Raw genomic sequence first — 55,059 nt, forward strand, 5'->3', positions numbered from 1 at the left:
ACGATCCCAGCGATAGTGCGCCGCGCGGTGTGGAAGCGCGACGGCGGGCGCTGCGCCTGGGTCGGTCCGGACGGGTGCCGCTGCAGCAGTCGCTGGAAGCTCGAGCTCGACCACATCCAACCCGCCGCGCTCGGGGGCCCTCGACGATCGACAATCTACGGCTCGTCTGCCGAGCTCATAACCTGCTTCACGCTGAGAGGATCTTCGGACGCGAACAAGAATGGTGAGGGCTGCCCCCGCCCCCGCCCGAGCAGAGTTCCGCGCGGTGCGCGCCCCGGCGCTCGCTTCGCTCGCCTGTCACGAACCGTCAATCGCCGGACAGCGCGCCCGTGGTCTCCGCCAGCCTTCGCTCGAGGAATCGCCGCTCCGCGTCGTTCGTGACGAGCGCCAGCGCCTGCCGGTACGCGGCGGCCGCCTCGGCGCGACGGCCGAGCCGGCGCAGGAGGTCCGCGCGCGCGGCCGGAAGGAGGTGGTAGCCGGGCAGCTGGAGGGTGTCGAGCAGCGCGAGGCCTCGCTCGAGCCCGTCGGCCATCGCGACGGCGACCGCGCGGTTGAGCTCGACCACCGGGGACGGGTGGATGGCCGCGAGCACCCCGTAGAGCGCCGCGATCTGCGGCCAGTCGGTCTCTCTCGCCGACCGGGCCCGCGCGTGCAGCGCCGCGATGGCCGCCTGGACGGCGTACGGCCCCGTCGGGCGGCCACGCAGGGCCTGCTCGAGGAGCGCCGAGCCCTCCGCGATCTTCGCGGCGTCCCAGCGCGAGCGGTCCTGCTCCTCGAGCAGGACGATCGCGCCCTCGGCGTCCGTGCGGGTGGCGCGGCGAGCGTCGTGGAAGAGCATCAGCGCGAGGAGCCCTTTCGGCTCGCGCTCGCCCGGGAGCAGCCCGACCAGCATCCGGGCGAGCCGGATGGCCTCGGCGCACAGGTCCGCCCGCACGAGGTCGTCCCCGAAGCTGGCGGAGTAGCCCTCGTTGAAGACCAGGTAGACGACCGCCATCACCGCGCCGAGCCGCTCGGCCAGCACCTCGTCTCCGGGCACCTCGTACGGGATGCGGGCGATCTTGATCTTGGCCTTGGCGCGGACGAGGCGCTGCGCCAGCGTCGGCAAGGGCACGAGGAACGCGCGGGCGATCTCGTCGGTGTCGAGGCCGCAGACGGTGCGCAGCGTGAGCGCCACCTGGGCCTCGGGCGCGAGCGCCGGGTGACAGCAGGTGAAGACGAGCCGCAGCGAGTCGAGCGGCACCGGCGCGTCGTCCTCCGGCGCGGCCCAGGCCGCGAGCTCGTCCCGCTTGCCCTCCGCCAGCGAACGGCGGCGCAGCACGTCGATGGCCTTGTGCCGCGCCGTCGAGACGAGCCAGGCCACGGGGTGCTGCGGCGGCCCCGCGGCCGCCCACTGCGCCAGGGCGGCCTCGAACGCCTCCTGCAGGGCGTCCTCGGCGACGTCGAAGTCCCCCACGCCGCGGATGACGGTCGCGAGGATGCGCCCGTACTCGCGCTGGTGGAGCTCCCCGACGATCAGACGGAGACGGGGGTCGGCGCCACCGGCCGCACCTCCACCGCGCCGCCAGTCCGGATCGACGGGATCCGCCCGGCGATCGAGATCGCCTCGTCGAGATCCTTGCACTCGACCAGGATGTAACCGCCGAGCTGCTCCTTCGTCTCGGCGAACGGCCCGTCCATCGTCACGCGCTTGCCGTTCACCTCGCGTACCGTGGTGGCGGTCGAGCTCGGGTGCAGGTACCCGCTCCCGCGGAAGTTCCCGCTCTTCACGATGTCGCGGAGGAGCTCCGCGTACTGGTCCATGAGCGCGTCCCGCTCGTCCTTCGGCATCGTCCACGATCTCTCGTCGATGATCATGAGCATGTAGAGCATGGCGTCCCCCTTTCTAGCCGTCGTCGGACGACCCGCCGCGCGATCGACACCCGTCGACCACCGGGGGCGCGTCTCGCGTTCGGGCGCGCGGCCGGCACGCCCTTCCGGGGGCTGACTTCCTCCCCCACCGGTCCCTGAGCGCCCGCGATGTCGATCCGGCCGCGGCTGGTTCGACGTGGATCAAGGAGGAGCCCGGCGGACGAAGGACGGCGTCGTGCTCGCAGGGAATGACCGACGGACCTGGAACGAGGGCAGCGCACATGGCGACGAGGCTCAGGACCGCTCCGGACTCCGAGGCGATCGCACGCGCCCAGGACCTCGAGCAGAGGTGCCTGGAGGTGGCTCACGAGCTCAAGAACCCGCTCACCGGCGTGAAGGCGCTCGTGCAGCTCGGGCTGCGCGCTCCTGCGGAGTCTCCCTCTCACGAGCGCCTTGCGCTGATCGAGCGAGAGGTCACGCGCATGCAGGAGATCCTGCGCCGCTACCTCTCGCTCGCCCGGTCGCTGGAGGAGGTGGCGCCGACGCGCCTCGCGCTCGGGCCGCTCGTCGAGAGCGCGCTGTGCGTGCTCTCGGCCCGCGCGAGCGCCGCGCGGGTGCGACTCTCGACGAGGGGGAACGCGACCGTGGAGGCCGACCCGCGCCGGCTCGAGGAGGCCCTCGTCAACCTCGTCGCGAACGGCATCGAGGCCACCCCGCCCGGCGGAGAGGTGATCGTCGAGGTGTGCGCGCGCGGGGGCGAGGCCGAGATCGTGGTGCGCGACACGGGTCGCGGAATGGCGCCGGAGACCCTGCACCGCCTCGGCACGCCGTTCTTCACGACGCGCGAGGACGGCACCGGGCTCGGCGTGGTGCTCGCGCGCGCGGCGATCGCGGGGCACGGCGGCTCCCTGCGCTACGAGAGCGAGCCGGGCAAGGGGACGACGGTGCGGGCCACGCTGCCGCGCCGCGCGCGGGCTGCATGACGAGAGCGCCACCCGCCGGATCGTCGCGGCAGCCTCGTGACCGCAGCTCGGGGAGCTGATGGGGCGCGCCGGCTACCGCAGGAGGCCGCGCCACCAGCGCCAGGTGCACACGTTCGCCTCGTGGTTCATCGCCATCGCGGTGCCGTCCGCCCCGACGAACGCCCAGGCGCAGCCGTCGAGCGGTAGCTGGACCTTCCCGCATGACTTCCCGGACGGCGCCACGAGCTCGATCTCGGCGGTGGAGGGACAGGCGAGCTGGATCCCGACCACCGCGTTCGCGCGACCGCCACGCACCACGTAGACCCGCGTCCCCGGCCGATCGGCGAGCCACTGCGGGGCCGGTGACGCAGCCGCGTTCCCCGGCGCGAAGACGTGGGTCCAGACGCCGTTCACGCGCAGCGCCACCGTCCCGTCCGCCAGCGCGGCGGTGTCGTCGCCCACGGTCGTCGCTCCGAGCGGAGGCGAGAGCGGGAACCAGCCGGTGAGCGGTGCGGCGTCCCGCCCGAACCAGCGCGCTCCGTCCCGGGCGACGACGAGCGCCTCGCCGGTGCGCGCGACGCCGAGCTGGTACGGGTCGCGATCGAGCTCGCTCGCGCCGAGGCGCGTTCCGTCCTCGCTCACGTACTCCAGCCGCTCGATCGGGCTTCCATCCGGGTGGCGGTCAGTGAACATGCCCTCCGTCGTCGTCAGGAGCGCGCTCCCGCCTCCGGGAACCGGCTGGATGCGGCGCACGCGGCCGAGCGGTCCGCCCTCTCCGAGGAGGACTCCGCGCGCGTCACGGCGCTCGAAGAGGCCCGGCAGGTAGTCGCCGCCGCGGTTCAGGTGGTAGCCGTGCGGCTGGGGCGCGATGGGGAAGCCCTCCGTGAGCAGCGACACCTGGAACGCGGGGGTCTCCTCTCCGGCGCCGGTCGCGGCGTCGAGGAACCGGTACGCGCTCTGCTTGTAGCCCGTGCCCACGCCGATCCAGTCACCCGTCCCGTCGGTGATCGGCTCGCGGCAGAAGTAGAAGCCGTCGAGCGGCACGCGGTACTCGACCGTCTCGCCCAGCGCGGCGGGCACGAGGCTCTCGCACGCGTCGGCCGTTGGGTTCGACGGGGGCGGCGTGTCCGAAGAAGGCGGAGGCGCGGGCGAACCCGCCGGCGGCGTCGCGGCGGGAGGCGAAGGGGGCGACTCCGGCGCGGTCGGGCCGGGCGAAGGCGCGGTCGGAGCGGGAGACGGCGATGGCGCCGGACTCGGGGCCGGCGCCGATGGACCGCCTCCACAGCCCGCGAGGAGGAGGACGACCGCCCACGGAAGAACGCAGAACGCTCGCCGCACGCCTCGCCATGCCTGCGCCTCCCTCGCCGAGCCTGCGCCCTCCCGCATGCGAGGCGCCCCATCGTGAATGTGCGCTCGCAGCGAACCCCGCGCCAGGGGCGCCCGAGCTGGGTCTCCACGATGGGCGAGCTCGAGCCCGCCCATCGCGCAAACTGGCAGGTGGAGTTCCGCCGGCGCGCAGCGCGGGCGGGCGGAGCCCTCCCCGAGCGCCGACCCACCGTCGTCGACGGGGAGAGTGGGCCGGGCCTCTACTTCGACTTCCAGAGGCCCAGGACGGCGCCCGTCGGATCCGCGATGATGCTGAACCAGCCGGCGTCGGGGACCTCGGTGACGTCCTTCACGACGGTGGCGCCGAGCGACTGCGCCTTCTTCGTCGCTGCCGCGACGTCCTCCACGAGGACATACGCGAGCCAGGACGAGGGCGCGCCCGGCATCGGGTGCTTCATGAGCCCGCCGCCGGTCCCCTCGCCGACGTTGATCATCGTGTACGTGTGGCCCGATCCCATCGGCATGTCTTCCAGCTTCCAGTCGAACAGCTTGCCGTAGAACGCCTTCGCCTTCTCGGGATCGGTCGTGTTCAGCTCGACGTGTACGAACGGGTTTGCCATGCGCGATCCTCCTCTCCGGCTCTTCTAGCGCGGGTGCCCGGGCACGCCGACACGTCACGGGGGGCCTGGTGAGAAGTCGCGTCGGCCGCGAGCAGACGGCGGGCAAGCGGCGATGCCAGCGCCGAGCGATCCGGGCAGCCGTCGAAGCGCCCGGTCCACGAGCGGCGCGTCGCCGGAGAACCGGCTCAGGGCTTCGAGAGAGCAGCGGCTCCGCGCGCGAGCTCGTTGATGTCGCGGGTCTCGAGCACCGGGCTCTTCGCCCCCCGCTTCGCGACGGCCAGCATCGCGCGGCCGATCCGCTCCGTCGTCGTCACCTGGTCCGGGAGGAGCGCGTTCAGCACCGGGAAGAGCGGCGACAGGAGCGGGTACAGCGCCCGGTAGAGCCTCGTCCGCGAGGTGATGCCATGGAGCGCCTGGATGAAGCCGGGCCGGAACATGTACGCCGAGGCGAACGGGAGCCGCAGCAGCGCGTTCTCGGTCTCCCCCTTCACCCGGGCCCACATCGACCGCGCGCGCCCGGTGCTGTCCGTGCCCGCTCCCGACACGTAGACGAAGGTCATGCGAGGGTTGCAGGCCACCAGCGTCCGCGCGACCGCGAGCGTGAGCTCGTAGGTCACGCGCCGGTAGTCGCGCTCCGACATCCCCGCCGAGGACACGCCGAGACAGAAGAAGCAGGCGTCGCAGGCGGCGAGCTCGCCCTCGAGCCCGGACAGATCGGACGGATCTGCCCGGACCACCTCGCGGAGCTTCTCGTCACGCTGACCGGTCGGGCTGCGTCCGATCGCGAGGACGCGCTCGACGTCGGGGTCGCGCAGGCACTCCCGGAGCGCGCCCTGCCCCACCATCCCGGTCGCCCCGAAGAGAACGATCCTCATCTCGGCTCACCTCGTCTTCCGTGCGAGACGCTCATGGGGATTCCTGACGCCGGTCGGCGCGGCCGGCTCGAGGCCGCGACCACGCCGTTCGATCGGATCATACACGTCCTGGCGAACGAGACTCCTTGCCGGCTCCGCACCCTCCGTGCAAGCATCCTCCGCCCAGCACCTCCGGAGGAGACATCCATGCGCACACCTCGCGGCGCGCCGCGCCTCCTCGGCAAGCTCCGCCGGATCACGATCGCGATCCTCGCCGCGACCGCGGCGTGCGGCTCGTCCAGCGATCCCGCGCCCCGGGCGCAGTCCGCCCTGTACGCGGCGCGATGTGCCGTCCCGCGAACCGGCGTCGATCCCTCCACCGGCGCGCCGTACGCCGACAAGCAGGGCACGCTCGACGACGAGAAGGCCTGGCTCCGCGCGTGGGTCGACGAGCTCTACCTCTGGTACCGCGAGGTGCCGAACGCCGACCCCGCGCAGTACCCCACGCCCGAGAGCTACTTCGACGTGCTGAAGACGCCGGCGCTGACGGATTCGGGGCGTCCGAAGGATCGCTTCCACTTCACCTACCCGACCGATGCCTGGGTGGCGCTCTCGCAGTCCGGCGTGGAGGCGGGGTACGGCGTGCAGTGGCTGATCCTCGCGCCGTACCCGCCGCGCCGGACGGTGGCCGCGTACGTGGAGCCGGGCTCGCCGGGCGCGCAGGCGGGCATCGCGCGCGGCACCGAGGTCCTGGCCGTGGACGGCGTCGACCTCGTGAACGGCGCCGACGTCGCCGCGCTGAACGCCGGCATGTTCCCGTCGGCCGCGGGCGAGACGCATACCCTGACGCTCAGCGATTCGCTCGGCGTCCGCACGGTGCCCGTCACCTCGGCGAACGTGGAGGGCACGCCGGTGCTGGCGACCCGCACGATCTCGACCGGCAGCGGCACCGTCGGGTACGTGCTCTTCAACGATCACTTCGCGACCGCCGAGGCGCAGCTCGTCGCCGCGATCGGCCAGCTCCGGAGCGCGGCGGTCGACGACCTCGTGCTCGACCTCCGCTACAACGGCGGGGGCTACCTCGCCATCGCGAGCGAGCTCGCCTACATGATCGCCGGACCCGCCGCGACGGCCGGAAAGGCGTTCGAGCGCCTGGTCTTCAACGACAAGATCGTCACGCGCGACCCGGTCACCGGCGAGCCGCTCGCCCCGATGCCGTTCCTCGCCACGACGCAGGGGTTCTCGAGCACGCCTGGCGCGGCCCTGCCCGCCCTCGGGCTCGGCCGCGTCTACGTGCTCACGGGGTCGGGAACTTGCTCGGCGAGCGAGTCCATCATCAACGGCCTGCGCGGCGTGGGGGTGCAGGTGATCCAGATCGGGGCGACGACCTGCGGCAAGCCCTACAGCTTCTACCCGCGCGACAACTGCGGCACGACCTACTTCGCCATCCAGATGCAGGGCGTGAACGAGCAGGGCTTCGGGAGCTACGGCGACGGCTTCGTGCCAGGCGGGAGCGGCGCCGCCGGCGTGCCCGGCTGCGCCGTCCCGGACGATTTCGGCCACGCTCTCGGCGACCCCGCCGAGGCGCGGCTCGCTGCGGCGCTGTCGTATCGTGCGACCGGGAGCTGCCCGGCGACGGCGACGGCGACCGCGACACGCGCGCTCGCTGCGCAGGCGGCGCTCGCGGGCGAGGGCGAGGTGATCAAGTCACCGTGGCGCCAGAACCGGATCGTGAGGAGGTGAGCGCGATGCGCGCCGCGCCGGGTGCCTTCTTCGTCGCCTTCGCGCTCCTCGCGGCCGGCTGCCGGACGGCCCGCTCGGAGCCGCGCGAGGTACGTGCGGTGATCGTCTCGCCGACCGACGCGAGCCGCGCCGCGCTCGCCGCCGCCGTGTCCGCGGCGCTGCACGGCGCTCAGGTCACGCTCGCCGGCGACGCGCTCACGCGATCGAGCACCCTCACCGTCGAGCGGACGCAGGTCCGCGACGCCTCCGGCGTGCCGGTCCAGGGGCGGGAGCTCGGAACCCCCGAGCGGTTCAGGCTCCTGAAGCGGGGCGGCGCGTGCGTGCTCGTGCACGAGCGCACCGGGCGGACTGTGGTGCTCGAGTCGACGACCTGCACGGCACGCGACGGCTGAGCGTCCCCGCGCCGGAAGCCGCGCGCGAGCCTCGCCGCGCCTCACGAGCGCGGGAGCCGGACCTCGAAGCGGGTCCCGTCCGCGGTGGACTCGGCGGTGAGCGTTCCGCGGTGCGCCTCGACGATCGACCGCGCGATGAACAGGCCGAGCCCGAGGCCGGTGCGGCGCTCGCGATCCGGGTGGTGGAAGGGCTCGAACAGACGCGCGAGCGTCTCGGGCGCGATGGGCGGCCCCCGGTTCTGGTTCGCGACCTGGAGCACCGCGTCCCCGGCCTCCGCGCGGAGCGACAAGCGCACCGGCGGCGCGCCGTGCTGGATCGCGTTCGCCACGAGGTTGTGGACCACCTGCTCGAGGCGGTCACGATCCCAGAAGCCCTCGCACGCGGGCCCGAGGGCGAGCTCGAGCCCCGCCGGAGTATCGGAGAACGCGGCGTCGGTGGCGACCTCCTCGCACACCTCGCGGAGATCGAACCAGCTGGGCTGGAGCCCGATCGTGCCCGAGCGGCTCCGCGCGAAGTCCAGGAGCTGCGAGATGAGGCGCGACATCCGGCTCACGCTCCGCACGGTCCGCGCGGCGATCCGCTGGACGTCGGGCTGCAGCGCCGCGGAGGAGCGGAGCAGGAGATCGGCGCCCGTCCGGATGACGCCGAGCGGGCCCCGGAGGTCGTGGCCCAGCGCGGCGAGGAAGAGATCGCGGTCCTGCTCGGCGCGCTGGAGCGCGGCGAGCGCGCGCTCGGCGTTCACCTGATCCGTCACCTTCAGCGTGAACGCGACCGCGCCGAACACCCTGCCGTCCTCCGCGACCACCGGGCTGAGCCCCCAGCGATAGTGGACGGTCTCCTCTCCCTCGAGGTGCGTGTAGTCCTGCCACTCGAGCGGGCGGGCGGAGCGAATGCGCTCGCGCTGCTCTCGCTCGGCCGCCGCGCTCTCGGGCGTCCCCCAGACCTCGCTCGACGTCTTCCCGATCGCGGCCGCTGGCGTGAGGCCCGTCTGCCGGCACCACTCCGCGTTCACCGCGACGTGACGTGCGTCGTGGTCGAGGATGACGATTCCCACGGGGGCATGCTGCAGGAGGGCGCGAACGAGCGGAGTGTCGAGGTCCAGGGGTTCCACCGGACGAGTCCTAAGCTCGAACGATCCCGTCCGCAGCGCCCGCGGGCGCTCGCGCGCCCGGCTGGCCGGCGGTGGCTCGCGGAGCCTGCGAAGGTCCCGTGCGGGGCGCTCCTTGCGAGTGGTGGGGCGCGCGCGCACGGATCGTCGCATGCTTCCGGGCGTCTCTCTCCCTGGAGGTCTCCGTGATGATGAAGCGTGTCGCCCCGCTGCTCGCAGCGCTCGCCGCCGCCACGCCCGCGGCCGGCGCGAGCCCGGTGAAGCTCGGGTTCGTCAACTCCGTGACCGGCCCCGAGGCGCCCATCGGCGAGGCGCTCACGAACGGCGCCGACCTCGCCATCGCCGACCTCAAGGCGAAGGGCATCGAGGTGAACGCCATCCGCCAGGACGACACCGGCAAGCCGCAGGTCGCGATGAGCGCGACCGAGCAGCTCGTGTCCGGCGACGAGGTCCCGGCGATCGTCGGCCCCTACTCGTCGGCGCCCGCGAACGCGATGGCGAAGCTCGCGCAACAGTACAAGGTGCCGCTCCTCATCCCGGTGGCCTCCAAGGAGGACATCACGAGGCAGGGGTACGACTGGGTCTTCCGGCTCTGCGCCCCGGCGCACGAGTACGCGGAGACGCTCCTCGACGCGGCGCTCGCGGCGGGGAAGCCGAAGACCATTGCGTTCATCTACGAGGCGACCGACTTCGGCACCTCCGTGAGCACGCTCGGCAAGGACCTGGCGCAGAAGAAGGGGCTCAAGATCGTCGGGGACGAGGCCTACCAGAAGGGCGCGCCCGACTACCGCTCGACCCTCACGAAGATCAAGGCGCAGAACCCGGACCTCGTCTTCATGGTGTCCTACGTCGCGGACGCCGTCCTGCTCATGCGCCAGTCGCGCGAGGTGGGATTGAAGCCACAGGCGTTCCTCGGCGGGGGTGCGGGCTTCGACACCGCCCAGTTCGAGAGCGAGAAGGACATCTCCGCGAACGTGTTCTCGGTGACGCAGTGGACGCCGGACACGGGCTGGCCAGGCGCCGCCGACTTCGCGAAGCGCTACGAGGCGAGGTTCAAGAAGCGCCCCACGTACCACGCGGCGACCGCGTACGCGGCGATGACCATCATGGCCGAGACCGTCGCGAAGGTGGGACCCGACCGGAAGAAGATCCGCGACGCGCTCGCGACGGGCACCTGGACCACCATCATGGGCGACGTGAAGTTCGAGACGTACGAGGGCTTCACGAACCAGAACCGTCACAAGATGCCGGTCATCCAGTACCAGGGCGGCAAGGCGGTGACGGTCTACCCACCGCAGATCGCGAAGGCGAAGCCGGTGTACCCGTTCCCCGCGTGGAGGTGAACGCGGCGCCTGCCGGGCGCCCGTCCCGAGGACCTTCCGGCGCGCCGACCGTTCGGGGCAGAGGCCTCGACCTCGATGGAGGCGTGCCCGCCCGCGCAGCGGGCGCGCGGTAGCATCCGTGCATGCGCGTCGTCGCGGCACTCGGAGGCAACGCCTTCGTCAAGGCCGGCGAGGCGCTGTCGGTCGAGGGCGAGCACCGCTTCGCCCGCGAGGCGCTCGCCGCGCTCGGCCCGTTCCTCGATCCAGGGGTGGAGCTGCTCGTGGCCCACGGGAACGGGCCGCAGGTCGGGCACCAGCTCGAGCGCGCCGAGCGCGCCCGCGGCACGGCCTACGCGCTCTCGCTCGACGTCTGCGTCGCGCAGACGCAGGGCGAGCTGGGCTACGTCCTCGCCCAGGCGCTCGAGGCGCTGCTCGCGGAGCGCGGCCTCTCGCGCGCCGTGGTCGCGGTCGTCACGCAGGTCGAGGTCGCTCCCGGCGACGACGCGTTTCGCCGGCCGATGAAGCCGGTGGGACCCGTCCTCGACCCCGCGGCGGCGGCGGCGCTCCTGGCGCGCGGCGCCGCCGTCCGGGACGACGCCGGACGCGGCGTCCGCCGCGTCGTCCCCTCCCCCGAGCCCACGCGCGTCCTGGAGGAGGAGGCGGTGCGCCGGCTCCTCGCGTCGGGCGCGATCGTCGTCGCCGGGGGCGGCGGCGGGATCCCGGTCGTCCCCGCCGAGGAGGACGCGCACCGCGGGGTCGAGGCGGTCGTGGACAAGGACCTCACGGCGGCGCTGCTCGCCGACGTCCTCGACGCGGACCTGCTGCTCCTGCTCACCGACGTGCCGTGCGCCTACACCGATCACCTCGGGCCGAGGCAGACGCCGATCGGACGCATCGCCTGCTCCCGCGCGCGCTCTCTCCACGCGCAGGGGCACTTCGCGCCGGGCAGCATGGGCCCCAAGATCGAGGCCGCCCTCCGGTTCGTGTCGGGGGGCGCCGGTCGCCGGGCGATCGTCTGCGATCCACCGTCGCTCGCCCGCGCGCTCCGCGGCGAGGCCGGCACCGTCGTGGTGCCAGGGTGAGGAACCATGGGGCTGCGGTGCATCATCATGGGCGCGGCGGGGCGGGACTTCCACGACTTCCAGACCTTCTTCCGCGCGCGGCCAGAGTTCCGCGTGGTCGCCTTCACCGCCGCACAGATCCCGTTCATCGAGCGGCGCGCGTTCCCGCGCGAGCTCGCGGGGCCCGGCTACGACGCGGACGTGCCGATCCACCCCGAGGCGGACCTCCCCCGCCTGATCCGCGAGCTCGACGTCGATCTCGTCTTCCTCTCCTACAGCGACCTCTCGCACGAGGAGGTGATGCACCGCGCCTCGATGGTCCAGGCGGCGGGAGCGGGCTTCGCGCTCCTCGGGCCGAAGCTCACGCAGCTCCGGAGCGGGAGGCCGGTGGTCGCCGTCACCGCCGTCCGCACCGGCGCCGGGAAGAGCCCGGTCACCTTCGCCATCGCCGCGCACCTGCGGGCCATCGGGCTCCGCCCGGTGATCCTCCGGCACCCCATGCCGTATGGCGATCTGCGCGCCCAGCGCGTGCAGCGGTTCGCGACCGAGGCCGACCTCGACGCCGGGCGGTGCACCATCGAGGAGCGCGAGGAGTACGAGCCCTACCTCGAGGCGGGGCTCGTCGTGTTCGCGGGGGTGGACTACCGGGCGATCCTCGAGGCGGCCGAGCGGGACGCCGACGTGGTGCTCTGGGACGGCGGCAACAACGACTACCCTTTCCTCCGCCCGGACCTGTCGATCGTCGTCGCCGACGCGCTCCGGCCCGGGCACGAGGTCGCGTACTTCCCGGGCGAGACGAACCTGCGCGCCGCGGACGTGGTGATCGTGAACAAGGTCTCCGGCGCCGCGCCGCACGCGCTCGAGACGGTGAGGCGCAACGTCGCCGCGCTCGCGCCGGGCGCCGCGGTGATCGAGGGTGACCTCGCGATCTCCGTCGAGCGGCCCGGGGCGATCGCCGGGCGCCGCGCCCTCGTGGTCGAGGACGGCCCCACCCTCACGCACGGAGGCATGGCGTACGGAGCGGGCACCGTCGCCGCCCGCGCGCACGGCGCGCGCGAGCTCGTGGATCCGCGCCCGTTCGCGGTGGGGACCATCGCCGAGGCGTTCGCGCGCTACCCCCACCTCGGCGCCGTCCTGCCGGCGCTCGGCTACTCCGAGGCGCAGCGCCGCGAGCTCGCGGAGACCATCGCCGCGAGCGGCGCCGAGGTGGTGGTGGACGGCAGCCCGTCGCGCCTCGACCGGTTCCTCACCCTCGACGTCCCGGTCGTCCGCGTTCGCTACCGGTTCGAGCAGCGCGCCGGGCCGCCGCTCCTGGACCTCGTCGCGGACGCGGTGCGCCGCGCTCGGAGGACGCCATGACCACCCACCAGGGCCCCCGCACGACGGACGAGCTCATCGCGCAGGCGGAGCGGTTCGGCGCCCGCAACTACGCGCCGCTCCCGGTGGTGCTCGCGCGCGGCGAGGGCGCGTTCGTGTGGGACGTGGAGGGGCGGCGCTACCTCGACGGGCTCTCGGCGTACTCGGCGCTCAACCAGGGCCACCGCCACCCCCGCATCGTCGCGGCCCTCGTCGCCCAGGCCGGCCGCCTCACCCTCACCTCGCGCGCGTTCCACAACGATCGGATGGGCGAGCTCCTCGAGAAGCTCTGCGCGGTCACCGGCTTCCCGCGCGCGCTCCCCATGAACACCGGCGTCGAGGCGGTCGAGACGGCCGTGAAGGCGATGCGGCGCTTCGCCTACGAGCGGCGGGGCGTCCCCGACGGCGAGGGCGAGCTCGTCGTCGCGGACGACAACTTCCACGGCCGCACCCTCCTCGCCGTGAGCCTCTCGACCGATCCGTCGTCGTACGCGCGCTTCGGCCCGTTCGTGCCGGGGATCGTGAAGGTGCCCTTCGGCGACGCGGCCGCGCTGGCCCGCGCGGTGGGCCCGCGCACGACCGGCGTGCTCCTCGAGCCGATCCAGGGCGAGGCGGGCGTGATCGTCCCGCCGGACGACTACCTCCCGCGCGTCCGCGCGCTCTGCTCCGCGCGGCGCGTCCCGCTGTGCCTCGACGAGGTGCAGACGGGGCTCGGGCGGACCGGGCGCATGTTCGCGTGGGAGCACTGGGGCGCGCGGCCCGACCTCCTGTGCGTCGGCAAGGCGCTCTCCGGTGGCGTCTACCCCGTCTCCGCCGTCTGCGGCACCGAGGAGCTGCTCGGCGTCTTCACGCCCGGCTCCCACGGCTCCACCTACGGTGGAAACCCGCTCGCGGCCGCGGTCGGCGTCGCCGCGCTCGACGTGGTCCTCGACGAGGAGCTGCCCGCGCGCGCGGCGCGGCTCGGGGCGAGGGTCCTCACGCGACTCCGCGCGGGGCTCGCCGGTTCGCCCACCGTGAAGGAGGTCCGCGGGAAGGGGCTCATGATCGCGGTCGAGTTCCACAGCGAGATCGCGCGCCGGGTGACGGAGGCGCTGGCGCGCGAGGCGGCCGTCCTCTGCAAGGACACCCACGGCCGCACGCTCCGCTTCCTGCCCCCGCTCGTCACCCCCGAGGACGTGCTCGAGGATGCGGTCGAGCGGATGCTCCCGATCCTGGCGCGGGGATGACGGGGCCGGGCGGGTGTCGTCCGGACCGCGAGGGACGCCCGACACGTGCCGCCTTTCGCCCTCCTGGGTCCCGGGCGAGCGCCGCGACGCGCGCGTCGATCCCGCGGCCCGTCGTTCGTCGAGACGATAGGGATCGATGAACCGAGGGAGGGCTCGTGAGCGAATCCGGTCAGGTGTCGCGCTGGCGATCGTGGGGGCCGTCGCTGCGGAGCGTCCTCAGGATCGTCACCGCCTTCCTCTTCATGCAGGTCGGGACCGCCAAGCTGTTCGCGTTCCCGGCCGCCATCATGCCGGGCGGCGGCACCGCGCCCGTCGCCTCGCTGGCGGGGATCGCCGGGGTCCTGGAGACGTTCGGAGGCGCGCTGCTGCTCGTCGGGCTCTTCACGCGGCCCGTCGCGTTCCTGCTCTCTGGCGAGATGGCGGTCGCGTACTTCTACGCGCACGCCCCGCAGGGCTTCTGGCCGGTGCTCAACCAGGGCGCCCCCGCGGCCCTGTACGCGTTCCTGTTCCTGTACTTCTCCGCTGCGGGGCCCGGGCCCTTCAGCGTCGACGCGCTCCGCCGCCGAGGCGAAGGAGCGTGAGCGCCGGAGCGGGCGCTCGAAAAACCTTGACCCCACCTCGGTTCGCCAGTAGAAACGCGCCTCACTTCGACCTTCCCAACTGACGCGGGGTGGAGCAGCCAGGTAGCTCGTCGGGCTCATAACCCGAAGGTCGCAGGTTCAAATCCTGCCCCCGCAACCAGTAAAACCGCAGGCCCCGCCAGCCCTTAGCTGCGCGGGGCCTTCGTGCTTTCGGCGCCTCCCCCGCCGATCTCATCCAGATTTCGTCCATGCCTCTCGGCGGCTGCCTGGAGGCACCTCGCGGCCTCGCGCACGTCGTCGTCGGCGACGACGTTGTAGCGGTCGAACACGGCCCTGGTCTTCCAGCCGCCCATCCGCATCACCACCGACTCCTGGACGCCCGCCCTGCGAGCGCGCGTCGCGAACGAGCGCCGCAGGTCGTGGATCCAGATCCCGTCGAGACCAGCCGCCGCGCAGGCGCGCTGCCACATCTTGCGGATGTCCTGCCACGGGCGGCCGGTCTCGGGGTTCACGAAAACGAACGGGCAGCCGAGCCGCCGGGGGCACTTCTTCAAGATCGACCGGGAGTGGGTCGAGCGCCGCGAAGCGCTTCTCCGTGCCGAGGGGGATGCCGCGATCCGCGCGTCCCGGGAACAGGCGACGGCCGAGGAGCGCGAGTGTCTCGACGCGCTCCTCGATCTTCGCGAACGGAACGCGCGCGACCGTTAGCGGTGCGCGTAGCTAGCCCTCAAACACGACGTGTCCGCGTCCGGCAGCGCCGATCTGGCATGAGACCGCTGTCGTGCGCGCGGTCATCCCCTCGAAGACGACGGCGGCGCCGCCCCTGGCCGCAGCCGCAGCGATCTGCATGAGGTCGTGCGTTGAACGTGGTGTTGCCGTCAGCCGAACGCCGCCACCCGAGGCGACGCCACGAGGTGGATATGGGGTCAGCCTCTTCGGCAGCGCCATCGCGGCCGAGCACGACGCGCCGGCTACGCGAACGCGGCCCGCCACGGTGACTCGTGGTGCCGGTACCCCCTAGTCGAGACGATCGGGCTGGACGCCTCGGTTCCGAGGATCTTGAATGATGGTCGCGCCGACTCGGACGGTGCAGGGGGGGGCCGAGTGAACGTCTACGTCGTGTGGGGGATCACGTTCGCAGTGACGGGGAGTGCGATGCTCGTGGCCGGGATCGCGGCCTACGTGAAGCAGCCGCCCACGACGAGGAACGTCGGCTTCGACATCGCGAAGGGCCTCGGGTTCCACGCGCTTGCGTTCGTGGGGGTGATTCTCTTCTCCAACGCGATCATCGGGCTGCCCTTCGGGCTCGTGGCGGACGTGCTTGGCTACGACCGCGCAACCGAGATAGCGCGCTTCAAGCACGAGATCCGCGAGCGAACGCAGGAGATCGACCGGCTGCTGGAGGCGCCGGTCCCGGAAGGCGACCGGTACGCCGCCGCGCGGGCATACGAGGAGAAGGCCGCACTTTCCGAAGAGAAGGGCCGCCTGGAGGAGCGGCGCACGAAGCTGGACGAGGTTCGTCCGATTGCGGGCTGGATCGAAGCATCCGTGGATTACGCTCTGGCGTTCGCTCCCGCGCTGGTGTTCGCTGCTGCGTTCATCCAGTCCGAACGTGAACGCCGGAGGCAGCCCCCGCCGCGCGAGCCGACGACGGCAGCGCGTGCTGAGGAGTTCATGACGCGGCGCATGGTTGAGCAACGGATCATGATTCCGTCGGACTTGCGTTGTCCCTTATGCTTCGCCGGTGGGCAGGAACTCACCCCTGCGTTCGCGATCACCACCGTTATGCCCGTCTCGTGGAAGTGCACGAACAACCACGGGCTCGTCTCCGAGTGGAACCCCAAGACGCGTCGGTACGAAACGCGACCCTGGGGGTCGTCTCCGCGTACGTCTTCAGATTTCGATGATGAATGAGAGTACGCGCGGGGACGCGCCCATCAGCCAACCGCGGCCGCATGTGCGAAACTTCGCCAGAACTACGCGGAGGTGACGTGAAGACCGCTCGACTTCACAGGTGGCCGCTGTTCGTGATCGCTCTGGGCGCCGTGGGCCTCGTCGGTGCGCGGATGGTGTGGCCGTCGCTGCACTTCGACAGCACGTCACTGATTCTGTTTGGCGTGGCGGGGCTGGCTCTTCTCGTGGCGTACCTGCCGCTGAAGCGCATCAAGTGGGGCGAGTTCGAAGCCGAACTCGACCGCTACGTAGACGCCCTTGAACAGAAGGTGGTCGCATCGGAGAACGCCGCGGCCGCTGAGGAGTCCAAGAGACCTGCTCAGGCCGGCGTAGCTGGGAGGTCGGGCACGGCGACGCCCTTCTCCCCCGCAACCGCAGCATCACGGAGTCAGGAATCTGTTCCTCGGTCCGCGTCCGATGAGTGGTTCTCACTCGTAAACTCCAAAGCGTCGAACGTAGAAAAGATCCTGTCGGCCAGCATTCTCTTGGACAAAGTGGTTCAAATGACGGCAACCCAGCTCGGGTTGACGACTCCGGGCTCGGTCAAGGGGCCCCGCGCGCTGATCGACCGTTTCGTTTCGGAGGGGCTCATTGGGCGAGACGAGTCCGCCGCGTTCATGGATTTCTGGAACATCCGAAACAAGGTGGTCCACCACGGACTACAACCTAGCGACGAGCAGACTGCGAGAGTCCTCGATCTCGTGTGGCGGCTCGTTAGGACGTTCGGATGAGACGGCATAGTGGTCACCGGCTCGGCCACGCTGATAGCGTGACCAGCACGCGAGGCGGGCCGCTTGCCGCGGGCCACCGCTGAACGCGGAACAGTTAGTACTTGCCGTGGCGCGCGACGTACAGAATCGCCAGCGGATCTTACAACGTGCCTCGCACGACCTGGACCGTGAGGTGGTCGCCGCGCTGGCGTCACGTTCGCGTGAGGAATTCACCGTGGGGCCCGAATCAGATCACTTCTCCGATTTCATCGGGCTTGTCGAGGACCACTTCGGCAGCGGAGGACAGGCCAATAGGCGTGTGCTTATGTCGCAGGAGGTCGTGCGTTCTCTGGTTGCCGAGAATGTGCGCGGCGCCTCCCTCAGGCCAGTGCAGTCGGGCAACGGCAAACCGTAACCCACCGTTTACGGTCGTGTTCGTACACCACTCGGCGCGACACTAACTGATACGCACAGTGACCGAAAACAGCCGCTGTACGAACTTGCCTCAAGGCAGTACAGGAGGAGGAAACCGCGGCGTCCTAGTCGAGCGGGGCTCGGTTCAGGCGACGAGTCAGGTAGTCCAGCCGCTGGCGACGATCTGGGAGGTGATCGAAGTCTCGCAGTGCTTCGGCGATAGGCTCGCTGGAAATGACGGACACGCCCGCGACTGGCAGGCGCTCACGCGTCGATCCCCACACCCGTCGAGCGCCGTATCCCGCAAGAAGGTGGGCCGCAATGCGCGGAAACTCAAGAGTTAGAGCTGCTCGAGGGTCGGGGTCATCCCACCGCACTCTGCGCGACAGCTTCTTGCCCGGATCCTTTGCTAGAGCGGCGCGGTCACTAGGCGTCAGTAACATCGGCATCTGACTGGCGATAGAGGTCGCCAGCGACTCGTCGAGAGGGCTTGCAGCCGATGAACTTTCGTTGCGCGGCGGCGTACTCGATGACGAGGACGATCCTGCGAAGGGGACCGCCCACGGGATCCCTTCGTTCAGTATGTCCTCCTGGAGCGACATCTTGCGTTGAATGAGCGTAGAAACCGCTCTCGGTGCCACTAGCGTGCAGGCCCATTGGTCAAGCGGCAGCCTCAATCCGGGCATGAGTCTGCTTTTCGGTGCAAACGAACCATCGAGAGTGCTGTAGACGCAGTATCGAGGCAGGAAGCGGTACGTCCGCGCGAATCGGACCAGAGTACCGAGTTGCTGTCCACCCTTGTAATTCAAGAGCCGACACTTGCCATTGGCAGGGTTGATGATCTTCGCCTGGATCGCAACGGGGAACCAGGATCCTGGCTCGCCAATGATCCACAGCCAGTCGGCGCCACTCAGCGAAGCTTCCTCCTTGCGCGTGAACTTCCTGGTCCACACGTGCGCTCGGTGACGCTGGTGGATCTCGAGCAGATGCATGTCCGTGATCGTCTCTTCGAGAATGCCGAGCCGCGACGTGAAGCCGTCCCGGATGATGTTGTTGGTCCAAGTGGCGCGGCTTTCCAGCGTTTCACGGAGGTCCGAAGCCCGCATAGGTGCACCTCGTTGTCCCGGTGGCAGCAGGCCGAGCGTTGCGGTCGCGGGTTGACCGCACGAACGCGCTGCATGCACCGGCCCTGCCGCGGAAGGATGTTCTCCTATAGTGAGCACCAAGAGTAGCTGCTCCGCGATGACCCGCCGCTGTTCCGGTGCTCAGCTACCGCCCTACTTCATCTCGAACGAGCCCCACGAGTACCGACCGATGACTTTGCCGGTCTGCCAATGGAGGATGTCGAAGTTGATGTGGTTCGTGCTGCCCGCCATCAGGAAGCAGTTCACCGTCTCCGCGAAGCCCTCCTTCGCGTCGATCGGCATCGACATGAACGTCGGCCCCTGCGACGACCTTTGGTGGACTTGGAGGCTGCCAGTCGAAGTCGTAGAGGACCTCCAGCTTCTGGGCCTGGATCAACTTCTTCTTGCAGGCGTTGAACCGCTTGTCGGCGGCCGCCTTCTCCTTCGCCGTCTGCTCAGGCTTTGCCGCAGCAGGAACAGTCCGCTGGCTCGTGACAGCGGTCGCAGGAGCAGTCACCGTAGCCGAGGGGGCGTCGGTCCCGCTCATGCTGCTCACGCATATCGCGAATAGCAGCACTGCACCGATGGCGACGAGAACGGGACGGGCGGAGGCGGGCCTATTTCCCGGCTTCGACGCTCCGAAGTGCGGGCACGCTGGAGCGTCCTTCGACACTTGTCCGTTGCACTCGCGGCAGGTCGTCAGCGCCATGCACTCCCCCTTGTCGGCAGGACGCTACCATCCCACGCACTCGACTCCGTGAGCCACGTCCCCGTGACGCCGCCCCGCCCCGCGGCGGAAGGCCGCGGCCGATAGCCCCCGGTGCATTCGCCAGCCTTGAGGTGGCGCGGCACCCTCGACGCTCTCTCCTACTGGAGTGCGTTCCTCCCATGGTCCGAGCGTCGTAACACCGATATCCGCGCAGATAAGATCTCGACCCAGCAAAGCAGTGCGGTCTTGACCAGTGTCACTCCGCGTCGCACTCTGGTTCTATGGACGAGCTGACTCTCAGGTTCTCGACGAAGGTGCGCGCGCTAAGGTTCGCGCAGGGGCTGCCGCAGAAGACGCTCGCCAAGCGAACGAAGCTGTCCGTCTCGTACATCTCCATGCTTGAGCCGGCGACCGCGTGCCGACTCTCCCGACGATCTGCCTCATCGCGAAGGCTCTCAAGGTGGCGCCTGTCGATCTCCTTCAGGACCTCGACGTACCGAAGGCTCCTGGGAACGGCCGCACGGCCCGCGTGCGAAACGGAACACGTCGTTAGCGGCTCGCGGCGACCCAGACAGTTTGTATTCAGGGGGCTCGCAGAACCGGTTGTAATCCCGCGGACTTACCAAGGCCCTGCTGTGAATTCATTTCGAATTCACACTGCCGCCCAACTGAGAACGCCACCTCAGGTGCCACCTCACGAACCGGTCGATATCCCCTTCGGGCACGGCTCGCGGCGCATGAACGGGCAGCCCAAGTTCCTTCACCACGTCTGCGACGAAGCCATCGTACCCGTACGGATAGATCTGCTTCCCGAACAGCAACGCGAACCCTCGATGCACCCCCTCCACCGGCCGTACGATCTCCTCGAAGATGTAACTCTTGGGTGCCGACCGCATGATCATCAACGGCACGATCCCGAACCCTTCGCACATGCGGACCTTCAACCTGAGTTCATCCCTTGGGATGTACGGGAGCGTGTTCTTCACCTCGACGCCGTACGCCACCCCGTCTCTCGCGACGACGAAGTCGAGGTCATGTTTCGTCGCGATCCACTTCTTTCCTCCGTACTCCTTGACATCGCGCCCATTCACGGCGAACCCGCGCTGCGCGAGGCCCGTTAAGAACAGGTTTTCGCCTTGCAGTCCGATGGCTCTGGTGAAGTCTGAGTTCGAGTACCGGCGCACGAGTGCTGCCATACCGGAGATGATCCGCTTGTAGTACCGGACCCCTTTCGGCACGAGAAACCGGACCTCCGTCTTCTCGCCGAGTTTCACGGGCTCGACAGCGAACACACGCTCCGAGATCAGTTCCCGGATCGCGCGGCTCGTGACCCAATGGAAGAACTTGCGTTCGAGCAAGACCTCCAACTGCCGCGAGTAGAACACCCTCCCTACGTTCGCGGCCAAGTGCTCGAGGATCTCACCCTTCGCCACGTCCGTCATCGGATCCCGCGGCAACTCCGCGAGATCCTCCGGCCCCGGCTCGAAGTCGTCGTGCTCCTCGCTCACTCCTCAAGACTCCCCGCGTGTCAGTCGCACGCGGCGCTATACCCTCTGTTCCACTGAGCTATGCTACGCTCGCACGCACGGTGACGCCGCGCAACTCATTGCATATCAACCGGGAGTGGGTCGAGCGCCGCGAATCGTTCCTCCGCGCCGAGGAGGACGCTGCGACCGGGCTGCTAGGGACCGCGCGACGGGCGAGGACCGCGCGTTTTTGGAGGCGCTCGTGAAACTGCGGCGTGTAACGCGCGCGGGGAGAATCTCGCTTCCTAGCCGTCAGCACGGCGCGCGGTGGCGGGTTTCTTTGCGCGCGCTGTCCCGAGCACATGGCTCGCGATCTTCGCGCCGGTGCGATTCGGCCCCGCGAACACGAGGTAGTACAGGTGCCCGCCCTTCGAGTTCTTGATCAGGCGCGCGGCCGAAACGTGCCCGAACGCCACCTGTAGCCGATCCCTGTACCACGCGAGCAGGCGGTCTCCAGCGTCCTCCCACTTGCGGGGAACCTTGTCGCCGAAGAGGTCCGTCTCGGTAGAGTAGACCACGTCGTACCAGCCCGAGTCCCCGAAGTACGCGTCGAGCTTCGCCCGCCTGTGCTCGGTGAGCCGTCCACTCCGCTCAAGGAGACGCTGGATCGCCATCCCGAGCGGGAAGTTGATGAACACCTCGATGCGCTTCGTCGCCGCGAGCTTCTCTATCGTGGACCAGGGGACCTGCATGCCGAACGGGTCGAGGAACACCACCCCGCGCCAGCATCTGTCACGCCTAAACCCGTCGAGCAGACGTGTCGCCAGGTACTCGTTGCAGTCGCCCTCCCGAACGGAGATCGCACGAGAGTCGCCGTACTCGATCTTCAAGCTCTCGAGCTGGGCCAGGCGATCGGGGTCCGCCTCGACGAAGACGTAGTGCGTGAACGGCGGCTCCACGTTCAACGCCACGCGGGGAGAGCCGTCGATTACCTGGCGAGTCTCGGTGTCCGCCCTCGGCAGACCAAGGTCGAGGGCCACCGTCACGTCGTCGTCGGCCACCTTCCGTCGGATAACCGCGCGCCCCGCGGCCGCGAACGCGTCCACGTACACGTACTTCAGCGCCTGCTGGCGGCTGAGGATCTTGGTGTACGCCGCGACGTACTTACCGAGCCCTTCGAGCTTCTGGCTCGCCCACGGGCCGACCTCCGGTATATCGACCATCGGTACAGTTTCGCTCTGCGTAGATGCCAGCACAAGGGTCCTGGGGCCTCGTGCTTCGCGGCGCAGCCCGGACTATACTCGCGTTCAGCGGCCTGGAACGGACGGGATGGAATGAGCGATCGCAGCACGATCGAGTGGACGAACGCGACGTGGAACCCGGTCCGGGGATGCACGAAGGTTTCGCCCGGCTGCACGCACTGCTACGCGGAAACGTTCGCCGAGCGCTTCCGGGGGGTCCCCGGTCACCCGTTCGAGCAGGGCTTCGACCTACGCCTCGTGTCGAAGGCTTTGGACCTCCCGTTGCGGTGGAAGGCTAGCCGGCTGATCTTCGTGAACAGCATGAGCGATCTGTTCCACCAGCGCGTCCCCGACTCGTACGTCGAGAAGGTCTTCGAGGTGATGCGGGCCGCGACTCAGCACCGCTTTCAGGTCCTAACGAAGCGCGCCGAGCGCATGGAGCACTTCGCGAAGCGCCACAGCGTCCCTCCGAACGTCTGGCTCGGCGTCAGTGTGGAGAACGCGAAGTACGCATGGCGGATAGACCACCTCCGCCGTGTGCCAGCCGGCGTCCGCTTCCTCTCGCTCGAACCGCTCCTCGGGCCGATCACGGAGCTGGACCTCCGCGGTATCGACTGGGTGATCGTCGGGGGGGAGAGCGGCGGTAAGTGCCGCCCGATGGAGGCAGACTGGGCGCGAGAGATCCGCGATCGGTGTCGGCGAAGCAGGGTCCCGTTCTTCTTCAAGCAGTGGGGCGGGTTCCAGAAGAAGAAGAACGGCCGCACGCTCGACGGGCGAACCTGGGATGAGATGCCCAAGGCATTCTCGCGCTAGGCGCAGCCGTCGCATGCGTGGAGAGTCATCCGCTACGGCGGCGCGCCCGGCGCGCTGAACCGGGTTCCTCTACCCGATCTCATCGGGATTTCGTCCAGACTCGCGGGGACTCGGGAGCCCCCGAGGGCTCTCAGGGACACGCGCGAGTCGCTCTGAAACGCCTGCGGCTGCGGAAAAGGGCAGGGGGAACGCCCGTCTGCCGATCTACCTCGACCCGGGCTCATAACCCGAAGGTCGCAGGTTCAAATCACTCTTATTGAGTACTTCGTAGAAGGGCCCTCAGCGTCATTGGCGGGCGTGAGCTTCGCCGGAGGACGGCGCGGGCCGCCTCCAGGCCGTCCTTCGGTCGCCGGCCGGGCGGCGGACCTGGGCGGCGTCACGACGCGACGGCGGTCACGCAGACAGGAGGGCGCCTCTCAGGCCGCGGCACGATGGATTTCGGGTGAATCCGGCCGCGAATCGGAACGACCCGCCCCGTTCCCGCGGTACTCGATCCGGCCCAAGAGATTAATGCTTTGGCCTGCCCCCGCCCTCCTGCCTGACACTCGGCACGGGAAACTCAAGACTGAGCGTGCCGCCGTTGCCCGTTCGCCCCGAAGCCAGGCGGCGCGATACGCGAAAGCGGCCGGAAGAGGCGGGCATGCGTCTGACGACCATTGCGGCGACGGCCGAGGAGCGGCGTCGCGCACTCCCTGGCGACGACGTCCTGAGCGAAGCGACCCGGACGTGGACGCACGCGGTGACGATCGATGCGCCGCCGCTCGCGGTCTGGCCGTGGATCGCGCAGATGGGCGCCGGGCGCGCCGGTTGGTACAGCTGGGACGCGCTCGACAACGACGGCCAACCCAGCGCCGGCGAGCTCGTACCCGGGTGGCAGCGCATCAGCGTGGGCGACGTGCTGCCTGCCGCGCCGGGCGTCACTGACGCGTTCGTCGTGCAGCGGCTGGAGGAAGGGCGCGACCTCGTTCTCGTCGTGCCGAACGATGGGGCAGGAGTCCGCGTCACCTGGGAGTTCCTCCTCGATCCCCTGTCCGGCGACCGGAGCCGTCTCGTCGTTCGCGCGCGCGTCGGCCCGGCCACGTGGAGCAGTGCGCGGAACGAGGTCAGGCGTCCTATCGACCTTGTCTACTGGCTCCTCGCGAGGATGCCGCACCGGCTGATGCTCGCCGTGGCGGGCGCCAGGCACCGCGTGATGCAGGCGCGCCAGCTGCGTGGGATCCGGCGGAGGGTGGAGCGCCACTGCACGGGACGACCCGTCGACGGGATCACGCAAGAGCGCGCTCCGACGCGAACGACGACGCGCAAGCTCTTGCTCGGCTGCGGCATCGCTTCTTCGGTGCTCTATCTCCTCATGAACGTCATTACGCCGATGCGTTATGCCGGCTACAGCGCCTTCTCGCAGACCATCAGCGAGCTCTCGGCCATCGACGCCCCGAGCAGACCGCTATGGATGTCGCTCGGCGCCGTATACGTCGCCCTCCTGATCGCCTTCGGCGCCGGCGTCTGGCTTTCCGCCAACGGGAAGCGCCCCCTGCGCGTCGTCGGAACCCTGCTCATGGGGCTCGGCGTCACCGGGTATATCTGGCCGTTGCTGCCCGGCGGTGCGTCCATGCACCGGCGCGAGGTCCTGGCCGCGGGCGGCGCCACGCTGACCGATACGTTGCATCTGATCTCGGGCGGTGTGGGTACGGTCTTCTGCCTGCTGATCATCGGGTTCGGCGCGGCGGCATTCGGCAGGTGGTTCCGCATCTACTCGATCGCGACGATCATCGTGCTCCTGGGCTTCGGCTTCTGGACCGGCGTGGAGGCCCCCATGGTGTCGGCGAACGAGCCCACGCCGTGGCTGGGCGTGATCGAGCGGATCATGTTCGCGAGTTTTGTGCTCTGGTTCGCGGTGCTGGCGATCGTGCTCCTGCGCGCAGTACGGCCCGAGAAGCACCGCGGTGCGCCGACCGCGCGCTCGCTCACCCGCAGCGTGCATGACACAGCGCCGTGAGGCGCTGGAAGGCGCCGGCAGCCGGTGGGAGCGGCACAGCGGCAAGTTGATCATCGCGCCCCCGCAACTTCCAGACCTGCGCGTTCCGCGTCTGGCCGGGTGCCGGTCCGCGCGCCGTGACTCATCCGCAGAGATGTCGAGCTGGGCGCGCCCGTCGCCTCCCTCGAGCTCGAGGTGAGCCGCGGCGGTGACGCATCCGCGCGCAGGCGCTCCCGCCAGCGCGACGATCGCCGAGTCGTCGCGTCGCACGTGTCGTCGAAGAGCCGCGCCTGTGGGAGGAGCCCGTGCATCGCCGGTCACCCGCCGACGCTACACGTTTCGAGCCGATCCAGCGCCGCCGCGTTCATCTGCGTGGCGCCGGGAATGGTTGGTCGCACTCGGCGTTCCCGGCTAGCAGCAGAAAGTCGCGACGAGCCAGAGAAGAGACGCGACGTCCAACCCACATCTCGAGGAGTAAGCGCGTGACCAAGCTCATGAGTGCGACGGCCCTTCTGACGATGTTCTCCCTCGGATCCCCGGCCCTTGCCCAGGACGCGGCCAAGACGGAGGCCCCGGCGGCCGCGCCCGCTCCTGCGACCCCGGAGCCCAGTGCCGACGCCGCAGCGGACGCCAAGCCTGCGGAGGCAGCCCCCGCGGCCTCGCCTGCGAAGGCGGCGAAGCCGGCGAAGGCGACGAAGCCGGCCGCGAAGAAGGCCGCGGCCAAGCCGGCCGAGGCGGCTCCGGGGGTGAAGTAGTCGCGAGCACACCTCGCGCCGCGCGCGTACGCGGTGCTGCCGCCTTCAGGACCGTCTCGGGGCCCCGGTGACGCAGGTCGCCGGGGCCCTTCTGATCCGTTTCCGGCGGACGACGACCAGTTACTCGAGGCGCGCGCTGCGGCAAGACGCGCCTCATCACGAGACGCCCGGCGCGCAGCGCGTTTCCGGGGGTGCGCCCGGCGGCGGTGGCGTATCCTCGCACGTAGTGTGAACGCGCGGGCCGCGCCCAAGGGCCGCGCCCGTTCACGGCGGGGGGACACGGCATGAACGGGATGAGGGTCGCTCGCGCTCTCCGCGCTCGCTTGCACCGGCCAGAATTCAGGATGAGCCGCGCCCGGTCACTGTCGATCCTGCTCGCGCTCGTGCTCGGCTGCGCGGAGCCCCCTCGCAGCGAGGCGACGGTCCCGGCCGTGTGCGCTCCGCAGGCGAGCCTGAGCTGCGTCGACCACCACCTCTACGACGTCGATTCCTGCGGGAACGTGGATGCCGCGCCGGCGTCGACGTGCATCTGCCCCTGCGCTCAAGGCGGGACCGGGTGCCCGCGATGGACCGAGCCGGCACTCCTCACGCCCTGGGCGTCGTGCAACGTCGCCACGTCGTGCCTGCACGTGGAGGACGTGCACTGCGGCGAGCTCTCCGGCGAGTGGGTGCACGGGTATCGTTTCGTGAACGTCTGCGACTTTCCGATCCGGTGTTACACGTACCAGCGGACCGACACGACGATGAGGATGCGCGACGGCGGGCTCCTGGAACAGGTCTGGAGGAACTACTCCGGTCCGCCGTGGGTGCCGGAGCTCGTTCCCGGGCAGCAGGAGTTCGGGCTGCGGTTCAGCTTCGCCACCGAGGAAGCGTGCCGAACGGTGTGGGACGCTCCGACGGTGACGGAGCTCAGCTACCACGCGTGCGTGCGGGCCGACGATCCGGTCGCGACGTGCCTGCCGGACCTCAGCGATCCCCTCGTCGACCTTTCGCCGGTCTGCCCGTAGGCCCAAACGCGAACGGCGCGGCGACGATGAAGCAGGACGGGAAGGTGACTCTCACGTACTTCGCCGAGGGCGCCGCGAAGCGGTGCGGGTCGGGGCCGGGGCTCTGAGAGCGTTTCGTCGAGGGAGGTATCAGACCCCCGCAACCACTCGAGGCCCCCGATCGCAGACCGCGATCGGGGGCTTCGTGTTTCGGGCAGCCTGCGGGAGGTCGAGGCCGCGTCAGGCCCTGCGCCGGGCCAGAGTTCGAAGGCGGCCGCCGAACATGGGCAGCAGGAAGCGCGGCGGCAGCCGCGCGAGGGGTGAGGGTCGAGCGCGAACAGCCGGCCGCCCTAAAGGGGGCCGGGTCGATGAATTTTGAGCCCCCAGCGACGTAGCGCCAGATTCCAGCTCGGTCACCGGCTTCAGGACGATGGGCGTGACCACCGCCGCCACTGCCCGTGACCGGCGCGCGACGTGATCTTCGACGCTATAGGCGCGCATCACGCGCCCGCGTGCTTCCGCGCGTCGATCGTCTGGCCCTGCTCCTTGCCCTCGACCGCGGCGACGTACGCCTTGGCGCACGCTGCCGCCGGTATGCCGCCCTTCGGATCCATCTTCAGGGCGACCAGCGTCTCCGTGATCCACGGCGGCGACACGACGTTCACTCGCAGGCCGCGGGGCAACTCGATGGCGGCTCCGGTCACGAACCCTTCGAGTGCTGCGTTCACCAGGGAGATGGCGGCGCCGCCCGGCATCGGCTCGTGGGCGAGGACGCCCGAGGTGAGCGTGATGGAGCCCCCATCGCGCAGGTGCTGCGCCGCGGCCCGGACCAGGTTCACCTGCCCCATGAGCTTGCTCCGCAGGCCGATCTGGAAGTCGCTGTCGGTGAGCTGCAGCAGTGGCTTGAAGGCGGCGCTGCCTGCGCAGCAGACCACGGCGTCCACGTCCTTCACCGTCTCGAAGAGTCGCGCGAGCGACCCGGCGTCCTCGAGGTCGACCTTCAGCGGCCCGCTCCGCGACACGCGAACGACCTCGTGTCTCGCGGTGAGCGCCTCCGCGACCGCCTTGCCGATGGTACCCGTGGCTCCAATCACGATGATCTTCATGTCGAATGACCCCCAGAAGGGCGCCGCGATCGTTCGCGGCTGCCATCTCATGTCCGGGAGCGCGGGTGCTCGCAACCGCCCGCGACGCGCCCGCGGTGCCTGGTTCTTCGGCACGCCTGTCGCGGACGCGCCCGCGCTGCGCGCGCCCGCGCTCCGGATCGGGCAGACGTGACGGGCCCTTGCACCTTTCGTGCGTGCGCATGAAGCGCGCCGTGCGATGCTCGCCGCATGGCTCGGTGTACCGTCGGCGCAGTTGCCGCGATCCTGTGCGCGTGCTCCGGGGCACGACTCGCGCGCCCGCTCGCACCCTGCTCTCCGGTGGTCCGAGGAGACGAAATCCTATGTGGCGGCGATCGCGTCGCAACAGTCACGTGCGAAGGGGGAACGGGCGGCAGGGCATGTCGCGCGCTGGCGGTCGTCTACGCGAGTGGCCAACGCGTTTACCTCCACAAGGCGCCAGAGTTCGAGGAGTGGCCAAGGCGGCCTCGGCCGGGCAGCAAGTCCGACCACGTCCTGGGAACCACCCGCTACGCAATCGCTCCAGATGGCCGCGCGATCCGGTTCCTGCACCGCGCGCTTCTGGGCTCGTCGTGGCGCGAATACGACGTGTTCACCGGAGAGACTCGGGATGCGGTTGCTCCAGACTGGATCCACGCGGACGCGCCTTCGTCGGATTCTCCGTGAGGCTGCGCCTCGACCCTAGTCCGCGAGTCCGGGCCGGCCCTGCACCGTCATCATCGTCGCGAGCATGGTGAGGACGTGCTTCTCCTCCCCGCCCGCGATGGCGAACACGTCGCCGGCGCAGGTGGTCAACGTTCGCCCGGCCTTGAGCACGCGCCCCCGCGCCACGATGCTCTCGCCGGCCCCGGGCGCCATCAGGTTCACCTTGAACTCGACCGTGAGCACCGCTGCTCCCGCCGGCATCAGCGTGAGCGCCGCGTACCCGCAGGCGCTGTCCACGACCGTCGTCATCGCGCCAGCGTGGAGGAACCCGTGCTGTTGCGTCAGGTCGGCGCGGAACGGCAGCCGGATGTCCACCTCGCCGGTCGCCACGCGCTCCAGGGTCGCCCCGAGCGTCGTCATCATCGCTTGGCGCGCGAAGCTGGCTCGGACGCGAGCTCCGAACTCCGGATCGGCAGGCTTGAAGGTACCCATGGGCTCACACTACCAGCGGCCAGGAGGAGGCGCTTCGGCACGACCGCTTCGCCGGCTCGGGCCCCGGGCGCGCCGAGGTGGCGGCCGAGGGCTGGCCGTCGAACCTCCGGCCTCGTCGAGTCTTGTCGCGGAGATCGTCCAGCCATACCTCGTGGACGGGGGTGGCCGATGAAACGCGTTCTGCTGGTCGGCTTCGATCCGGCCGCGGTGGACTTCTCGGATCCGGCGCTGCCGCCGGGCATGACCGCGGAGAAGATCCACGCTGGCATCGAGCTCGCGCTCGCCGATATGGCCGGGCGGGGGTGGCAGGCCGAGACCTGCCTCATCAACCCTGACGAGACCGCGGTCCCGACCGTCGAGCGCCGCCTGGCCGGTGGCCGCTACGACTGCGTCGTGGTCGGTGCGGGCGTCCGCCTGCCGCCGAGCCGGCTCGTGGTGTTCGAGGCGGTGGTCAACGCCATCCACCGCGCCGCTCCGCAGACGGTCATCGCCTTCAACACCCGCCCCGAGGACACCGGCGCAGCGGCCGCGCGCTGGCTCTGACGGCGCCGGCCGCTCGAGCAGGGCCACTCCTCCACCGTGAGAGGCGAGGTGGCGGCGCCACCCGGGTGCGCGCCGCCTGGCTAGATCGTCTGGGTGGCAGACTCGACCGTGACTGCCAGCGTCGCGCGCGCCCAGCGGAAGCGCGCCTTCATGACCTCGAAGTCCGGACCGGAGGTCACGAACGACGCCCTGCCCTTCAGGAGGAACCCCGTACCGGCACCCTGCAGGCCCCGGACCTTCACGCTGCCCGCCGTGACCAGGACGCGATCGTCGAAGGCGACGTTCGCCTCGGTCTTGTTCATGTAGCCGGCGGGGATGAGGAGCCGCTCGTCATCGGAGACGATGACGTAGGAGTTCCAGGTGTTCACCATGTGCGGTCCGTCCTTGCCGACCGTCGCGATCGCGACCACACCCTCGTGCTTCAGCACCTCTCGCAGCGTCTCGGGAATCATCTCTTCCTTTCTCACTTCTCTCACTTCTTCGAGTTGAGCTTCACGCCCGGCCCGCGCTTCGCGCTCCGCGCCCCTGCCGTCCTGCGCTTCCCCGCCGCTCGCTCGCTCCTGCGGAGCTGGAACCAGCTCTCGGCGTCCCGGAGGAACTGCTCCGGGGCCTTCCTCTCGAACTCGCGGCCCAGGTCGGCCAGGGTCTTCGACGCGAGGAACTGCTGCAGGGCGCGCTCCGCCTCCTGCATGAAGAGGTGGATCCGGCAAATGCCGGTGACGCTCCACCCCGGCGGCGCCGCGCCGAAGAGCGCGCAATGCCGCCGGATCTCGGCGCACTCGAACAGCGTGCGATCGGGATCGACGGCCGCGAGGACGTCGTGGACGGCGATCCGCTCCGGAGGCCGCGCCAGGACGAACCCGCCGCGGACGCCCTCGCTGGCCCGCACGAGGCCCGCCTTCTCGAGCCGCGTGAGGATCTTCGCGAGGAACCGCTCAGGCAGCGCCTGGAACGTCGCGAGATCCTTCACGCTGACCGGCTCCGCCCTCGCCGAGAGGACGAGGAGAGAGTGCAGCGCGTACTCGGCACCTGCTCCGTACAGGGATGACTTCAACTAGCACCTCACCGGTCGCAGATAACGCGAAGCCGAAGTCGCTGTCAATGGACCTGCGTTTCCGGAGCCGTGATGGCCTCGCCGCTCTGCTAGTACACGCAGCAGCGAGCAACGGGCGCCCCGCCGGGCTCGAGCGGCGGGTGGTAGCTCGGATACAACCATGGCCCGTGGCGGTGGACGGCAGCGGGGGCACTCCGTTGCACTCCCGCTTCTCGTGCTTATCCCGGGAAGGCCGCACCGTGCGTCAGGCTCCGATCGGTAGCTTCCGCTCCACACCGGGGCGCAGCGCGGCGCTCGCCAGGAACGTGCGCCACCTGAATCGCGTGAGGACGTAATTCCCACCTACCAGCCACGACCACGCGAAGAGCACTGGCGTCCACGGAGCGGCGCTCACTCCGGACGGGGCGACGCCGTCACCCCGGCAGCTGCCAGCTTGCTGCCCGCGGATCCCTTCGCAGCGCCGCGGCGGTCCAGAGCGCGCCGGCGAAGTCGATCGCGCCGACCAGGATCACGATCGGCTTCACGAGCCCGGCGAGCACGAACGCGACGAGGAAGACCAGGACCGACACACGCGCGTGAACGGTGAGCCGGGCGTATGGCAGGAAGTCCGCGCGCCCGAGCCGGACGTTGTAGTACCCGATGATCGACACGAGCACGCCGACGACGCGGATCCAGACCTCGTCGGTCGGCGGCAGGCCGAAGACCGCGAGCACGGGGTTGGGCACCAGGGCGAGAAGGACCCCGAAGACCACGAGGTACCAGCCGAAGACCACGAGGGAACGCGCGACGGCGGACATGATCCTCCCTTGGACGGACAGTTCACGCGTGGGAGCGCGAGTGAGGGAGAGCGGTTCGGCGTCTGACCGAGATCAGTCGTCCAAAAGAAGGAGAAGCGTGAAGCGCAGCACCTGCGGGCCCGCCGGTGAATGGTGACGGAAGGCGCACTCACGGAGAGGGGCTGAGGCGCGGCGTCACGCGCTTCGGCGTGAGGGTGGGCGTCTGCGCGAGCGAGTACACCCCGTTGCCGAGCCTCGCAGTCGTGAGACGCAGAGCCGCATTCGCACGGGTCGGCCCAGAACACCTATCGCCTTCGCACGGACCGTGAGCCGAAATGGACGCGCAGCATCGTCTCGGCGCATCGGATCGTCGTTCGCCGAGGCCCACCAGCTCGCCACAGAGGGAGGGCGCGAATGAAGAAGCTGATCGTTGCCGCGGTTCTTGCGTTGACTTGGCTTGCACCTGCGGTCGCACAGGCGCGCGAGGGGGGTTGCAGCCCGCTCGGGAGTTGGTCGACGCAGAAGCCGGGCGAAAAGATCGCCGACTTGCCGTGGATTGGCACTACGACCGGCCAGTCCAACTCGTCCGGAACGGTCGTCACCGACATCCCGATGTGGCCCAAGGACGAGGTCATCACCTGGGTCGCGAAAGTGACGATGAGGGGCGCCTGGAAACGGACCGGGGGCAACACGTTCACGTTCGTCCAGGAGGGCTGGGTCCCGGGCCCGGATGGAACGCCAATTCTGTTCGCCAGGAATGTCGGCAGCGAGACGCTCTCGGAAGACTGCAACACGGTTACGGTCGTGAGCACGATGCAGATATTCGACGCGGTGACGGGGGCATTCATCGCTGAGGCTCCCATCGAGCCTCCGATGGTCGGGTACAGGATCGTGGTGGAGGGCCAGTAGAAGCCCGCAACTCCCCACGGAGTCACCAGCCCCGCTGCCCTCGACGGCAGCGGGGCTGATGCTTTTCAGGGTCACGCGCACAGCGCCCCTCCCCTGACGGCCGGCTGCATCAGGATGCTCTCCACGGTCCCCAGGAGGAGCGCCTTCGCGTTCAGCGGCATCTTCATCGCCGCCGCGTCGAGGTTCTCGATGACCACCAGGACGGCTTCGCGGCGGTAGGCCCGGCGGGTCGCAGGATCCAGCCGCCCGAGCGCTCGTGCGCTGCTCGCGCGCGTCAATGCTGCGAGCCCTCTAACCGCGTCCCGGTTCACGCAGGCGACGGGATCTCGTCGCGGCGAGCGACGAACGCCGAGATCTCGCGAGCTCGCTCCGGGAGCGCCACCGCACGGAAGTCGCTGCAGGACACGTGGATCGTCGCCGCGACCGGACTGGTACGCGCCGTGCGAAGGAGCTCGCCGTCGGCCTTCTCGAAGGAGTGAAGCCATGACGCGCAACCTGGCAGTGGTCCTGACGCTGGCGGTGCCCGCGGCGCTCGCCGAACGCGCTCCCGCCGCGGCATCGCCGCCCGCGCGCGTGCGCGTCGTGACGACCGCGCCCGCCCAGGGCGCGCGGTGGGTGGCGGGGAGCCTGGCGGCAGTGCGCCGCGCCGTCGTCTCGACGCGGACGGCGGCCTCGGTCCGTTCCGTGGAGGTGGAGGAGGGCTCCCGCGTCCGCCAGGGCGCGCTGCTCGTGCGGCTGTCGGACGACGAGGTGCGGGCGCAGCTCGCCGCGGCAGAGACCGCGCGAGTGACCGCCGCCGCGCAAGCGCGCCGCATGGAGACGCTCGCGGCGCAGGGGGCCGCCACTCAGGTCGAGCGGGATCAGGCGCGGGCGCAGCGGGCCCAGGCCGAGGCTGCCGTGTCGGCCGCGCGGGCGGCCCTCGCCTACACCGAGATCCGCGCCCCGTTCGACGGCACGGTGCAGGCTCGCCGCGCCAGCGCCGGGGATCTGGTCGGCCCGGGCCAGCCCCTGCTCGAGCTGGAAGGGAGCGAGCTCGAGGTGGTGGCGAGCCTCTCCGACGAGGAGGCGCGCGGGATCGCGATCGGCCAGACCATCCGGTTCGAGGCCGGCACCGAGGCCGGGGCGTCGGAGGTCTCGGCCCTGGCCGTCGGCGGCGATCCGCTGTCCCACCGCCGGACGCTGCGGGCCAGGGTGCACGAGGGCGGCGCAGCGCTGCGCAGCGGAACCTTCGCCCGCCTCGTGCTCCCGGCCGCCGAGGCGCCGGCTGGGGCCGTGTGGGTCCCGCGCAGCGCGCTCGTCGAGCGGGGCGATCTCACGGGCGTCTTCGTCGCGGCCGGAGGGCAGGCGCAGCTCCGCTGGCTCGCGCTCGGCGAGGGCGTTGGCGACCGCGTCCCGGTGCGCGCCGGTCTGGCTGCCGGTGAGGCGGTGATCGACTCTCCGGGCGCGCTGCGGGACGGCCAGCAGATCGAGGTGGAGCGATGACCCCCTCCGGACAGAAGGTCGGCCTGGCCGGCCGGCTCGCGCGCGGCTTCCTTCGCAGCAAGCTGACGCCGCTCATCGTCGTCGCCTCGCTCGCCCTCGGCGTCGCCGCCGTCCTCCTCACGCCGCGCGAGGAGGAGCCGCAGATCATCGTCCCGGTGGTCGACGTGCTGGTCCCGTTCCCGGGCGCGACCGCCCGGGAGGTGGAGAGCCAGCTCACCACCCCGCTCGAGCGGCTGCTGTGGGGCCTCCCGGGCGTCGAGTATCTCTACTCGACGTCCACGCCGTCGGCGGCCTTCCTCACCGTGCGGTTCAAGGTGAACGAGCCGCTCGAGCCGAGCCTGGTGAAGATCCACCAGGAGCTGCGCGCGCACCCCGAGGTCCTGCCCTCCGGGGCGCTCCAGCCGGTGGTGCGGCTCCTCAGCATCGACGACGTCCCCTTCCTGACGCTCACCCTGCACGGCGATCCGCTGCCCGCCGGCCAGCTGCGCGCCCTCGGGGAGGAGGTCGCGCGCGAGCTCGCGGCGGTCCCGCAGACGGCGCAGGTGCGGGTGCTGGGCGGCGCGCGCCGGGTGGTCCGGGTCGAGCCCGAGCCGGAGCGGATGCGGACGCTGGGCGTCGCGATCGCGGAGCTGCAGCCGGCCATCGCCGCCGGGCAGGGACAGCTCCCCGCCGGCGCGCTCGTCGACGCGCGCAGGCGCATCGAGCTGGAGGCGAGCGGGTTCGTGCGCTCCGTGGCCGACCTGCGGCGCGTGGTGGTCGCCGTCCGCGGCGACCGGCCCATTTACCTCGAGGACGTGGCGCGGGTCACCGACGGCCCCGAGCCCGAGCCGGCCGTCGTCCTGATGGCCGAGCGGGGGAAGCCCGGGTTCGAGCAGGCCGTCTCCATCGCGCTGGCGAAGCGCGCCGGCGCGAACGCCCCGGAGGTGGCGAAGTCGGTCGAGCGCAAGGTGGAGGCGCTGCGCGGCCGGCTCATCCCCTCCTCGGTGAAGGTGAGCGTCACCCGCAACTACGGCGAGACCGCGGAGGAGAAGTCGAACGAGCTCATCGAGCACCTCGTCCTCGCCACGCTGTCCGTCGTCGCCCTCATCGCGCTCGCCATGGGCTGGCGCTCGGCGGTGGTGGTTGGGGTGGCGGTGCCGGTGACGCTGGCCCTGACGCTGCTCCCCACCTACCTCCTCGGCTACACGCTCAACCGCGTCACGCTCTTCGCGCTCATCTTCTCGATCGGCATCCTCGTCGACGACGCCATCGTGGTGGTCGAGAACATCCACCGGCACCTTCACCTGCCCGGGCGGAGGCGGAGCTTCGTCCGGACCGTCGTCGAGGCGGTCGACGAGGTCGGGAACGCCACCATCCTCGCCACCTTCGCCGTCATCGCCGCCATCATGCCGATGGCGTTCGTGCGCGGACCTTCGGGCCCGTACATGCGCCCGATCCCGGTGGGCGCCAGCGCGGCGATGCTCTTCTCGCTCGCGATCGCCTTCGTCATCAGCCCCTGGGCCGCGATGAAGGTCTTCCGCAAGGAGGCCCACCTGCCGGAGGTCGAGGCGGCGGGGACACACGCCGACGACGGCCGCGACGCCGAGGGGCTCCGCGCGGCCGAGCCCGCGGCGACCCCGGAGACGCACCTCACGCGGCTCTATCGCCGCGTCATGGGCACGCTCCTCACCCGGGCCTGGGCTCGCTGGGCCTTCCTGGCGCTGGTGCTCGTGCTCTTCGCCGGGGCGGCCTCGCTGGTCGCCTTCGGCGCCATCCAGGTGAAGATGCTGCCCTTCGACAACAAGCGCGAGCTCCAGGTTCAGCTCGACCTGCCGGCCGGAACGGCGCGCGAGGAGGCGCTCGCCGTCGGGCAGGAGCTGGCGCGGAGGCTCCTCCAGGAACCCGAGGTGAAGGACGTCGAGGTCCACTCGGGCGTCGCCGCGCCGTTCACCTTCGTCGGCATGGTCCGGCACAGCTTCCTGCGCGAAGGCGCCGAGCAGGTGGACCTCCAGGTGAACCTCGTCCCCAAGGGCGATCGCAAGGCGCAGAGCCACGCCATCGCGACGCGTGTCCGTCCTGCGCTGGAGGCCATCGCCTGGCCGCGCGGCGGCCGGCTCAAGCTGGTCGAGATCCCGCCCGGCCCGCCCGTGCTCGACACGCTCGTGGCCGAGGTGTACGGCCCCTCCGTCGCGGAGCGCGACCGGCTCGCCGGCGAGGTCCTGGCGGCCTTCCGCTCGACGAAGGGCGTGGTGGACGTGGACTCGTCGCTCACGGCGACCTCGCCGAAGCTGGCGCTCCGCCTCGACGCGGAGAAGGCCGCGCTGCACGGGGTCGCGCCAGCCGCGGTGATCCAGACGCTCGCCGCGGGGGGCGCAGGTGCGCCGCTCGGCAGCTTCCACGTCGAGCGGGGCGCGGCGCAGGTCCCGGTGGTGCTGCAGCTCGCCCCGGCGTGGCGGGCGCGCCTCGAGGATGTCCTGCAGCTCACCGTCCCGGGACGGCGCGGCGCGGTGCCGCTCTCCGAGCTCGTCAGCGCGGAGGAGGGCCGGATCGACCCGCCCGTCTTCCACAAGAACCTCCTGCCGATCGCCTACGTCTTCGGCGACCTGGCCGGCGAGATCGAGAGCCCGGTCTACGCGCTCTCGGCGCTGAACGGGAAGCTCGACGCGCTCCGCGGCGCGGGCGGCGAAGTCGTGCCGCGCTTCGGCCTCGCCCACCCCGCCTCCACCGAGCAGCCGGCGCTCAAGTGGGACGGCGAGTGGCACATCACGCTGGAGGTCTTCCGCGACCTCGGCATCGCCTTCGCCGTCGTGCTCGTCCTCATCTACATCCTGGTGGTCGGCTGGTTCCAGAGCTTCGCGGTGCCGTGGGTCGTCCTCGTCCCCATCCCGCTTTCCCTCATCGGCATCCTGCCCGCCCACTTCGGGCTCGGCGCCTTCTTCACCGCGACCAGCATGATCGGCTTCATCGCCGGCGCCGGCATCATCGTGCGCAACAGCATCATCCTCGTGGACTTCATCGAGCTGAAGCTGCGGGAGGGGATGCCGCTCGCGGCCGCGGTCGAGGAGGCCGGCGTGGTCCGGTTCCGCCCCATGCTGCTCACCGCCTCGGCCGTGCTCGTCGGCAGCGCCGTGATGCTGGCCGACCCCATCTTCCAGGGCCTGGCGGTGAGCCTCATGGCCGGAGAGGTGGCAGCGACGCTGCTCTCGCGGCTCGCCGTGCCGGTCCTCTACTTCCTCGTCGCGCGCCGCGGCCGCGCCGGCGAGCTGCAGCGCGAGGGCGCGCTCACCCGAGGTCGGCTCCTCTCCGCGGCGGCAGACCCCGCGCTCGTGTCCCCCATGCCGCAGCAGAGGAGCGTGCCATGAACCTCGCGCGCGGCGGCGTGGGCCCGGGGGCGCGACGGAGCGCGACGGACTAGCTTTGACACGGAGTCGCGCGGTCCTGCGGCGAGGCGAGCAACGGCTCGGCGTGCCAGCGCAGCTCGATGCGCCCGCATACCTGCGAGGCTGTCCACGCGCGCAGGCGAGCGCTGGAAGAATGACGGGCACAGGGAGGATGCCATGATGCGGAGGGTCGTCACGGTGCCAGACATGATCCTGATCGCCGGAACGCGCGTCGCGCTGGGCGCCGGGATCGGGTTGCTCCTTTCCAGGAGGCTCGGCGAAGGCGTGCGCGAGGGCGCGGGCTGGGCGCTCCTCGCGGTGGGAGCCCTGACGACCATACCGCTGGTGATGAAGCTCCGGACCGCGACCCTCGACGAGGAGCGGGGGCGAATCGGCCCGGCGCCGGGCGAGCCGTCCGCCGCGACCGCTGTACACTCACCGTCTTAGGGAGCTTCGCAACCTCGACCTGCTCGCGGATGTACGCGCAGACGCTGCGCTATCACTGCGCGGGAGGACCTCTAGAACGTCCCCGGATACGCGCCGCCGTCGATGAGCAGGTTCTGGCCGGTGATGTAGCCCGCCTGCACGCTGCAGAGATAGGCGCAGGCGTCGCCGAACTCGGCGATCGTGCCGAACCGCCCGGCGGGGTTCGTCGCGGCGCGCGCGGCGCGCACCTCCTCGATCGGCTTCCCGGTCGTCCGGGCGCCGTGCTCGACGATCGAGCGGAGCCGGTCGGTGTCGAACGGGCCGGGGAGCAGGTTGTTGACCGTGACGCCGTGCCGGACGGTCTTGCGCGCGAGGCCTGCGACGAAGCCGGTGAGGCCCGTCCGCGCGCCGTTGGAGAGCCCGAGCTCGGGGATGGGCGCCTTCACCGCGCTCGAGGTCACGTTGACGATGCGGCCGAACCCCCGCGCGATCATCCCGTCGACGACGGCCCGGATCATGAGGATCGGCGCGATCATGTTGGCGTCGAGCGCTCGCATCCAGGCGTCGCGATCCCATTCCCGGAAGTCGCCCGGCGGGGGCCCCGCGGCGTTGTTGACCAGGATGTCCGGCGAGGGGCAGGCGGCGAGGGCGGCGCGCCGGCCCTCCTCGGTGGTGATGTCGCCGGCCACGGCCACGACCGTGACGCCGTACGCGCCGCGGAGCTCCTGCGCCGTCGCCTCGAGCGCCTCCCTTCCCCGCGCGGTGAGGACGACGTTCACGCCCTCGCGCGCGAGCGAGGTCGCGCAGCCCTTGCCGAGCCCCTTCGACGCGGCGCACACGAGCGCCGTCCTGCCGCGGATGCCGAGGTCCATGCCGCATATGTAGCGCACGCGCCGGGGCGATGGGCCGGATCCGCGATCGGCGGTACGGTCGGGCCAGGTGGTTCGCGTGCGGGGCGGGGGGGGACGCATGGCCGAGGAGGCGAGCGCGAGGATGGCGACGCCGCGACTCCGGCCGATCGTGGAGCTCGGTGCCGAGCTCGGGCTCGCGCCGGCCGACCTCGAGCCGTACGGACGCGACGTCGCGAAGATCGGCTGGGAGGCGATCGCCCGCGCGCGGGCCCGGCCCCGCGGCTCGCTCGTGCTCGTCACCGCCGTCACGCCGACCGCCGAGGGCGAGGGGAAGACCACGATCGCGATCGGCCTCGTGGACGCGCTGCGCCGCCTCGGGGTCCGCGCGGTGGCGACGCTGCGACAGCCGTCGCTTGGGCCGGTCTTCGGGCGGAAGGGCTGCGGCAGCGGTGGCGGGCGCGCGCAGGTAGTGCCCGCGGAGCGCATGAACCTGCACCTCACCGGCGACTTCCACGCCGTGACCGCGGCGCACGACCTCCTCGCCGCGCTCGTGGACAACCACCTCAACCACGGCAACGCGCTCGGGCTCGAGCCCGGCTCGATCGTCTGGCCGCGGGCGCTCGACGTGAACGACCGGGCGCTGCGCGACGTCGTGGTCGGGCTCGGCGGCCGGGCGAACGGTCCCGTGCGGGAGACCGCCTTCGTGATCACGGCGGCGTCGGAGGTGATGGCGGTGCTCGCGCTGGCCGGGGACGTCGGCGACCTGCGGGGCCGGCTCGGGCGGATCGTGGTCGGCCGCAGGAAGGACGGGAGCCCGGCCACGGCAGAGGATCTCCACGCCACGGGCGCGATGGCCGCCCTCCTCGTCGACGCCATGAAGCCGAACGTGCTGCAGACGCTCGAGGGCACGCCCGTGCTCGTGCACGCCGGTCCCTACGGCAACGTCTCGCAGGGCGCGAGCTCGGTCGTCGCCGATCGTGTCGCGCTGGGCCTCGCCGAGGTCGTGGTGACGGAGGCGGGCTTCGGGGCCGACCTGGGGGCCGAGAAGTTCTTCGACCTGAAGTGCCGGCAGAGCGGGCTCTGGCCCGCGGCGGCGGTGCTGGTGGCCACCGTCCGGGCGCTGAAGCGCCACGGGACCTCGACGCGCGCGCCGGACGAGGAGGACGTCGCGGCGGTGCGCCGAGGCGCCGAGAACCTCGCGCGCCATCTCGACATCCTGCGCGCGTTCGAGGTGCCCGTCGTGGTGGCGGTGAACGTTCACGCGACCGACACCGCGGCGGAGCTCGACGCCGTGTGCGAGGCCGCCAAGGCGGAGGGGGCGGCCGCCGCGGTGGCGGCTCGGCCGTACGCGGAGGGCGGCGCGGGGGCCGTCGATCTCGCGCGGGCGGTGACCGTGACCGTCGCCGCCCGCGAGCGCGAGCAGCCCGTGCTGCTCTACCCGGACGCGTTGCCGCTCGCGGCCAAGATCGAGGCCATCGCGACGCGCGTCTACGGCGCGGCCGCGGTCGAGTACTCACACGCCGCGATGACGCAGATGGACGACGCGGAGCGGCTCGGCTTCGGGCGCCTGCCGGTGTGCGTGGCGAAGACGCACCTGTCGCTGTCGCACGATCCGCTGCTCGGGCCGAGCCCCCGCGGCTTCCGCTTCCCGGTGCGCGAGCTGCGGACCAACGCCGGCGCGGGGTTCGTCACGGCGGTCGCGGGCGACACGCAGCTCATGCCAGGCCTGCCGGCGCGGACGCGCGCGGAGTCGATCGACGTCGACGCGGACGGGCGCATCGTGGGGTTGTGAGCGGCGCCCCGCTCACGAGACCGAGGCCGCGTCGCCGCGCGCTCCCCGCCCGCGCAGCCTAAGGCGTGCCGGCCGCTCCGGGGCCGGTCCGCCTGCGGAGCATTGTCGTCCCGGCCGCCCGGAACCCCAGCCGCTCGTAAAGCCGCCGCGCCCGGGCGTTCTCGGGCGAGACCCCCAGCGCGGTGGCGGCGAACGAGCCGAAGCGCCCGGCGTCGATCGCCCCGAAGAGCGCCGAGCCGAGCCCCTCGCCCCGCCCGTCGGGCCGCACGTACAGCTCGTCCACCTCGCAGACCTCGCCTCCCATCCCGTTCGACCAGAACGGGACGAGGAATGCATAGCCGGCGACGTGGCCGCCCACCTCGGCGACGACCGCTCGCCCCCGGCCCGGCTGGCGCTCGAACGCGGCGAGGGTCTCCCGGACCTGTCCGGCCTCGACCGACGCGAACCCGGGGTCCTCGCGGTACAGGGCGAGGCACATCGACACGATCTCCTCGCCGTCCTCGGGTCTCGCCTGGCGCCACATCGAGGGGCACCTCCTCGCCTCCTGTCTCGGCAACCGCTGGAACGTTACGCGCGATTACTCTGGGTCGGGGTCCGCGACGAGTGCGGGTCGAGCGGGCGCCGGGCGGCGATACCTGGACTGAGCCTCCTCGAGCCGATCGGGGATGGCGATGGACTGAGGGCACATGGCCTCGCAGGCGGCGCAGCGGCTGCACCGATCGGCGCCCCCGCCCGACCTCACGACGAACGTGGAGTAGTGCCAGGCACCCAGCGTCTTCGAGTCGAACATCCGCGCCGCGTTGTACGCGGAGAACGTCCCGGGGATGTCGACTCCGCTCGGGCAGGGCAGGCAGTAACCACAGGCGGTGCAGGGAACGGCCATGCGCGCCCGGTAGAACGCCTTCGCCTCGTCCACCCGGACGAGGTCGTCCGGGCCGAGCGGCGTGGCCGCGCGCGCGGAGGCCACGTTCTCACGGACCTGCTCGACGGAGCCCATCCCCGAGAGGACCGTGACGACGCCCGGGAGGCTCCAGACCCACCGCAGCGCCCAGCTCGCGGCGGACCATCCGCGTCCCGAGCGATCCCAGATCGCCTGGACGGCGGGCGGCACCCTGGCCAGCGAGCCGCCCCGGAGCGGCTCCATCACCACCACGCCGATCTTGCGCTCCGCCGCGTGGTGCAACCCGGCGAGCCCCGCCTGGAAGCGCTCGTCGAGGTAGTTGAGCTGGATCTGGCAGAACGTCCAGTCGTACGCACCCGCGATCTTCTGGAAGTCGTCCAGCGCGCCGTGGAAGGAGAACCCCAGGTGGCCGATGCGCCCGTCGGCGAGCGCGCGCTCGAGGTTCCGGGTCGCGCCGAGCCGCCGCATCGCTGCCCACCGCTCCCCGTTCAGCGCGTGCAGCAGGTAGAAGTCGATCCGATCCGTCTGGAGCCGCTCGAGCTGTGCGTCGAGCAGCCTGTCGAAGTCCCCCTCGACCTCGACCTCCCAGACCGGGCACTTGGTGGCGAGCTGAACCTGCTGACGCCACCCGCCGCGGAGCGCCCTGCCCAGGAAAGGCTCGCTCTGGCCGGCGTGGTAGACCCACGCGGTGTCGAGGTAGTTCACGCCCGCGCGGATGGCCTCGTGGACCATGGCGGTGGCGGTCTCCTCGTCGATGGCAGCGGACTCGCCGCCAATGACCGGCAGGCGCATCGCGCCGAAGCCGAGGCTGGAGATGCGCAGGTCCGGGGACCTTGGAAAGGACCGGTATTGCATGGTGAGCTCCTGCGTGCGCGGCACCGTCCCTCGGGAAGCCGCGAAGGGCAAGCAGCATTCGATCAGCCCGGCGTCCGCCTCGACGTTCCGGTGCAGTCGTGCCTGAACAGCACCGCCCAGCGCCTGGGCGGCGGGCGGCCCACCGCCTCGCGGCCCGAGGCCGGGGAGCATGGACACGCAGCCCGCGAGCGGCTAGAAGCTGACGCCCGCGCCGCCGGGGTGAGTCGAGCGAGCTCGGCCCAGGAGCGCGTCGCGCTCTCGGGCCCGTCGCAGGCCCCGCCGCCCACCACGCGCGGCCGGTCACCCGGTGTGGCCGGCCGCCCATTTCTGGCGACTCCGTCCGCTGACGCGGGGGATCGCAGGGTCTTGCATGTCCGAGCTGCCGACCGTCTACGCGATCGACTTCGGCACGAGCAACTCGCTCCTCGCCGCGGCGAGCCCGGAGCGGGTGTTCGACCCGGTGCCGCTCGATCTCGATGCGTCCGACCCGACGATCCTGCGGAGCATCCTCTGCTTCCCCGACGCGGGCGGCGTGTTCGTGGGCGCCGAGGCCCTTCGCCAGTTCATCGAGCACGGGGCGGAAGCCCGCCTGCTGCGCTCCATCAAGCACCACCTCGGCTCGCGGTCCTTCCGCGGGACGATCATCCGCGGGCGTCTGGTCTCCGCGGAGGAGCTGGTCGCCTCTCTGCTGCGCCACATGCGCCTCCGCGCCGACGCGCACTTCGGGACGGAGGTCCGGCGCGCGCTCCTGGGCCGGCCGGTCCACTTCGACGGGGAGGACGACGCCTTCGCCGAGGGCCGGCTCCGCAAGGCGGCGGAGCTCGCGGGGTTCGAGGAGGTCCACTTCCTCCCCGAGCCGGTCGCGGCCGCGCGCGCGTTCGGCGCCGCGGCCGAGCGCGAGGAGCTGGCGCTGATCGGCGACTTCGGCGGTGGCACCTCCGACTTCACGGTGCTCCGCATCGGCGCCGCCAGGGCGCTCGAGCGCGGCGACGTGCTCGCCGTGGGCGGCGTGGCGGTCGCCGGCGACGCGCTCGACGCCTCGCTCATGCGCTCGCAGGTGAGCCGGCACTTCGGCGCCGAGGTCCAGTACCGGGCGCCCTTCGGGGCCAACGTCCTGCGGATGCCCCAGGGGATCGTGCAGCACCTCTGCTCGCCCGCGCACCTGTCGATCCTTCAGCGGCGCGACATCGCGAGCTTCCTCGCCGACGTGCGGCGGTGGGCGCTCTCCGAGGAGGATCGCCGCCGGATGGATCAGCTCAAGACCCTCGTGGAGGACACGCAGGGCTTTCAGCTTTTCGAGGCCATCGAGCGCGCGAAGCGCGTGCTCTCGACGAGGAAGGGCTCGGAGATCGTCTTCTCCTATCCCGGCATCGAGGTGCACGAGCCCGTCACGCGTGCGGGCTTCGAGGACGCGAGCCGCCGCGAGGTGGACGCCATCCTGGGCTGCCTCGACGAGACCGTGCGCGCGGCCGGCGTGGAGCCCGCCGACATCGGCGTCGTCTGCTGCACCGGAGGCACCGCGAAGGTCCCGCGGATCGCGGCCGAGATCCGGCGCCGGCTGCCGGCGGCGCGCATGGAGCAGTTCAAGGGGTTCCACTCGGTCGTGGAGGGGCTCGCGCGGGAGGCGCGGGAGGTCGCGCGCGGCCGGTCACTCCGTTGACTCGAAGCGCGCTCAGGGTCCGGGCGCGTGCACCGTCGCCGCCGCGAACCGCGCGGCGATGCCGCGAAGCTCCTCCTCGTTCACGTCGGAGACGAGCGCATACGCGAGGCCCCCGTCGCGCCAGAGCACCACGTTGAAGCCCCGCGCCGACACCTCACGGCCGCGCGCCGGCCCGAGCTGCCGAGCGCCCGTGTCCGGCCAGGGGAGCCCCTCGGGGCGGAAGACGAGCAGCGTCACGGCGTGGAGGCGCAGCGCATAGACGATCACCGCCGCCTTCCGATCGAAGACGTAGCCGACCGACCCACCTCGCAGCCGGAGCTCGCTCCCCTCCGGCGCCGGGACGACCGGCGCGAAGTCGAGCTTCCCCTCGAACCAAGGCTTCACCTGGTGCGTCCCACCGCTCTCGATCTCGACCGGGTGCTCGCTCGCGAGCACGCGCAGGTGATCGTTCACGACCTCCGAGGTCAGGGTGGCGAGCTCGCTGCGCTGGCTCGAGCTCCGAGACAGGAGCACGCCGCCTGCGAGGAGCAGGAGTCCCGCCGCCATCGCCGGGGCGATGACGCGCGTCCATCGCCCCGGCTCGACGCGCGCCGACGCCGGTCGTCCCACGAGCAACCCGAGGCGTCGCTTGAAGGCGTTCGGCGCCGCGTAGCGCGGCAGCCGCTGCTCGAGCAGCTCGTCCAGGACGTGCTCCGCCCGCTCGGCGCTGCTGCAGGCCGCGCAGCCCTCGAGGTGAGCGCCGACGTCCCCGTTGAGCGCTGGATCGAGCCGGCGCTTGACGAAGTCGTGCAGGTGGATCTGGACGTCTTCGCAGTTCATGAAGGGTCCCGTGCTGCGTAGTCGGCGAGCTTCAGCCTGAGCGCCGCGCGCGCTCTGTTCAGCCGGGACTTGACCGTCCCGACTGCGCAGCCGACCACCATGGCCGTCTCGCTCTCCGTGAGGCCCTCGGCGTCGAGGAGGATCACCGTGCGCGCGTCGTCCGAGAGCGTTCGGAGCGCCGCCTCCAGCTCGCTGGAGAGGACGCGGCGCAACTGCTCCGCCTCGAGCTCACCGCGCGACGAGCCTTCGACGGCCGCCTCCTCCGGCGACTGCTCGGTCGTGTCGTAGGGCGCGGGTGCGGGGTGACGCAGCGCGTGGCGGTAACGGCTGATGAAGGCGTTGCGGAGGATCCGGAAGAGCCACGCCTTGACGTTCGTCCCCGGCGCGAGCTCGCTCCAGGCGCGCAGCGCGCGCACGTAGGTCTCCTGGACCAGGTCCTCGGCCTCGCCCGCGTCGTGGGTGAGATAGCGGGCGAGGTTGTACAAGGCGTCGGCGTGAGCCAGCGTGTCCTCGGCGCGCTGCGGCGCGTGCGCGCGGCTCCACCGCTCGAGCGGCATCGGCGTCATGTCTAGCGAGGAGACCTCTCCGCTCATCCTCGAACCGGCAGTGCGCCCCGCCAGGGAATTTCGTGGCGGCGCCTCACACTCCGCTCAACGTCGCTCCCACCAGGACCGTTCCCCCGGGACGGCGACGGGACCGAGCCCGCGAAGTGGAACGGTCCCCCGGTCACCTGGCGTTTGCCGCGGTGAACGCTGGCCACTCGCCACGAGGACGTCCCCGCCTGGGCCCCGGCGCTGCGCTCCTTCGGCGCCAGAGCGCGGCCAGACGGGTCGCCCCGACCGGTCGGCCCACTGCCCGTCCGATCCTCCACCGGGGGCAGACCTCTCAAGGGATCGGCCTGGGCCCCCGCCGGTGCGCATGGGAGCCCGGTGGCCGCACCCGATCACCGTGACCCGCGCGAAGCGGACGTCCACCTCGAGCGCGACGTCTTCCTGCGAACGCTCCTCCACCACCTCGCCGGCGCGCTCGAGGAGGTGGTCGGCGTGCGCGACGCGTCGGGGTTCGTCTCCATCGTCGGCCAGCGCATGGGCGACGAGCTGGGAGCGGAGTACAGGCGAGCGCTCGGGGTCGAGCAGCTCCCGCCCGAGCAGCTCGGCGCGGTCCTCGTCGATCTGAAGCGCCGCATCGGCGGCGAGTTCCGGGTCATCGAGCAGACGGAGGACCGGATCGTCTTCGCCGCCCGCTCCTGCCCGTTCGGCGACAAGGTCGTGGGCCGCCCCTCGCTCTGCATGATGACCTCCAACGTCTTCGGCTCCATCGCCGCCGACTCGACCGGGTTCGCCAAGGTGGGCCTCGAGCAGGCGATCGCTCGGGGAGACGCCGGCTGCCGAGTGGTCGTGTATCTCCGTCCCTCCGAGCGCGCGGCTGCCGCCACCGGACGCGAGTATGTGAGGGGGTGACCGCTTGCTGGCTGCGTTCCGCGCCATCGCCCAGCTCCTGCCCGACGCGCTCCTGCTCGTCTCGCGCTCCGGAGCGGTCGTGGTCGCGAACGACGCGGCGGGCGAGCGGCTCGGAGTACCGGTGACGGCGGTCGAGGGGCGCGCGCTCGTGGAGCTCACCGGCGACCCGGCGCTCGCCGAGTTCGTCTCTCGCTGCCTCCGCTCGACCGGACCGCTCCCTGGCGCGTTCACGCTCGCCGGGCGCGGCGAGCGGGTGCGCTGCGAGGGGGCGCGCCTGTCGGGCCCGGACGCGCTCCTCGTGCTCCGCCTGGTCGCGCCGGAGCAGCACGGACACTTCGCCCTCCTCTCGGAGAAGGTCGACGCGCTGAACCGCGAGGCGCTCCACCGCCGCACGGCCGAGGCGCAGCGCGAGCGGCTCATCGCCGAGCTGAACCGCGCGGTCCGGCTCTCGGAGACGTTCGTCGCCGTGCTCGGCCACGATCTGCGCAACCCCCTCGGCGCGGTCGTCGCCGGGGCGACCCTCGCGCTCCGGCGGACCGAGGACCCGAAGGTGCGCGGCCACCTCGAGCGCGTGCTCCGCAGCGCCCGCCGCATGGCGCGCATGGTCGAGCAGCTCCTCGACGTCTCGCGCGTCCGGCTCGGCCGGGGAATCCCGCTCACGCGCGCCGAGATCGATCTCTCCGAGCTCGTCCGGCAGGCCGCGGCCGAGACCGAGCCCTCGCACCGGCAGCACCGCTTCGATCTCCGGCTCCCCGCGCGCTGCGAGGGGGAGTGGGATCGCGATCGGCTCGCTCAGGTCCTCTCGAACCTGCTCGCCAACGCGTGCGAGCACTCGGAGGCGGGCTCGGTCGTGACGGTCACGCTGCGCGACGCCCCGGCGCAGGCGTCGGTCTCGGTCCACAACCCGGGACCCGCGATCCCGCCCGAGCTCCTCCCCTCCGTCTTCGACGCGTTCGCGAGCGGCGCGGAGGGCCGCGGCCTCGGCCTCGGACTCCACATCGCGCGCGAGATCGCGCAGGCGCACGGCGGCGACGTCGCGGTCGAGTCCGCGCCGGAGCGCGGCACGACCTTCACGGTCACCCTGCCCCGCCGCGCCGCCGGCGCGGCGGCGCGCACGATGACGCCGCTGCCCCAGCTCCTCGACGCCGCGCCCACGCCTGGACGCGCCGGCGGGACCCGCTGATCAACCCGCGAGCCGTCGCAGCGCCGCCGGCGCCGCGAGGAGCGCGGCGAGCGCGACCATCGTCGCGCCGGTGGGGATCTCCCAGAGCCACGAGAGCACGTACCCGCCCGCCGCCGCGACGACGCCGAGCGCCGCCGCGAGCGGGAACGCGAGCCGGAAGCGCACGCCGAGGAGCAGCGCCCCCGCGGCGGGCAGCGTGAGGAACGCGAAGACCGGCAGCGCCCCGAGCGCCCGGGCGGTGACGGGGATGGCGAGGCCGATGGTGAGGAACAGCACCGAGTCCCACAGCTGCACCCGCATCCCGACCGCCTGGGCCGTCTCCGCGTCGAACGACGTGAACGCGAGCTCCTTCGCGAAGAGCCCGTGGACCACCGCGCAGAGCACGGCCACCGCCGCGATGACCGCGAGATCGCTCGCCGGCACCGCCACCGCGTTGCCGAAGACCATGCCGCCGAGGTCGTGCGCGGCATGCACGAGGCGGCTCGCGCCCAGGACCACGAGCGCGGACGAGACCACCCACGCCGTGCCGACGGTCGCCTCGGCGGGGAGCCGCCGCGGCCGCAGGGCCCCCAGGATGAGCGCGCCCACCACCGAGAACGCGATCGCCACGAGGAGCTGCTCGGAGGCGTGCTCGGTCTCGATGTGGAGCCGCTCCTCTGCGAGGAGCGTCGCGACGAGCCCCAGCGTGGAGAGCTGGGTGAGCGCCGCGGACACGAACACCGTGCGCCGGAGCACCACGAAGACGCCGAGCGCACCGAGGAGCGCGCCGGCGATGACGGACGCCGCGAGGGGGACCTGCCAGATCTCGCGCGCGGCGAGGAAGTCCTGGAGCGCGCTCACCGGAGCTCCTCTCCGTTCCCGTTCGAGGGCAGCGGGTACACGAGCCGCCGCCCCGCCTCCTCGCGCACCGCCACCGCGCGGCCGTAGAGCGCGCCGAGCGCGTCGGGGCGGAGCATCGCGTCGAGGCTCCCCACCCGGAAGAGCGCGCGGTCCTTGTCCACGAAGGCGAGCGCACGGGCGTAGTTCGCCACCGCCTCGAGGCGGTGCGACACCATCACGATCGCGAGATCGCCGTTCCGCTGCAGGTCGCGGAGCAGGTCCATGAGCCCGAGCTCGGCGGCGGGGTCCATGCCGCTCGTCGGCTCGTCGAGCGCGAGGAGCTCCGGATCGGCGACGAGCGCGCGCGCGATGAGCGTGCGCTGGCGCTGTCCGCCGGAGAGCTCGCCGAAGCGCTTCTCCGCGAGGTGCTCCACGCCCACCCGGGCGAGCGCGCGCCCCGCCTCGGCGCGATCGGCGCGGCCCGGCCGGCGCCACGGTCCGAGGCCGGGCACGCGGCCCATGAGCGTCACCTCGCCGGCGGTGAACGGCCAGATGGTGTCCACGTGCTCGCGCTGCGGCACGTAGCCGACGCGCAGCCCCTCGCGCCGCACGACGCGCCCCGCCACCGGGGCGTGGGCGCCGAGCAGGGTCCGGAGGAGCGTCGTCTTGCCGCCGCCGTTCGGGCCGACCACCGCGAGGAACTCGCCCGGCGCGACGGCGAGGTCGAGCCCCTCGAGGAGCGGCCGGCGACCGTACCCGATCGCCGCGCCCTCGAGCCGCACGAGCGCGCCGCTCATCGCGCCGCCCCGGCGACGCGCGCGACGAGCACGTCCACGTACCGCTCGTAGCCGTCGACGCCGGGCTCACCGCCGACGTCGCCGGGGATCTGCACCACCTGGGCGCCGGAGTGCTTCGCCACGACGTCCGCCGACCTGCGGTCGTAGTAGTTCTCGAGCACGATCGCCTTCACGCCCTCGCGCTTCGCGAGGACGACGAGCTCGGCGAGGTGCGCGGGCGGCGGCGGCACGCCGGGCCGCGGCTCGAGCTCGCCCGCGCTCTCGAGTCCGGTCCACTCGAGGAAGTACGGCAACGTCCGGTGCTGGGTGATGATCTTCCTCCCCTTCGCGGGCGCGAGCGCCGCCTGCCAGCGCGGGATCGCCGCCTCGATCCGGCCGCGGAAGGCGGCGAGGTTCTTCTGGTAGCGATCGGCGCCGCCGGGATCGATCGCGGCGAGCCGCCCGGCGATCGCCTCGGCGACCTTCAGCGCGCGGCGCGGATCGGTGAGGAAGTGGGGGTTGCCGCCGGGGTGGAGGTCGCCGCGGCTGCGGTCCACGACCCCGGTCGGCACGTCCAGCACCTGGATGACGCTCGCGGCCGTCAGGCGCCGCGGCCCGCCGGGCTGGATCTGGGCGTTCCTGGACTGGGTGACGAGCGGCGGCAGCCAGCCGATCTCGAGGTCGAGCCCGACGTCCACGAGGAGATCGGCGTTCCGGAGCTTCACCGCGAGGATCGGGTTCGCGTCCACGAAGTGTGGGTCCTGCACGCCGCGCGAGAGGCTCTCGACGCGGACGCGATCACCGCCGACCTCGCGCGCGAGCGCGGCGAGCCCCTCGGTGGTGGTGACGACCTTGGGCTCGGCGGCGGCGAGCGCGGGGAGGAGCAGGGCGAGCGAGGCGAGCAGCGAGGTGCGCATGGTGGATCTCCTAGAAGGGGTGCGCGCCATGCGCGCCGATGCCGAACTCGAGCTGGAGCAGCGTCTCGAGGCCGTCCTGTCCGCCGGGCCGCCGGTCGTACGCGACCTGCAGCCGGATCCGCTGGAACTCCGAGGGGAGCCAGGCGGCGAGCGCCGCGACGCGCTGCTCGGTACCAGCCTCCGCCTCACCGGCCGACGGCGCCCACTCGTAGCGCGCGCCGTAGCCGAAGTAGCTCCCCTGTCGCCAGAACGCCTGCGCCCAGCCGCCGGTGTCGGTGCCGCGCGGCGCGTCCGGCACGCCGCGGAAGCGCCGCGCGTAGAGCTCGCCGGAGAGCGCGAGGTAGGAGCGGCTCTCGAGCGGGCGGAAGCGCAGGTACAGGTCCACGCCGCCGAGGTCGCGGAACGCGCCGCCGCCCGGCTCGTCGCGGCGCGCCGCGGAGAGCCCCACGCCGAGCGTCGTCGTCCCGGTGAACGGGAAGAACTGCTCGAGGCGTGCGACGCCGGTGAGCGCCGCGACGTCCCCCTCGCCGGGCGCGGTGCTCTGGGCGGCGAGGTGGAGCGTCGCGAACCACGGCAGGGGCGCGAGCCAGCTCGCGTCCACGCCCGGGCCCGAGAGGACCTCGTCGGCGAGGAGCCGCCCGCGTGCCAGGGGCGCGTCCACGAACTCCCAGACGTGCGGGTGCTGCGCGTTCTGGCGGCCGAAGGGGCTGAAGAGCTTGCCCGCGCGGAGCTGCAGGCCCGCAGGGAGCGAGAGCGTCGTGAGGTACGCCTCCTCGACGTCGGCGCCGCTCGGCGTGAACGAGATGAAGGCGTCCGCGCGCGCGTAGGGATCGACGACGGCCTGGAGCCCGAGCTCGAGCTCCTCGAACAGGAACGCCGGCTTGTCCGCCGGGCCGAAGGGGCCCGTGCGCGGCGAGAGCTTGCCGATGTCGTAGGTCCCGAACGCGGCCGCGCCGCTGCCGATGGCGCTCACGTCCGGAAGGAGCAGCACGCGCGCGTAGCGGGCCGCGTCGGACGGCGCGGCGCCGCCCGTGGCCGGGACGGCCGCCCCGCCCTGGCCGGCGGCCTCCCCGGCGCCGGCCGCCGGCCGCGCGCCCTTCGCAGGCGCAGCGCCCAGCTCGCGCGCGATGTCCTCCTCGAGCTTCTTCTTCTCGGCGTCGGACTGTCCCGCGGGCGCTGCCGTATCGGCGCCCTTCGGCGGGGGCTCCTGCTGCCGCGCCTCGTCGCTCGCTGCGCCGGGCGGAGCCGCCGGCGCCTCCTGCGCGCCGCCGAACGCCGGCAGCGCGAGGACAGCGGCGAGCACGCTCGCCGCGATCGTCGTTCTCATGTCGTCCTGCTCCCGGGCGCGCACGAGGCGCTCCCTGGCTCGTCGTCACGGCGTGCGTCGCACCCCTGGTGAATGAGAGCGACGCGGCTCGAAAGGCAAGCGGCTACGCGGGGACGGGAGGGGACTGACCGGGGACCGCGCCGAGCGGAGCGCCCGCCACGGGAGGGAGCCCCGGCGAGAGGACCACCTCGCCCGTGACGAGGGGCGAGGGCGTGAGCTCGGGGGTGGCGCGGGTCGCGACCTCGCCGATGCGCGAGACGCACACCGCGCACGGGTGCCCGCTGCTGCCGGGGTCCTCGAGGTGCACGTGCGGCGCCACGGCCGTGAGCGCCAGGTACGCGGCGAGGGCGGTGGCGACGAGCGCGCGCATCGGCGGGGGAGGATTGTCGGGCGGCAGGGGTGCTGTCAAGCCAATCGCCCGGACGCCCGGACGGGCCGCGCGCGCGACTTCACGAACCGAGAATGCCCGCACCCCGCAGGGCCGCGACGTCCACGTCGGAGAAGCCGGCCTCGCGCAGCACCGCCTCGCCGTGCTCGCCCAGGCGCGGCGCGGGCCGGCGCGGGGCCTCCTCGCCGCGGAGCCGCACGGGGGTCGCGATCCCGGGGATCCCCCTGCCCTCCCACGGCGTCGCCACCTCGATGAACGCGCCGCGCGCCGCGAGGTGCGGATCCGAGCGCGGCTCGTCGCCCTCGAGCACCGGCGCGAGGCACACGTCATGCGCGGCCGCGAAGTCGGCCCACTCGTCGCGCGTCCGCGCCGCGAAGATCGCCTCGAGCTCCGCGCGCGGCCCCGCGCCGCCGTGCTCGAGCTGCCGCGGCGCGAGCTCCGGCCGCCCGACCGCCTCGCACAGCGCGGAGAAGAACTTGGGCTCGAGCGCGCCGAGCGCGACGAAGCGCCCGTCCTTCGTGCGGTACACGCCGTACGAGGCCGCCCCGCCGGAGAGCAGCTCCCGCCCGCGAACGCTCGGCGCGCCGCGCGCCCAGGCCATCGCGAACGGGAGCGTCATGAGCGCGAGCGCGCCCTCCACCATCGACACGTCGACGTGGGCGCCCTCCCCGGTCGTCGCGCGCCGCACGAGCGCCGCGAGGACACCGGCCACAGCGGGCCAGGCGCCGCCCGCCAGATCCGCAACCTGCACGCCCGGGACGGCGGGCCGCTCGGGCTCGCCGTTGAGGCCGAGCACCCCCGCGATCGCGCAGTAATCCACGTCGTGCCCGGCGCGCGAGGCGTAGGGACCGTCCTGGCCGTAGCCGGTGATCGAGCAGAGCACGAGGCGCGGGCTCGCGGCGTGGAGCGCGGCCCAGCCGAGTCCCATCCGGTCGAGGACGCCGGGGCGGTACGACTCGACGACGACGTCGGCGCGGGCTGCGAGCCGCAGGAACGCGGCCACGCCCTCCGGGCGGCGCAGGTCGAGCGCGAGCGAGCGCTTGTTGCGGTTGAGCGCGTGGAACGCGCCGGACGCCTCGCCGGCGAGCGGCGGGAGCGAGCGCAGCGCGTCCCCGCCCTGCGGCTCCTCGATCTTCACCACGTCGGCGCCGAGATCCGCGAGGACGAGCGTCGCGAACGGCCCCGGGAGCAGCCGGGACAGATCGAGAACGCGGAGTCCCTCGAGTGGCAGCACCGCTACAGGATCTGCTGGAGCTTCATGGCGAGGCCCATGTCGCCCTGGATCTTGAGCTTGCCGGACATGAAGGCCATCTGCGCGTTGAGCTTGCCGTTCACGATGTTCAGGAAGTCGGCGTCGGTCGCGGCCACCGTGCACTTCGCGTTCGGCGCGTGCCCCTCGGCGATCCGGCCGCCCGGCGTCGTGCAGTCCACGGTCCAGACGCCGCCGCCCGGGCCGGAGATGTTGAACTGGTAGACGGCGCTGATCTTCTGGACCACGTCCGGCTTCGCCTGGAAGCGCCCGGGGATGTGGCGCTCGAAGACGTCCTTCACGCTCGTCACTTGCTCGGCCATCGGGCGAAGCCTCCTGGGCGCGCACCGATTCGGAAATCGCGCGGCGTCGAAGATACGTATTGGCCCGCAGAGGGGCTGTCAAGCGAGCGCTGCGAGCATCACGGGCGGGCGCGCAGCACCTCGGCGACCGCGGACGTGAGCGCGTCGGGATCGACGGGCTTGATGAGCACCGCGTCGACCTCGCGGCCGCGCGCCCTCGCGATGTCGTCGCGCTCCGCCCACCCTGTGACGATGACGACCGGCACCGTCGGGGCGATGGCCTTCGCGGCCTTCGCCATCTCGAGCCCGCCCATGCCGGGCATGCCGACGTCCGTGACGACGACGTCGATCGAATGCTCGGAGAGCGTCTTCAGCCCCTCCTGCCCGCTCGCGGCCGACAGCACCGCGTAGCCGGACGCCTCGAGGACCTCGGCCATCAGCTCCCGGTTGTCGTCGTCGTCCTCGACGAGGAGGACTCGAAGGCCGCTCTGGTCCACCTGGCCCCCTTGGGTTGGCTCGGCCCCGACCTGGTGCCGGCGACAGTAGAGCAATGCTCCCCCCGAGCGCGAGCGCCCGTGGGGGGAGCCCCCCGGCTACTCCACGTAGAACGAGTCGAGGAGGTCCTTGTAGTTCTGGGTGACGACCTTGCGCTTGACCTTGAGCGTGGGCGTCAGCTCCCCCGACTCCTGCGTGAAGTCCCGCGGCACGATCGCGAACTTCTTGATGGTCGAGTAGCTCGCCTGCTTCGCGTTGAGCGCGTCGATGGCCTTCTGGACGTGGGCGCGCACGCGCGGGTCCTCGTGGAGCGCCGCGCCCGCGGGGACGCCCGCGTCCGCCGCCCACTTGCGCGCGTTCTCCTCGTTGAGCGTGACGAGCGCCGACAGGAACTTGCGCTTGTCGCCGTGCACCATCACCTGCGAGACGAGCGGCTCGGTCTTGAGCTCGTTCTCGAGGTTCTGCGGCGCGACGTTCTTTCCGCCCGCGGTGACGATGATGTCCTTCTTGCGGTCGGTGATCCGGAGGTGCCCCGCCTCGTCGAGGTAGCCGATGTCGCCCGTGTACAGCCAGCCGTCCCGCAGCACCTCCGCGGTCGCCGCCGGGGCGTTGTAGTACTCCTTCATCACGCCGCCGCCCCTCACGAGGACCTCGCCGTCGTCCGCGATCCGCACCTCGGTCCCCGGCACCGGCGGGCCGACCGTGCCGATCCGGTTCTGGCCCGGCCGGTTCACGAACGTCCCGGCGGAGGACTCGGTCAGGCCGTAGCCCTCGAGGATGCTGAACCCGAGCACGCCGAAGAAGTGGGCGATCTTCGGCGAGAGCGGCGCGCCGCCGGACACGAAGAGCCGCATGCGCCCGCCGAACCGCTCGGCGAGCGCGTGGGTGAGCTTCGGGAACACCAGCTTCTTGCCGACGAGGAAGCCGAAGGACGAGTAGCTCTTCCCCTGATCGGCCGCGGTCGCGTACTGGTCGAAGCTCTCCATGGCGAGCTGGAAGAGCTTGCCCTTCAGGCCCGGCGTCGCGAGGCCCTTCGACACGACCGTGTTGTAGGCCTTCTCGAAGATGCGCGGCACGGACGGCATCACCGTCGGCCGCACCTCGGAGGCGTTGTCGAGGATCTTCTCGAGCGACTCGACGAACGCGCAGGTCGCGCCGGTGGCGAACCAGACCGCCTCGATGACCTTCGCGAACGAGTGGGCCATCGGCAGGAACATGAGGACGAGGTCGTCCGGACCGATCAGCCGGATCTGCTCGACCGCGTACCCCTCGTAGACCCAGTTACCGTGGGTGAGGACGACGCCCTTGGGGTTGCCCGTCGTGCCGGAGGTGTAGATGAAGCTCGCCGGGGCGTCGGGGCCGATCGCGGCGAGGCGGGCCGCGTGCGCGTCGGGGTTCGCCCGCCGCCACTCCTCGCCCATCCGCTCCAGGTCCGCGAGCGTGCGCTCGAACGGCCCCGCCGCCGGCCCGGTCGCGCGGATGATCGCCTCGAGCGCGGGGAGCTTGTCCCGCACGTCGCGGATCTTCGCGACCTGCACGTCGGTGTCGCAGAAGACGAACCGCGCCCCGGAGTCGGCCAGGATGTACTGGCACTCGGCGGCCTTGTTCGACTGGTAGATCGTGACCGTGATCCCCGCCGCGCCGAGGACGCCGAGGTCGGCGAGGATCCACTCGATGTTGGTCTCGCCGATGATCGCCACGCGATCGCCGGGCCGGAGCCCGATCGCCGCGAGCCCGTCGGCGACGTCGCGCGCGCGCCGGGCGAGGTCGGCCCAGGAGACGTCCTGCCAGCGCCCCTCGCGCTTCATCTTCACGGCGGTGCGCTCGGCGCGCGCCGTCGCCTGCCCCTCGAACAACGCGACCAGGTTCCGCGCGGCGGGCGATCTCGTGTTCAGCTCGGCCTCGGCGA

The 55,059-nt window shown here is 71.6% G+C and carries 56 protein-coding genes, 1 tRNA gene and 1 pseudogene (2 of these 58 cut by a window edge); 27 read left to right on the top strand and 31 right to left on the bottom strand.

Translation table 11 applies throughout. The features are described 5' to 3' along the window. Positions 1-227: pseudogene (locus MNY62_RS25675) on the top strand (HNH endonuclease); its annotated part reaches 516 nt to the left of the window's first position; the annotation flags it as partial. Between the two features lie 80 nt (positions 228-307). On the opposite strand, the gene MNY62_RS03375 reads toward MNY62_RS25675, so the two are convergent. Both MNY62_RS03375 and MNY62_RS03380 read right to left on the bottom strand, forming a co-directional pair. After that, positions 308-1,453, bottom strand: coding sequence for an RNA polymerase sigma factor (locus tag MNY62_RS03375; protein WP_242342685.1), 1,146 nt, complete (start codon positions 1,451-1,453; stop codon positions 308-310). A 59-nt stretch (positions 1,454-1,512) separates the two neighbouring features. Then, positions 1,513-1,869, bottom strand: a complete 357-nt coding sequence (locus tag MNY62_RS03380) for a YciI family protein (protein ID WP_242342686.1) — start codon at positions 1,867-1,869, stop codon at positions 1,513-1,515. A 260-nt stretch (positions 1,870-2,129) separates the two neighbouring features. Here MNY62_RS03380 and MNY62_RS03385 point away from each other — a divergent pair, with 260 nt between their 5' ends. Then, positions 2,130-2,831 carry an ATP-binding protein gene (locus MNY62_RS03385; protein WP_242342687.1) on the top strand — a complete coding sequence of 234 codons (702 nt, stop codon included), beginning with the start codon at positions 2,130-2,132 and terminating at the stop codon, positions 2,829-2,831. A 72-nt stretch (positions 2,832-2,903) separates the two neighbouring features. Here the strand turns inward: MNY62_RS03385 and MNY62_RS03390 are convergent, their stop codons facing one another. The 3 genes from MNY62_RS03390 to MNY62_RS03400 all read right to left on the bottom strand — a co-directional run bounded on the left by MNY62_RS03390 (position 2,904) and on the right by MNY62_RS03400 (position 5,631). Beyond that, positions 2,904-3,890 carry a hypothetical protein gene (locus MNY62_RS03390; protein WP_242342688.1) on the bottom strand — a complete coding sequence of 329 codons (987 nt, stop codon included), beginning with the start codon at positions 3,888-3,890 and terminating at the stop codon, positions 2,904-2,906. Between the two features lie 506 nt (positions 3,891-4,396). Continuing rightward, a complete protein-coding gene (locus MNY62_RS03395; protein ID WP_242342689.1) occupies positions 4,397-4,756 on the bottom strand; it encodes a VOC family protein in 360 nt (119 codons plus the stop codon). A 185-nt stretch (positions 4,757-4,941) separates the two neighbouring features. After that, positions 4,942-5,631 (bottom strand): NAD-dependent epimerase/dehydratase family protein, encoded by a 690-nt coding sequence (locus tag MNY62_RS03400; RefSeq protein WP_242342690.1) that lies wholly within the window; start codon positions 5,629-5,631, stop codon positions 4,942-4,944. A gap of 186 nt (positions 5,632-5,817) precedes the next feature. On the opposite strand from MNY62_RS03400, the gene MNY62_RS03405 reads away from it, so the two are divergent. Together MNY62_RS03405 and MNY62_RS03410 are read left to right on the top strand one after the other, a co-directional pair. After that, positions 5,818-7,353 (top strand): S41 family peptidase, encoded by a 1,536-nt coding sequence (locus MNY62_RS03405; protein WP_242342691.1) that lies wholly within the window; start codon positions 5,818-5,820, stop codon positions 7,351-7,353. A 5-nt stretch (positions 7,354-7,358) separates the two neighbouring features. Further along, complete coding sequence (locus tag MNY62_RS03410) at positions 7,359-7,745, top strand: hypothetical protein (protein WP_242342692.1); 387 nt, start codon at positions 7,359-7,361, stop codon at positions 7,743-7,745. 41 nt (positions 7,746-7,786) lie between these two features. Here the strand turns inward: MNY62_RS03410 and MNY62_RS03415 are convergent, their stop codons facing one another. Then, a complete protein-coding gene (locus tag MNY62_RS03415) occupies positions 7,787-8,857 on the bottom strand; it encodes a PAS domain-containing sensor histidine kinase (protein WP_242342693.1) in 1,071 nt (356 codons plus the stop codon). Positions 8,858-9,042: 185 nt separating this feature from the next. On the opposite strand from MNY62_RS03415, the gene MNY62_RS03420 reads away from it, so the two are divergent. The 6 genes from MNY62_RS03420 to MNY62_RS03445 all read left to right on the top strand — a co-directional run bounded on the left by MNY62_RS03420 (position 9,043) and on the right by MNY62_RS03445 (position 14,560). Continuing rightward, the gene (locus MNY62_RS03420; RefSeq protein ID WP_242342694.1) at positions 9,043-10,197 is read left to right on the top strand and encodes an ABC transporter substrate-binding protein; all 1,155 of its coding nucleotides are present in this window, start codon (positions 9,043-9,045) and stop codon (positions 10,195-10,197) included. Between the two features lie 122 nt (positions 10,198-10,319). After that, positions 10,320-11,258 (top strand): carbamate kinase, encoded by a 939-nt coding sequence (locus MNY62_RS03425; RefSeq protein WP_242342695.1) that lies wholly within the window; start codon positions 10,320-10,322, stop codon positions 11,256-11,258. Between the two features lie 6 nt (positions 11,259-11,264). Next, on the top strand, positions 11,265-12,596 hold the full coding sequence (locus tag MNY62_RS03430) for a cyclic 2,3-diphosphoglycerate synthase (protein WP_242342696.1): 1,332 nt from the start codon (positions 11,265-11,267) through the stop codon (positions 12,594-12,596). Further along, positions 12,593-13,819 carry an ornithine--oxo-acid transaminase gene (rocD, locus tag MNY62_RS03435; RefSeq protein WP_242342697.1) on the top strand — a complete coding sequence of 409 codons (1,227 nt, stop codon included), beginning with the start codon at positions 12,593-12,595 and terminating at the stop codon, positions 13,817-13,819. Before MNY62_RS03430 ends, rocD begins: the two co-directional genes overlap by 4 nt. 155 nt (positions 13,820-13,974) lie before the next feature. Continuing rightward, complete coding sequence (locus MNY62_RS03440; RefSeq protein ID WP_242342698.1) at positions 13,975-14,400, top strand: DoxX family protein; 426 nt, start codon at positions 13,975-13,977, stop codon at positions 14,398-14,400. An 83-nt stretch (positions 14,401-14,483) separates the two neighbouring features. Further along, positions 14,484-14,560: transfer RNA gene (locus MNY62_RS03445), tRNA-Met, on the top strand. A 25-nt stretch (positions 14,561-14,585) separates the two neighbouring features. On the opposite strand, the gene MNY62_RS03450 is transcribed toward MNY62_RS03445, so the two are convergent. Further along, on the bottom strand, positions 14,586-14,912 hold the full coding sequence (locus MNY62_RS03450) for a tyrosine-type recombinase/integrase (RefSeq protein ID WP_242342699.1): 327 nt from the start codon (positions 14,910-14,912) through the stop codon (positions 14,586-14,588). A gap of 592 nt (positions 14,913-15,504) precedes the next feature. Here MNY62_RS03450 and MNY62_RS03455 point away from each other — a divergent pair. From MNY62_RS03455 to MNY62_RS03465, 3 genes are all read left to right on the top strand, one after another. After that, the gene (locus MNY62_RS03455; protein ID WP_242342700.1) at positions 15,505-16,314 is read left to right on the top strand and encodes a hypothetical protein; all 810 of its coding nucleotides are present in this window, start codon (positions 15,505-15,507) and stop codon (positions 16,312-16,314) included. Positions 16,315-16,391: 77 nt separating this feature from the next. Continuing rightward, the gene (locus MNY62_RS03460; protein ID WP_242342701.1) at positions 16,392-17,084 is read left to right on the top strand and encodes a hypothetical protein; all 693 of its coding nucleotides are present in this window, start codon (positions 16,392-16,394) and stop codon (positions 17,082-17,084) included. 106 nt (positions 17,085-17,190) lie between these two features. Further along, positions 17,191-17,478: a hypothetical protein gene (locus MNY62_RS03465; protein ID WP_242342702.1), complete on the top strand. Its 288-nt coding sequence runs from the start codon at positions 17,191-17,193 to the stop codon at positions 17,476-17,478. A 124-nt stretch (positions 17,479-17,602) separates the two neighbouring features. On the opposite strand, the gene MNY62_RS03470 is transcribed toward MNY62_RS03465, so the two are convergent. The 4 genes from MNY62_RS03470 to MNY62_RS03485 all read right to left on the bottom strand — a co-directional run bounded on the left by MNY62_RS03470 (position 17,603) and on the right by MNY62_RS03485 (position 21,999). Then, entirely contained in the window at positions 17,603-18,583 is a 981-nt protein-coding gene (locus tag MNY62_RS03470) for a hypothetical protein (RefSeq protein WP_242342703.1), read from the bottom strand. Between the two features lie 171 nt (positions 18,584-18,754). Further along, the gene (locus tag MNY62_RS03475) at positions 18,755-18,904 is read right to left on the bottom strand and encodes a hypothetical protein (protein ID WP_242342704.1); all 150 of its coding nucleotides are present in this window, start codon (positions 18,902-18,904) and stop codon (positions 18,755-18,757) included. Between the two features lie 1,047 nt (positions 18,905-19,951). Further along, the gene (locus MNY62_RS03480) at positions 19,952-20,818 is read right to left on the bottom strand and encodes a hypothetical protein (RefSeq protein ID WP_242342705.1); all 867 of its coding nucleotides are present in this window, start codon (positions 20,816-20,818) and stop codon (positions 19,952-19,954) included. 263 nt (positions 20,819-21,081) lie between these two features. Continuing rightward, positions 21,082-21,999 (bottom strand): three-Cys-motif partner protein TcmP, encoded by a 918-nt coding sequence (locus MNY62_RS03485; protein ID WP_242342706.1) that lies wholly within the window; start codon positions 21,997-21,999, stop codon positions 21,082-21,084. A gap of 111 nt (positions 22,000-22,110) precedes the next feature. Between MNY62_RS03485 and MNY62_RS03490 the strand changes: the two genes are divergently transcribed. From MNY62_RS03490 to MNY62_RS03505, 4 genes are all read left to right on the top strand, one after another. Next, a complete protein-coding gene (locus tag MNY62_RS03490) occupies positions 22,111-22,830 on the top strand; it encodes a DUF5131 family protein (RefSeq protein ID WP_242342707.1) in 720 nt (239 codons plus the stop codon). Positions 22,831-23,470: 640 nt separating this feature from the next. Next, positions 23,471-24,826 (top strand): DUF998 domain-containing protein, encoded by a 1,356-nt coding sequence (locus MNY62_RS03495; RefSeq protein WP_242342708.1) that lies wholly within the window; start codon positions 23,471-23,473, stop codon positions 24,824-24,826. Between the two features lie 461 nt (positions 24,827-25,287). Continuing rightward, positions 25,288-25,560, top strand: a complete 273-nt coding sequence (locus tag MNY62_RS03500) for a hypothetical protein (RefSeq protein ID WP_242342709.1) — start codon at positions 25,288-25,290, stop codon at positions 25,558-25,560. Positions 25,561-25,904: 344 nt separating this feature from the next. Then, positions 25,905-26,567, top strand: coding sequence for a hypothetical protein (locus tag MNY62_RS03505; RefSeq protein WP_242342710.1), 663 nt, complete (start codon positions 25,905-25,907; stop codon positions 26,565-26,567). Positions 26,568-27,046: 479 nt separating this feature from the next. Here MNY62_RS03505 and MNY62_RS03510 read toward each other — a convergent pair whose 3' ends face one another. Continuing rightward, positions 27,047-27,640, bottom strand: a complete 594-nt coding sequence (locus MNY62_RS03510; RefSeq protein WP_242342711.1) for a short chain dehydrogenase — start codon at positions 27,638-27,640, stop codon at positions 27,047-27,049. 10 nt (positions 27,641-27,650) lie between these two features. Here MNY62_RS03510 and MNY62_RS03515 point away from each other — a divergent pair, with 10 nt between their 5' ends. Next, complete coding sequence (locus tag MNY62_RS03515) at positions 27,651-27,824, top strand: hypothetical protein (protein WP_242342712.1); 174 nt, start codon at positions 27,651-27,653, stop codon at positions 27,822-27,824. A gap of 527 nt (positions 27,825-28,351) precedes the next feature. Here the strand turns inward: MNY62_RS03515 and MNY62_RS03520 are convergent. Further along, on the bottom strand, positions 28,352-28,738 hold the full coding sequence (locus MNY62_RS03520) for a PaaI family thioesterase (RefSeq protein ID WP_242342713.1): 387 nt from the start codon (positions 28,736-28,738) through the stop codon (positions 28,352-28,354). A gap of 237 nt (positions 28,739-28,975) precedes the next feature. On the opposite strand from MNY62_RS03520, the gene MNY62_RS03525 reads away from it, so the two are divergent. Next, on the top strand, positions 28,976-29,350 hold the full coding sequence (locus MNY62_RS03525; RefSeq protein WP_242342714.1) for a hypothetical protein: 375 nt from the start codon (positions 28,976-28,978) through the stop codon (positions 29,348-29,350). A gap of 80 nt (positions 29,351-29,430) precedes the next feature. Here MNY62_RS03525 and MNY62_RS03530 read toward each other — a convergent pair whose 3' ends face one another. From MNY62_RS03530 to MNY62_RS03540, 3 genes are all read right to left on the bottom strand, one after another. Further along, positions 29,431-29,817, bottom strand: a complete 387-nt coding sequence (locus MNY62_RS03530; protein WP_242342715.1) for a pyridoxamine 5'-phosphate oxidase family protein — start codon at positions 29,815-29,817, stop codon at positions 29,431-29,433. A 5-nt stretch (positions 29,818-29,822) separates the two neighbouring features. Beyond that, on the bottom strand, positions 29,823-30,404 hold the full coding sequence (locus tag MNY62_RS03535) for an RrF2 family transcriptional regulator (RefSeq protein ID WP_242342716.1): 582 nt from the start codon (positions 30,402-30,404) through the stop codon (positions 29,823-29,825). Between the two features lie 413 nt (positions 30,405-30,817). After that, positions 30,818-31,201, bottom strand: a complete 384-nt coding sequence (locus MNY62_RS03540) for a hypothetical protein (RefSeq protein WP_242342717.1) — start codon at positions 31,199-31,201, stop codon at positions 30,818-30,820. A gap of 393 nt (positions 31,202-31,594) precedes the next feature. On the opposite strand from MNY62_RS03540, the gene MNY62_RS03545 reads away from it, so the two are divergent. Continuing rightward, positions 31,595-32,089 carry a hypothetical protein gene (locus MNY62_RS03545; RefSeq protein WP_242342718.1) on the top strand — a complete coding sequence of 165 codons (495 nt, stop codon included), beginning with the start codon at positions 31,595-31,597 and terminating at the stop codon, positions 32,087-32,089. Positions 32,090-32,160: 71 nt separating this feature from the next. Here MNY62_RS03545 and MNY62_RS03550 read toward each other — a convergent pair whose 3' ends face one another. Then, positions 32,161-32,400: a hypothetical protein gene (locus MNY62_RS03550; protein WP_242342719.1), complete on the bottom strand. Its 240-nt coding sequence runs from the start codon at positions 32,398-32,400 to the stop codon at positions 32,161-32,163. A gap of 172 nt (positions 32,401-32,572) precedes the next feature. Between MNY62_RS03550 and MNY62_RS03555 the strand changes: the two genes are divergently transcribed. From MNY62_RS03555 to MNY62_RS03565, 3 genes are all read left to right on the top strand, one after another. Next, complete coding sequence (locus tag MNY62_RS03555) at positions 32,573-33,571, top strand: efflux RND transporter periplasmic adaptor subunit (RefSeq protein WP_242342720.1); 999 nt, start codon at positions 32,573-32,575, stop codon at positions 33,569-33,571. Continuing rightward, the gene (locus tag MNY62_RS03560) at positions 33,568-36,912 is read left to right on the top strand and encodes an efflux RND transporter permease subunit (RefSeq protein WP_242342721.1); all 3,345 of its coding nucleotides are present in this window, start codon (positions 33,568-33,570) and stop codon (positions 36,910-36,912) included. The genes MNY62_RS03555 and MNY62_RS03560 overlap by 4 nt, the downstream gene beginning before the upstream one ends. Positions 36,913-37,107: 195 nt before the next feature. Further along, positions 37,108-37,377 carry a hypothetical protein gene (locus MNY62_RS03565; protein ID WP_242342722.1) on the top strand — a complete coding sequence of 90 codons (270 nt, stop codon included), beginning with the start codon at positions 37,108-37,110 and terminating at the stop codon, positions 37,375-37,377. 71 nt (positions 37,378-37,448) lie between these two features. Here the strand turns inward: MNY62_RS03565 and MNY62_RS03570 are convergent, their stop codons facing one another. Further along, entirely contained in the window at positions 37,449-38,228 is a 780-nt protein-coding gene (locus MNY62_RS03570) for an SDR family oxidoreductase (protein ID WP_242342723.1), read from the bottom strand. 121 nt (positions 38,229-38,349) lie between these two features. Between MNY62_RS03570 and MNY62_RS03575 the strand changes: the two genes are divergently transcribed. Then, positions 38,350-39,999: a formate--tetrahydrofolate ligase gene (locus MNY62_RS03575; protein WP_242342724.1), complete on the top strand. Its 1,650-nt coding sequence runs from the start codon at positions 38,350-38,352 to the stop codon at positions 39,997-39,999. A 58-nt stretch (positions 40,000-40,057) separates the two neighbouring features. On the opposite strand, the gene MNY62_RS03580 is transcribed toward MNY62_RS03575, so the two are convergent. Together MNY62_RS03580 and MNY62_RS03585 are read right to left on the bottom strand one after the other, a co-directional pair. Beyond that, positions 40,058-40,522: a GNAT family N-acetyltransferase gene (locus tag MNY62_RS03580; RefSeq protein WP_242342725.1), complete on the bottom strand. Its 465-nt coding sequence runs from the start codon at positions 40,520-40,522 to the stop codon at positions 40,058-40,060. 54 nt (positions 40,523-40,576) lie between these two features. After that, on the bottom strand, positions 40,577-41,755 hold the full coding sequence (locus tag MNY62_RS03585; protein WP_242342726.1) for an aldo/keto reductase: 1,179 nt from the start codon (positions 41,753-41,755) through the stop codon (positions 40,577-40,579). 370 nt (positions 41,756-42,125) lie between these two features. Between MNY62_RS03585 and MNY62_RS03590 the strand changes: the two genes are divergently transcribed. Next, entirely contained in the window at positions 42,126-43,415 is a 1,290-nt protein-coding gene (locus MNY62_RS03590; protein WP_242342727.1) for an Hsp70 family protein, read from the top strand. Between the two features lie 12 nt (positions 43,416-43,427). Here MNY62_RS03590 and MNY62_RS03595 read toward each other — a convergent pair whose 3' ends face one another. Together MNY62_RS03595 and MNY62_RS03600 are read right to left on the bottom strand one after the other, a co-directional pair. After that, positions 43,428-44,234, bottom strand: a complete 807-nt coding sequence (locus MNY62_RS03595) for an anti-sigma factor family protein (RefSeq protein ID WP_242342728.1) — start codon at positions 44,232-44,234, stop codon at positions 43,428-43,430. After that, the gene (locus MNY62_RS03600; protein ID WP_242342729.1) at positions 44,231-44,800 is read right to left on the bottom strand and encodes a sigma-70 family RNA polymerase sigma factor; all 570 of its coding nucleotides are present in this window, start codon (positions 44,798-44,800) and stop codon (positions 44,231-44,233) included. The genes MNY62_RS03595 and MNY62_RS03600 overlap by 4 nt, the downstream gene beginning before the upstream one ends. A gap of 363 nt (positions 44,801-45,163) precedes the next feature. On the opposite strand from MNY62_RS03600, the gene MNY62_RS03605 reads away from it, so the two are divergent. Together MNY62_RS03605 and MNY62_RS03610 are read left to right on the top strand one after the other, a co-directional pair. Then, positions 45,164-45,694, top strand: a complete 531-nt coding sequence (locus MNY62_RS03605; RefSeq protein ID WP_242342730.1) for a methanogen output domain 1-containing protein — start codon at positions 45,164-45,166, stop codon at positions 45,692-45,694. A 4-nt stretch (positions 45,695-45,698) separates the two neighbouring features. Further along, entirely contained in the window at positions 45,699-46,877 is a 1,179-nt protein-coding gene (locus MNY62_RS03610) for a sensor histidine kinase (protein WP_242342731.1), read from the top strand. Here the strand turns inward: MNY62_RS03610 and MNY62_RS03615 are convergent, their stop codons facing one another. The 9 genes from MNY62_RS03615 to MNY62_RS03655 all read right to left on the bottom strand — a co-directional run. After that, the gene (locus MNY62_RS03615; RefSeq protein WP_242342732.1) at positions 46,878-47,717 is read right to left on the bottom strand and encodes a metal ABC transporter permease; all 840 of its coding nucleotides are present in this window, start codon (positions 47,715-47,717) and stop codon (positions 46,878-46,880) included. Further along, positions 47,714-48,493 (bottom strand): metal ABC transporter ATP-binding protein, encoded by a 780-nt coding sequence (locus MNY62_RS03620; RefSeq protein WP_242342733.1) that lies wholly within the window; start codon positions 48,491-48,493, stop codon positions 47,714-47,716. The genes MNY62_RS03615 and MNY62_RS03620 overlap by 4 nt, the downstream gene beginning before the upstream one ends. Beyond that, positions 48,490-49,389: a metal ABC transporter substrate-binding protein gene (locus MNY62_RS03625; protein WP_242342734.1), complete on the bottom strand. Its 900-nt coding sequence runs from the start codon at positions 49,387-49,389 to the stop codon at positions 48,490-48,492. Before MNY62_RS03625 ends, MNY62_RS03620 begins: the two co-directional genes overlap by 4 nt. 10 nt (positions 49,390-49,399) lie before the next feature. Continuing rightward, positions 49,400-50,716 carry a hypothetical protein gene (locus MNY62_RS03630; RefSeq protein WP_242342735.1) on the bottom strand — a complete coding sequence of 439 codons (1,317 nt, stop codon included), beginning with the start codon at positions 50,714-50,716 and terminating at the stop codon, positions 49,400-49,402. Positions 50,717-50,819: 103 nt separating this feature from the next. Continuing rightward, entirely contained in the window at positions 50,820-51,086 is a 267-nt protein-coding gene (locus tag MNY62_RS03635) for a hypothetical protein (RefSeq protein ID WP_242342736.1), read from the bottom strand. Positions 51,087-51,165: 79 nt separating this feature from the next. Beyond that, on the bottom strand, positions 51,166-52,338 hold the full coding sequence (locus MNY62_RS03640) for a CaiB/BaiF CoA transferase family protein (RefSeq protein ID WP_242342737.1): 1,173 nt from the start codon (positions 52,336-52,338) through the stop codon (positions 51,166-51,168). Between the two features lie 2 nt (positions 52,339-52,340). After that, complete coding sequence (locus tag MNY62_RS03645) at positions 52,341-52,676, bottom strand: SCP2 sterol-binding domain-containing protein (protein ID WP_242342738.1); 336 nt, start codon at positions 52,674-52,676, stop codon at positions 52,341-52,343. A 98-nt stretch (positions 52,677-52,774) separates the two neighbouring features. Then, positions 52,775-53,152 carry a response regulator gene (locus tag MNY62_RS03650; RefSeq protein ID WP_242342739.1) on the bottom strand — a complete coding sequence of 126 codons (378 nt, stop codon included), beginning with the start codon at positions 53,150-53,152 and terminating at the stop codon, positions 52,775-52,777. Positions 53,153-53,248: 96 nt separating this feature from the next. Continuing rightward, positions 53,249-55,059, bottom strand: partial view of an AMP-dependent synthetase/ligase gene (locus MNY62_RS03655; protein ID WP_242342740.1) — the 3' portion only. The gene runs 4 nt beyond the window's last position; the window shows 1,811 of its 1,815 coding nt (coding positions 5-1,815); its start codon lies off the right edge, out of view; it ends in the stop codon at positions 53,249-53,251.

The sequence above is a fragment of the Anaeromyxobacter terrae genome (assembly GCF_022690685.1).
GTDB lineage: Bacteria > Myxococcota > Myxococcia > Myxococcales > Anaeromyxobacteraceae > Anaeromyxobacter > Anaeromyxobacter terrae.

Coding starts and splice junctions, on each gene's coding strand:
- MNY62_RS03410 (WP_242342692.1), top strand. CDS start 7,359: ATGCGCGCCGCGCCGGGTGCCTTCTTCGTCGCCTTCGCGCTCCTCGCG.
- MNY62_RS03520 (WP_242342713.1), bottom strand. CDS start 28,738: ATGATGACGACGCTCGGGGCGACCCTGGAGCGCGTGGCGACCGGCGAG.
- MNY62_RS03400 (WP_242342690.1), bottom strand. CDS start 5,631: ATGAGGATCGTTCTCTTCGGGGCGACCGGGATGGTGGGGCAGGGCGCG.
- MNY62_RS03585 (WP_242342726.1), bottom strand. CDS start 41,755: ATGCAATACCGGTCCTTTCCAAGGTCCCCGGACCTGCGCATCTCCAGC.
- MNY62_RS03645 (WP_242342738.1), bottom strand. CDS start 52,676: ATGGCCGAGCAAGTGACGAGCGTGAAGGACGTCTTCGAGCGCCACATC.
- MNY62_RS03420 (WP_242342694.1), top strand. CDS start 9,043: ATGATGAAGCGTGTCGCCCCGCTGCTCGCAGCGCTCGCCGCCGCCACG.
- MNY62_RS03600 (WP_242342729.1), bottom strand. CDS start 44,800: ATGACGCCGATGCCGCTCGAGCGGTGGAGCCGCGCGCACGCGCCGCAG.
- MNY62_RS03560 (WP_242342721.1), top strand. CDS start 33,568: ATGACCCCCTCCGGACAGAAGGTCGGCCTGGCCGGCCGGCTCGCGCGC.
- MNY62_RS03595 (WP_242342728.1), bottom strand. CDS start 44,234: ATGAACTGCGAAGACGTCCAGATCCACCTGCACGACTTCGTCAAGCGC.
- MNY62_RS03515 (WP_242342712.1), top strand. CDS start 27,651: ATGTCGAATGACCCCCAGAAGGGCGCCGCGATCGTTCGCGGCTGCCAT.
- MNY62_RS03575 (WP_242342724.1), top strand. CDS start 38,350: ATGGCGACGCCGCGACTCCGGCCGATCGTGGAGCTCGGTGCCGAGCTC.
- MNY62_RS03405 (WP_242342691.1), top strand. CDS start 5,818: ATGCGCACACCTCGCGGCGCGCCGCGCCTCCTCGGCAAGCTCCGCCGG.
- MNY62_RS03565 (WP_242342722.1), top strand. CDS start 37,108: ATGATGCGGAGGGTCGTCACGGTGCCAGACATGATCCTGATCGCCGGA.
- MNY62_RS03635 (WP_242342736.1), bottom strand. CDS start 51,086: ATGCGCGCGCTCGTCGCCACCGCCCTCGCCGCGTACCTGGCGCTCACG.
- MNY62_RS03570 (WP_242342723.1), bottom strand. CDS start 38,228: ATGGACCTCGGCATCCGCGGCAGGACGGCGCTCGTGTGCGCCGCGTCG.
- MNY62_RS03620 (WP_242342733.1), bottom strand. CDS start 48,493: ATGAGCGGCGCGCTCGTGCGGCTCGAGGGCGCGGCGATCGGGTACGGT.
- MNY62_RS03380 (WP_242342686.1), bottom strand. CDS start 1,869: ATGCTCTACATGCTCATGATCATCGACGAGAGATCGTGGACGATGCCG.
- MNY62_RS03385 (WP_242342687.1), top strand. CDS start 2,130: ATGGCGACGAGGCTCAGGACCGCTCCGGACTCCGAGGCGATCGCACGC.
- MNY62_RS03430 (WP_242342696.1), top strand. CDS start 11,265: ATGGGGCTGCGGTGCATCATCATGGGCGCGGCGGGGCGGGACTTCCAC.
- rocD (WP_242342697.1), top strand. CDS start 12,593: ATGACCACCCACCAGGGCCCCCGCACGACGGACGAGCTCATCGCGCAG.
- MNY62_RS03470 (WP_242342703.1), bottom strand. CDS start 18,583: ATGCGGGCTTCGGACCTCCGTGAAACGCTGGAAAGCCGCGCCACTTGG.
- MNY62_RS03475 (WP_242342704.1), bottom strand. CDS start 18,904: ATGCCGATCGACGCGAAGGAGGGCTTCGCGGAGACGGTGAACTGCTTC.
- MNY62_RS03505 (WP_242342710.1), top strand. CDS start 25,905: ATGAGCCGCGCCCGGTCACTGTCGATCCTGCTCGCGCTCGTGCTCGGC.
- MNY62_RS03545 (WP_242342718.1), top strand. CDS start 31,595: ATGAAGAAGCTGATCGTTGCCGCGGTTCTTGCGTTGACTTGGCTTGCA.
- MNY62_RS03495 (WP_242342708.1), top strand. CDS start 23,471: ATGCGTCTGACGACCATTGCGGCGACGGCCGAGGAGCGGCGTCGCGCA.
- MNY62_RS03425 (WP_242342695.1), top strand. CDS start 10,320: ATGCGCGTCGTCGCGGCACTCGGAGGCAACGCCTTCGTCAAGGCCGGC.
- MNY62_RS03395 (WP_242342689.1), bottom strand. CDS start 4,756: ATGGCAAACCCGTTCGTACACGTCGAGCTGAACACGACCGATCCCGAG.
- MNY62_RS03485 (WP_242342706.1), bottom strand. CDS start 21,999: ATGGTCGATATACCGGAGGTCGGCCCGTGGGCGAGCCAGAAGCTCGAA.
- MNY62_RS03540 (WP_242342717.1), bottom strand. CDS start 31,201: ATGTCCGCCGTCGCGCGTTCCCTCGTGGTCTTCGGCTGGTACCTCGTG.
- MNY62_RS03630 (WP_242342735.1), bottom strand. CDS start 50,716: ATGAGAACGACGATCGCGGCGAGCGTGCTCGCCGCTGTCCTCGCGCTG.
- MNY62_RS03555 (WP_242342720.1), top strand. CDS start 32,573: ATGACGCGCAACCTGGCAGTGGTCCTGACGCTGGCGGTGCCCGCGGCG.
- MNY62_RS03590 (WP_242342727.1), top strand. CDS start 42,126: ATGTCCGAGCTGCCGACCGTCTACGCGATCGACTTCGGCACGAGCAAC.
- MNY62_RS03490 (WP_242342707.1), top strand. CDS start 22,111: ATGAGCGATCGCAGCACGATCGAGTGGACGAACGCGACGTGGAACCCG.
- MNY62_RS03580 (WP_242342725.1), bottom strand. CDS start 40,522: ATGTGGCGCCAGGCGAGACCCGAGGACGGCGAGGAGATCGTGTCGATG.
- MNY62_RS03525 (WP_242342714.1), top strand. CDS start 28,976: ATGAAACGCGTTCTGCTGGTCGGCTTCGATCCGGCCGCGGTGGACTTC.
- MNY62_RS03625 (WP_242342734.1), bottom strand. CDS start 49,389: ATGCGCACCTCGCTGCTCGCCTCGCTCGCCCTGCTCCTCCCCGCGCTC.